We start from the raw sequence: 56,916 nt of genomic DNA, 5'->3' as shown, positions 1-56,916 counted from the left end.
AGCAAGGGTTTACCCGTATCTATTCGGCGGCTTCGCTCCCTGCTGTCATTGACTGTGCTGTCCAACTCGTTTAGATTGCCTGGATCGAAGCGACTGACCGGATGAGATCGAGCGCTTCCCAGCGGCGAAAGCCGTACCCGCGCAAGGCGAGTCGAAAGTGGTGTCCGGATCTGCTGTACAGAAAGGCGCCCCAGTGGCGCCTTTTTTATTGTCGGCTTATCTTTTGGTGGCCACCGGGTGACCCAGATACACCTTTCCACACAGCAAGACAAAGCCTATGGAACCAAGGAAGACTGGCGCCCGTTCGGTCTGGTGGTAGGCACTCTCCACGATCAGATTCAGGTCCTGGGACCGCCTCCGCTCGCCCAAGGCTCGACGGACCTCAAAGAAGACATGATATGGACCTTTGGGGTCTTGGACGGTCATCGAGTACGCCCAGTTACGCCGTGACGATGTTTGCCAGACTTTTGCCTTCGGATGATTTAGCCCAAGAATCACGCTGGGAAGCTTCCGAGACAGACGATAGCGCACCGGGCAAAAGACACGTGGCCGGTGCGTGTTGCCGTCGAAGATGGGTTGTTTGAAGTCGGGCGCCGCATCCAGGCACCTTTTCGTGAAGCAATGATTCGAAAAGGTGACGCGCATGCGAAGCGTCTTCTTGGCGAGGCCGCTTTCAACTTCCAAATTGAACGGCTCCAGGTGTGCAAAATCGATGATCTCGCCCTCGACCGCTGCAGGCGGGAAGTAAGGTCGTGCCACGAGCTGGTCCTTGCAGTCGCCCCTTGAACGAGGCACAAAGCGGCGATTCTCGGACAAGCGCTACCGTATCGCTTGCCATGCGGAACGCTTCTTGCAACTTTCGAACTTCCCCGAAAAAGCAGGAGGCACCCATGCCAGCGCAACGCCGAATCCTGGTGGTCGCAACCAACGTCGACCAGTACCAAAAAGTGGGCTTTCGTACCGGCCTGTGGCTCAGCGAACTGACGCACTTCTGGGATGTGGCCGAGGAAGCCGGCCATACGCTGCAGCTGGCGTCGCCGTCGGGCGGCAAGATCCCGATCGATCCCGAGAGCCTGATGCTGTCGGAACTTGCACGAAGTGCCGGCATGCGCAGCAGTGTTTTCAAACGCTATGAGGACCGGATCTTCATGGACCTGCTGAACGACACGGCCAACGTGGCGGCGGTCGATCCGGGCGAGTTCGATGCCATCTACCTGACCGGCGGGCATGGGGTGATGTTCGACTTCCCGGGCTGCGAGCCGCTGGCGCGGCTGATCGCGGCGATGTACGAGCAGGGCCGCGTGGTGGCGGCGGTGTGCCACGGGCCGGCCGGCCTGCTGGACGTCAGGCTCGGCAATGGCGAGCTGCTTGTGCAGGGCAAGCGCGTGACCGGCTTCTCGTGGAACGAGGAGATCATGGCCAAGCGCGACTTCGCCGTGCCGTTCGGGCTCGAGCAGGAGCTGGGCAAGCGCGGCGCGCAATACAGCAAGGCGATGCTGCCGTTTGCGCCCTATGTGGTCGAGGACGGGCGCCTGATTACCGGACAGAACCCCGGCAGTGCGTATGGCGTCGCCAAGGCCGTGCTGCGCACGTTGCGGTTGTCGGAGCCGGCGGCCGAGCCGGCCTGACGTGCCGGCCTGAGCGTGCCGGCCCGAACGTGCCGGCTTGAATTGCCGAGTGACTGCCCGGGCGGCGGCCCGAACGGTCAGCCGCCCTCCCCCATCGCAGGCAACACCCGGCCCGGATTCATCAGGTTCTTCGGATCCAGCGCCCGCTTGACCTGCCACATCAGCTCGAGCTCGACCTGCGACTTGTAGCGCCGCAGATCGTCGCGCTTGACGGCGCCGATGCCGTGTTCGGCCGAAATCGAGCCGCCTTCGCCGTGGGCGAGGCCATCGACCAGATCGGATACCGGCTTGTACCACTGCGCGAGGAAGCCCTTGGCATCGGCGTCCTTCGGCCGCAGCGGATTGAAGTGGACGTTGCCGTCGCCCATATGGCCGTAGATCACCATGCGGGCATCGGGCACCAGCTCCAGCACGCGGCGCGAGGCCTCGTCGACGAAGCCCGCGATGCGCGACAGCGGCACCGACACATCGCACTTGATGCTGCCGCCGGTACGTGTCTGCGCATCGGAGATTTCCTCCCGGATGCGCCAGAAGGTCTGCGCGTCGGCGACGCTGGCGGCGATCGCGGCGTCGTGCACCAGTTGCTGTTCGTAGCCGCTTTCAAGGATTTCGAGCAGCGTCGCTTCGAGGCTGGCGGGATCCGCGCCGGAACTGAGCTCGATCAGCACCATCCAGTCGTGCCGCTGCGCCAGCGGCGAAGCGACGTTGCCCAGATAGTCGAGCACCAGGTCGAGCGCCGGGCCCGAGATCAGCTCGAACGCCGTGACGGCGCCGCCCGACAGCCGCTTGGCTTCGCCCAGCAGGCGCACGGCCGCGTCCGGCGACGCCACCGCGACGAAGGCTACCGCGCTCGCGCGCGGTTGCGGCATCAGCTTGAGCACCGCGGCGGTGATGATGCCCAGCGTTCCTTCGGCGCCGATGAACAGGTGCTTCAGGTCGTAGCCGGTGTTGTCCTTGCGCAGGCCGCGCAGCGACGAGTAGATGCGCCCGTCGGGCAGCACCGCCTCGATGCCGAGCACCAGGTCCCGCATATTGCCGTAGCGCAGCACCGCGGTGCCGCCGGCATTGGTCGACAGATTGCCCCCGATCTGGCACGAGCCTTCGGAGCCGATGCGCAGCGGAAACAGGCGTCCGGCTTCTTCCGCCGCGGCGCGTGCGGCGGCCAGCGTCACGCCGGCCTGCACGGTCAGCGTGTCGTTGATCGTGTCGATCGCCAGCACCTGGTTCATGCGGCTCAGGTTCAGCACCACGGCATCGCCGCGCGTGTCCGGCACCGCACCGCCCATCAGCGAGGTATTGCCGCCCTGCGGCACCACGGGCACGTCGTGCGAATGGCACCACGCCATCACCGCGGCGACCTGCTCGGTGCTCGACGGCAGCACCACCACGCTGGCCTTGCCGCGGCTGATGCGCCGGTAGTCGGTGACATAGCGCTCGGTATCGGCATCGGCAACGAGGCAGGCGTTGTCGCCGACGATGGCTTGCAAGGCGCGCAGCGTGGCGTCGCGGGTGGAACTATCCAGGGACATGGTGCGGAGAAACCGGAAAAAGCGTTCAGTAGGCAGCGGAGGACTGTTGTGCGGGGACGGCGCCGTTCTCGCGGAAAGACGCGGCCAGCTGGCGCGCGGCCTTGGCGAACAGCAGCACGTCGACGCCGGTGGCGACGAAGGTGCAGCCCAGCTCCAGATAGCGCCGCGCCAGTCCGGCATCGGACGTCAGCGTGCCGGCCGCCTTGCCGCTGGCGACGATCGTGCGCATCGCGTTCTCGATCGCGGCCTGCACCTCCGGGTGGCCGGGATTGCCGCGATGTCCCATCGACGCCGCCAGATCTGCCGGTCCGATAAAGACGCCGTCGATGCCGTCGACCGCGCAGATCTCCTGCAGATTCGCCAGCGCGGTCACGGTCTCTGCCTGCACCAGCAGGCACACCTCGTCGTCGGCGACATCGAGATAGTCGGTCCGGCCGCTCCAGCGCGAGGCGCGCGCCACGGCGCTGCCGACCCCGCGGATGCCTTGCGGCGGATAGCGCGTGGCGCTGACCAGCATGCGCGCCTGCTCGGCGGTATCGACCATCGGCACCAACAGCGTGGTCGCGCCGATATCGAGCAGCTGCTTGATCAGCGGGACGTCGCCCGCCACCGCGCGCACCACCGGCGCGCTCCGATAGGCGGAGACCGCCTGCAGCTGGGCCAGGATGCTGCGCACATCGTTGGGGGCGTGCTCGCCGTCGATCAGCAGCCAGTCGAAGCCGGCCGTGGCCGCGACCTCGGCCAGATACGGCTCGGCCATCGACAGCCACAGGCCGATTTGCGGCCGGCGGGCGGCCAATGCGGTCTTGAAGGGATTGGATGCGGGCATGACGGATCCTGTCAGAGCGATGCGGGTTCGATGGACCTGGGGACTGGCCTGGTGCGGCATGGTACTGTCTTGCAGGGCTGGGCTCAGTCCAGCTGGCCCTGGCACAAATACTTCAAATGCAGGTAATCGTCCAGTCCGTGGCGCGAGCCCTCGCGGCCATAGCCGGATTCCTTGACGCCGCCAAACGGCGCCGCCTCGGCCGCGATGGCGCCTTCGTTGATGCCGACGATGCCGGTCTCCAGCGCCTGCGCGACGCGCCAGATGCGGCGCACATCGTTCGAATAGAAGTAGGCCGCGAGGCCGAACGGCGTGTCGTTGGCGTGGCCGATCACCTCGTTCTCGCTGGCGAAACGGAAGATCGGCGCGACCGGACCAAAGGTCTCCTCGCAAGACAATGCCATTTGCGGCGTGGCGCCGGTCAGCACGGTGGGCGCGTAGTAATGCGGACCGTCCTCGGTACGCACGCGCTTGCCGCCCGTGACGACGCGCGCGCCCTTTGCCACCGCATCTTCGACGTGTCGGGCGATCTTGTCGACCGCGCGCGCATTGATCATCGGGCCGATCTGCGAGCCCGCCTCGCTGGCCGGCCCGACCTTCAGCGCTCCGACGCGCCGCGTCAGCCGCTCGACGAAATCGTCGTGAACGGCCTCGTGCACGTAGATGCGATTGGGACAGACGCACGTCTGGCCGCCATTGCGGAACTTCGAAGCCATCAGCCCTTCGACCGCGGCATCGAGGTCGGCGTCCTCGAACACGAGGAACGGCGCGTTGCCGCCGAGCTCCAGCGACAGCTTCTTCAGCGTCGCGGCGGACTCGCGCGCCAGGTGTTTGCCGACCGGCGTCGAGCCGGTGAAGGTGATCTTGCGCACGCGGCTGTCGGCGAGCCAGACGTCGACCACCTCGGGCGTGCGTTCCCGCGATGCGGTGACGATGTTCAGCACGCCCGGCGGCACGCCGGCGAGCTCGGCCAGGTAGACCAGCGCCAGCGCGGTCAGCGGCGTGTCCTCGGCCGGCTTGGCGACCACGGTGCAGCCTGCCGCCAATGCCGGCGCGATCTTGCGCGCGATCATCGCCAGCGGGAAGTTCCACGGCGTGATCGCCGCGACCACGCCGACCGGTTCCTTCAGCACCAGCAGCTTGCGGCCCGGCACGGCCTCGGCCACGATGTCGCCGCAGATCCGGACCGCCTCGGCCGCGAACCATTCGACATACGAGGCGCCGTACTGTACCTCGCCGCGGCTCTCGTGCATCGGCTTGCCCTGCTCCGCCGAGATGATGCGGGCCAGGTCTTCCTGGTGCTCGAGGATCAGCGCGTGCCAGCGCTGCAGCAGCTGCGCGCGTTCCTTCGCCGGGCGGCGGCTCCAGTCCGCGAAGGCCTGGTGCGCGGCATCGGCGGCGCGGCGCGCATCGTCGGCCCCGCTGTCCGCGACCTGCGTCAACGTCGCTCCGTTCGCGGGATTGGTGACATCGAGGCGGCCGCCGGCCGCCGCTGACTGCCAGTGGGCGCCGATCAGGTTCTGGCCGCGCAGCAGCGCGGCATGGGAAAGCTGCAGGGACATGATGCGATGGTGGTCCTGGAAAGGATGCGGCGGGTCAGCTGACGATGCCCATATGCCAAGGCACGAACTCGTTGTCGCCGAGGCCGAGCAGCTCGCTGCGGGTCTTCTCGCCGGAGGCGACGCGCAGGATATGTTCGAAGATGCGCTGCCCCATTTCGGCGACGGTCAGTTCGCCGTCGACGATGACGCCGCAGTTGATATCCATGTCGTCGGCGAGGCGCCGGTACATCGGCGTATTGGACGCCAGCTTGATCGTCGGCGCGGGCTTGGAGCCGAACATCGAGCCGCGGCCGGTGGTGAAGCAGATCAGGTTGGCGCCGCTGGCGATCTGGCCGGTCACCGCGACCGGGTCATAGCCGGGCGAATCCATGAAGACGAAGCCGGCCTTGTCGATCGGCTCGGCATACTGGTACACGGCCTGCAGCGGCGTGGTGCCGCCCTTCATTGCCGAGCCGAGCGATTTCTCGAAGATATTGGCAAGGCCGCCCTGCTGGTTGCCGTGGCCGACCACGCCGTTGAACTGCGCGTTGTGGCCGGCGGTATAGCGCTCCCACCAGGCCAGCCGGTCGAGCAGCTTCTGGCCGACCTCGGGCGTGACCGCGCGTCGCGTCAGCATGTATTCGACGCCGTGGATCTCGGGCGTTTCAGACAGGATCGCGGTGCCGCCGTGGCGTACCAGGATATCCATCGCGGCGCCCAATGCGGGATTGGCGGTGATGCCGGAGAACCCGTCCGAGCCGCCGCATTCGAGGCCGATCTTCAGATGACTGGCGGGAACCCGCTGACGTCTCGCGGCATTTGCGGCCGGCAGCATCGATTCGATCGCCCGGATGCCGGCGGCGATGGTCTCGCGCGTGCCGCCGGTGTCCTGCATCACCATCGTATGCAGATGGTTGCCGGGCTCCAGCTGCTGCGACTCGACCAGCGACGCGACCTGATTGCGTTCGCAGCCGAGGCCCACGATCAGCACGCCGGCCAGATTCGGATGGCGCGCATAGCCGGCCAGCGTGCGGCGCAGCAGATCGAAATGCTCGCTCGGCGACGACATGCCGCAACCGGTGCCATGAGCGAACGCCACCACGCCATCGACGTTCGGATAGGCCGCCAGCCGCTCCCGCGTGAAATGGTCGGCGATATGCCGGATCACCGTGGCCGAACAATTGACCGACGACAGGATGCCGATGAAGTTGCGCGTGCCAACGCGGCCGTCCGCGCGCACGAAGCCCTGGAAGGCCGCGCGTTCGGCCTCGGGCACATAGTCGATCGGCCGCACATCGCTGCAGAAGGCGGGATCGCGATAGAAGTCGACCAGCTTCAGGTTGTGCGAATGCACGTGCTCCCCCGGCGCGATATCGCGATCGGCCACGCCGATCACGGTGTCGTACTTGCGCACCGGCTCGCCCTTCGTGATCGCGCACGCGGCGATCTTGTGGCCGGCCGGCACCTGGGCCCGCGCCCGCACGCCAAGCTCGGGCAGCGGCTGTCCCAGCGCCAGGTCCTGGCGGGCGATCAGCACGTTGTCGTTGGCGTGCAGGCGGATGACGGCATTGACGTTCACGTCGAACAATTCCTGTGGTTGGCGAGGGCGATGGCGGTCTGCACTGGGAATCTGCGCTGCAGATCAGCTCTGCTGCAGCATTTCCTTCAGCTTCAGGCGCTGGATCAGCTGGGTTTCCTGCTCGTAGACCGCCGCCACGTACTTCTTGTAGTCGGGCCCGTCCAGATACATGACGGGCGCGTCGATGCGCGCGGCGACCTGTCTGAATTCCTTGCTGGCCACCGCGGCCCGGAAGGCGTCGCGCAGCTGCTTCTCGATCGCCGGGTCCAGCCCCTTCGGTGCGCCGATGCCGTTGGGCGCTTCCACCACGACGTCGTAGCCGAGCTCGCGCAGCGTCGGCGTGTCCTTGAAGCGCGGCGTCCGCTGCTCGCCCCAGGTCGCCAGCAGGCGCAGCTTGCCGGATTCGACATGCGGCGCCCACGAGCTGGAATCGGCCAGCAGGTCGACCTGACCGCCGAGCACGTCCTGCAGCGCCGCCGAGCCGCCCTTGTAGGCGATCGCGTTGAAGCGCACGCCGGCGGCCAGCGCGAACTGCTCCATGCCGACATGGGTTGCACCGCCGATGCCGGCGTGGGCATAGGTCAGCTTGCCCGGATTGGCCTTGGCCGCGGCGACGACATCCTGCAGCGTCTTGTAGGACGAGCCGGCCGGTACCGCGATGCCGAAGGTCTGGCCCGAGGTACGTGCCAGATAGGTCAGCTCCGTGCGCGGGTCGATCTCCAGCATGCCGAGCTGCGAGAAGCGCGTGACCGAGATCGGGATCTGGCCGATCGTGTAGCCATCGGGCTTGGCCCGCGCCAGTGCGCGGGTGCCGATCATGCCCGAGGCGCCGGCGCGGTTTTCGACCACGATCGACTGCTTCAGGATGCCGGAGGCGACCTGGCACAGCGCACGCATCGACTGGTCGGCGGTGCCGCCGACCGGCCACGGGCAGATGAAGGTGATCGGGCGATCGGGATAGGTTGCGGCGCTGGCGCTCCGGGCCAGCAGCATGCCGGCGGTACCGGTGGCCGCCGCAGCGGCGGCCGTGGCAACACCGGCGCTGGCGCCGAGGATCAGGCGGCGGCGCGCGGGATTGGTGGGGGAACCGTGGTTCATTGTCGTCCTCGCACTGTGTTATCGGTGGTGGCCGGCGTGCATCGAGGCAACGCCATGGGCGGCATTGTGTCCGGTCATGACATAACGATCCAATCCAATATCGTCATTGCTTGATAACCTTCCCGTTAAGTAGGCCGCGAGGTAGACTGCGCGCCATGCCCCATATCGACCGCGCGCTGCGCTCCAATATCAAGCTACGCCATCTGCAGTTGCTGGTGGCGCTCGACGAGTTCCGCCATCTCGGCAAGACCGCCGAATTCCTGTCGATCAGCCAACCCGCGGTGTCCAAGACGCTGACCGAGGTCGAGAAGATGCTCGGCCTGGTACTGTTCTCCCGCTCGACCCGCGGCACCGAACCGACCGCGGCCGGCGAAGCGCTGATCCGCTTCTCGCGCCGCGTGCTGGCGCAATACGATCGCACGCGCGAGGAGATCGAGGCTGTCGACACGGGCGCGGCCGGCCGCGTGCGCGTCGGCGCAATGGGCGCCGCGCTGCCGGTGCTGCTGGCACGCGCCACCGCCCGGCTGAAGGCGCGCTCCGCGCAGGCCACCGTGCTGATCGAGGAAGGCGATCTGACGCACCTGCTGCCGAAGCTGCGCCTTTCCGAGCTCGACCTGATCGTGGGCCGTCTCGAGCCGGGCTATGCGGCGCCTGACCTTGCGACCGAGGCGCTATACAACGAACCAATGGTGGCCGTGGTCCGGCCTGGACATCCCCTCGCCGGCAATCCCAGGGCCGGCTGGGCGGACCTGGCGAAGCTGCCGTGCGTGATGCCGCCACCGTGGGCCTCGCTGCGCGTCAAGCTGGAGCAGGCGTTCCTCGCGCAGGGCCTGGAGCCGCCATCGGACCGGATCGAGACCTCATCCTATCTCGCGGTCTCGACCTTCGTTACGCAGCGCGACGCGGTCGGCTTCCTGGCACGCTCGGTGGCAAGGCAATTCGCCAGCGAAGGCAGGCTCGACATCGTGAAGATCGCCGTGCCGATCGAATTGCCGCCGGTCGGCATCATCACGCTGCGGGCATCGGGCGAGGCCGGTCTGGGCGCGAGCGCGGCGCATTTGGTCGATTGCCTCCGGTTGGCGGCAGCGGAGATGGAAACGGTCGGGAAGCCGGCACGGCGGACCGCAAAGACCAGAAAAACCAGAACGCGGGCGCCCTGAGTGGTGCGTTCATTGCCACGCCGCGCTATCCGGATCCCAGCGCCCGGGAGAGCGGATCTTGGGACGATGCGATCCTTCATAGCATCGCCTTGATGTAGGGCCCCATACGCTCGGCCACCCGATTCAGAGCCGCATATTTCATCAGCTCGCCGGCCGTGGTCTTCCGTTGCTCCAACGCATTGCGTAGCGCTTCGATGGCAACATCTTCACCGACTTGGCGCCGATGCTTGAAGCAGTCGGCAATCGTCTTGGCGACTCCGTATATCGGCACGGCCACGCCCTCTATCCGGACATGTTCGACCCCTGCGGTCAGAACCTCTCCGGTCGCTCGAACGAGCTCGAGTTTGATGCCCTCGCTCTTCGGCGCCCTGGCCTTGTGAGGGATGGTCATCCAAACGGCGTGGGGCAGCTGGGTAGTCAGCCCGTGGTAACGGAGGGCGCTGACAAGGCTGATCACGCCGTTCGGCACCAAACGGGCGGCTTCCGCCAGATTGTGAGCGGCACTCTCCCCCACATACCGTGCGTCCTGGTAAAGGCCGCGACCCAGACGGACGAGCTCGCCAGAGTCGGTCAGGCGCTTCAGGTATACGAGCGGGATGCCCGCGGCCTTGAAGTCACGCGCCCGCGCGATGCCGCGATCTCGGGCAACGCACAGCGCGCGTTCGCGATGGGTCAGATGGCGAGTTGCCATGTTGTTATCAAATGTCGGCAAAAATGGCATAAATGCCGACATATGGTAACGGCTTTGCGGTGGTAGTGACATGGTTTTCCTTCGAGTGACAGCGTTGGGCCGGGACAGGCCTCACGTCAGTGGACAACGAAGGTTTCTGTGTATCGCGAGTCACCGCAAAGAGTCAGGTCAGCGGGGAGCGCAGTAGCGAATTGCGAAAGACCACGGTGGATACCGATAGGGGTAGAAGTACGCCCCGTCATCAAGGCTTCCAGGACCGAGCGGCGCCGACGACGCGCTCCGCTGACGATAGAAAAGGCTGACTATCGGCTCCCGCCGAGGATCACTTGCCCTTGGCAAGCGCCTCGATGGCGCGGGCCGCGGCCAGATGCTGGGGCACCGACAGCCCCTGCGCCGCGTTGGCCGGCGAGATCTGCGCGCCTTGCGCGCTGCCACGCGCGGTGAAGTCAGCGCCGGGCGCATAGACGTTGCGCGCGATCGCGCCGACCTCGGCTTCGGACAGATCGGCGGCCACCAGCAACTGCGCGGCGACGGCCACGGTTGCCACGCCGTCGGTCTGGTTTGCATAGGTGCCGGCGGGCACCGTATATCGCAAATAACCACGGCCGGAATCGGCCAGCGCGGCGGCGGCCTTCTCGCCGAGCGGAAGCAGGCGCAGCGGAATCGCGGCCAGCGCGTCACGAATGCTTTCCGATGGCACGCCGATGATCTGGATCACGGCGTCGACCTCGCCCTGCCGCAGCGCCACCAGCGAGGCGTTGATGCCCAGCTCGTGTCCCGCAAAATCCGCCGGCTTCAGGCCGTGCGCGGCCAGGACTCGCAGGGCCGTGCGCTGCGACGCGCCGCCCTTCTCGCCAATGGCGACACGCTTGCCGCGCAGGTCCGCCACCGTCTTGACGGCCGCATCGGCGCGAACGAGAACATGGACGGCCTCCGGATACAGGCTGCCGATCGCGCGCAGCGACGTGAACGGTCCATCGGCGGCGAAGTCGCCGTCGCCGCGGTAGGCGTCGAGCGCCGCGTCGGCCTGTGCCAACGCCAGCGAGGCCTTGCCCTGGCGCAGCATGCGCAGGTTCTCGTCGCCGCCCTTCGTGACCAGCGGCACTACCCTGGCGCCGGGATTGGCCGCCAGCGCCTGGGCAAAACGCAGGTACTGCCCGCCCTCCGCGCCCGCCGCCAGCGGATAGCCCTGGTTGGCGCGGGCAAGCCGCGCGCGGATGCTGGCATGCGCAGCGGCAAGTTCCTGCGCGATCATCGCGTGCTGTTCGGGCGAGGACTCGGCCGGCACGGATTCGACGATGCGGCGGACCGCTTCGAGCATCGCCGCCGCGCCCTGCGGGGCGCTGCCCGCATACGCGGGCGCCGTGACGGGGCGATAGCCGCCCGACACCACCGGCATCCATCGGCCACCCTCTTCGCGGTACACCGCGGCGCCGTGCGCACGAATGATGTCGCCCGCCTTGTTGCCGCCCAGCGCGATGCCCTGCACGCCCTTCGGCGCCGCACCGAGCGCCGAGATCAGGCCGGCCACGCCGGGCGCATCCCATGCACCGAAGTCGAAGTCGCGCGTCAGCTTCAGCTCCGCGTCGAAGTAGACGACGCGCCGGGCTTCGCCGGGCGGTCCGCGCCGATCGGTTTGCGAGCCTTGCCGCCGCAGTTCCGCCAGCTCGACCGTTCCCGGGGGCAGCGCCTGCGCCAGCCGCGCGGCGACGTCCTTGCGCAGCGCGCCGGCGTCCGGGCCGCGTTCGCATCCCGCCAGCAGCGACGCGACGATCAGGACAAACAGCGCGGACAACAGGCGGCGCACGATCAGCCTCCCATCAGCGGCATCGCCAGCATCAGCGTCAGCACGAAGGCATTCATGATGTCGACGAAGAAGGCGCCGGCCAGCGGCGCCACCACGAAACTCTTCGGTGCCGGCCCATGTTTCGCGGTGATGGCCTGCATATTGGCCATCGCGGTAGCGGTCGAGCCCATATTGAAGCCGATGAAGGCGGCCGACAGCACCGCGGCCTCGTAGTCGCGCCCCATGAAGCGGAAGCAGACCAGCACGACGTAGAGGACGATGAACACCACCTGCATCGCGATGATCGCGATGAAGGGCCCCGCCGACAGCGCGACGTCGACCAGGTCGAGCGCCATCATCGTCATCACCAGGAACAGCGACAGGCTGACATTGGAGATCAGCTCCGCCGGCCGGTCGTCGAAGCGGACGCCGGCCAGCGGCAACAGGTTCCGGATCGCAATGCCGGTCAGCATGCACCACAGGAAGCCGGGGATCGTGATGGCCTGGCCCGAGAACAACGAGGCAAGCCAGCGTCCGACCACTACCGCCACCAGGATGCCGCCCAGCGCGCCGACCGCGGCCACCGTCGTGATCGGAAACCCGTGGGCTTCGGCCTCGACGCTCGCCTCGTCCTCGCCCTGCGAACGCAGCCGATATCGCGAGATCAGGTACTGCGCGACCGGCCCCGCGATGATGCCGCCGACGATCAGGCCGATCGTCGCCACCGTCATCGACAGCTCCATCACCGACTGCAGGTTGTTGATCTCGGCGAAGCGTTCGGCATAGGCCGCGCCGGTGCCGTGTCCGCCGACCAGCGTGATCGAACCGCCGACGAGCCCGAAGATCGGATGCAGGTCCATGGCCTTGGCCATGCCGACGCCGACGATGTTCTGTACGGCGATATAGGGAAACAGCACGATCAGGAAGATGACCAGCGCCTTGCCGCCCTGCTTGAGCGCGCGCAGGTCTGCGCCCATGCCGACGCCGGCGAAGAACATCAGCAGCAGCACGGGCTTGATGGCGGCGTCGATGACGACGCGAAACTCGAACAGCGCGGCCGCGATCGCCGCGGCGGCGGCAAACAGGACACCGCCGGTAATCGGATCGGGAATGTTGTAGCGCGACAGAAAGCCGACGCGGCGATTGATCAGCGTACCGAGCAGCAGGACCAGCACGGCGACCAGCACCGAGGCGACCGGATCGAGGCGAATCTGCATCGGATTCCCATCCTTGCCCGCCGGTACCGGCGGAAAAGTGACGCGTATGGATCTATGCCAGCATAGACGCGACAAATGCGAACCGCAATGCGCAAAAAAAATGCCGGACGCGATCGAGCGCGTCCGGCATTCGTGCAAGCGCGACGGAAGGCTACGCCGCCGACTGCGTCAGCTCGGGCGTGCCCGGCGCCGCCGGCGCCATCGCTTCGCCTGCCATCGCCTTGCGCAGCTGATCCTTGTCCAGCTCGCCTTCCCAGCGCGCGACGACGATCGCGGCGGTCGCGTTGCCGACCAGATTGGTCAGCGCGCGGCATTCCGACATGAAGCGGTCGACGCCAAGGATCAGCGCCATGCCCGCGACAGGCACCGACGGCACCACGGCCAAGGTGGCAGCCAGCGTGATGAAGCCCGCGCCGGTCACGCCGGCCGCGCCCTTGGAGCTGAGCATCGCGACCAGCAGCAGCAGGATCTGATCGCCGAACGACAGGTGGATGTCGCAGGCCTGCGCGATGAACAGCGCGGCCATCGTCATGTAGATATTGGTGCCGTCCAGGTTGAACGAATAGCCGGTCGGCACGACCAGGCCGACCACCGACTTGGCGCAGCCAGCCCGCTCCATCTTCTGCATCAGCGTCGGCAGCGCGGCTTCCGACGAGCTGGTGCCCAGCACCAGCAGCAGTTCCTCGCGGATATAGCGGATCAGCTTGACGATCGAGAAGCCGTTGTAGCGCGCCACCAGGCCCAGCACGATCAGCACGAACAGCAGCGACGTCAGATAGAAGGTGCCGACCAGCATCGCCAGGTTGGCCACCGACTTGATGCCGTACTTGCCGATGGTGAACGACATCGCGCCGAACGCGCCGATCGGCGCGACCTTCATCAGGATCGACACCAGGCGGAACACCGGCAACGTGACCGCCTGCAGGAAATCGACCACCGGCTTGCCACGCTCGCCGACCAGCGCCAGCGAGATGCCGAACAGCACCGCGACGAACAGCACCTGCAGGATGTCGCCATTGACCATCGGGCTGAGCACCGTGGTCGGGATGATGTTCATCAGGAAGCCGGTGATCGTCGAATCGTGCGCCTTGGCGACATAGCCGGACACCGCGTTCGAATCGAGCGACGCCGGGTCGATGTGCAGGCCGTGGCCGGGCTGGACCACGTTGCCGACGATCATGCCGACGGCCAGTGCCAGCGTCGAGAACGTCAGGAAGTAGATCATCGCCTTGCCGGCGACGCGGCCGACCTTCTTCAGGTCCGACATGCCGGCGATGCCGGTGACCACGGTCAGGAAGATCACCGGCGCGATGATCATCTTGACCAGCTTGATGAAGCCGTCGCCCAGCGGCTTCATGCTCGAGCCGAGATCGGGCCAGTAGTGGCCCAGCGCGATGCCGGCGACGATGGCGACCAGCACCTGCACGTACAGATGGCGATAGAACGGACGAGGCTGCGCGGCCGTGGCCGCGGCGGTGTGGGTGTCGATCATGCGGGTGTCCCCTGCCAATGGGCTGCCGGGCGCCATGCAGGGGCACGCGGCGGCGAGTTTCTTGAAATATCCTGGCCGAGCGGATGCGGCGCCGGACCAGCCGCTATCGCAATGCGTGTGCCAGCCAAATGTCTTTCACAACTCTTTGATTTTTAATGAAAAAATCCTGAAGCGCCGAGCAGCTCGCTGGCGTTTGAGTGGAAATCCACATAGAATTCGGTCCGGTTGTATGGAAATCCACACAACTTTTGCCGCACACGCGACCCTGCAGGCCTCGGCTCTGCAGGCTCGACCGATCCGCTACCCCGCGCCCACTCCACCGCTCACGATGGCCGAACCGCCCGCCTCCACCCTGCCGGCCGACCCAACGCCCGCGCGCCGGTCCTTCTCGCCGCGCGCCGCTGTCGGGGTGGCCCTGGCGGTGCTGCTGATGCTGGCGCTGACCGTCGCGGTGCTGCGGTGGGTCGAGCGCGCGGCGCATCGCGAGGCCACCGCCGCGGTCACCCAGCGTGCGCTGACGGCCGCGCAGTTCAACGTTGCCACGCTGCGGCGGGATCTCGAGAAACATCGCGCGCTGCCGTTCGTGCTGGCGCAGGACCCGGACCTGAAGACGGCGCTGGCGACGGCCGACCCGCAGCGCCTTGCCGCGCTCAACGGCAAGCTCGAGGCACTGGCGGCCGGCACCGGCGCCTCGGTGATCTACGCGGTGGACCGCCGCGGCCTGACGGTCGCCTCGAGCAATTGGCGCGGCCCCGACAGCTTCGTCGGCGAGAACTACGCCTTCCGGCCCTACTACCAGGGCGCGATGGCCGGCGGCGCCGCCGAGCACTTCGCCCTCGGCACGATCAGCCGCCGCCCCGGCCTGTACCTGTCGCACCGGATCGAGGAAGCTAGCGGACAGCCGCTGGGTGTGGTGGTCGTCAAGGTCGAGTTCCCCGGCCTGGAGGAAGACTGGGCGCATCTGGCCGAGCCGGTCTTCGTCACCAACAGCGACGGCGTGGTGCTGCTGACCAGCGAGCCCGGATGGCGCTTTGGCTCGCTGGTGCCTCTGGGCGAGGCGGCGGCCGAGCAGTTGCGGCGCAGCCTGCAGTTTGGCGATGGGACCTTCGCCCCGCTGCCGGTCCGGCCGTTTTCGGCCGCGGCCGGTGGCGCACCGGCGCGCAAGCCGCCTGCCAGCGGCGAGGAGGTGCGTGCGGACGTGCCCGGTCATCCGGCCGGCGACAGCTATATCCACGTTGCCCTGCCCGTGCCCTCCACGCATTGGACCTTTCACCTGCTGGCGCCCAGCCGCGACGAGCGGACCGGCACCGCGGCGCGGATGCAGGCGCAGGCGCTGGTGCTGCTGCTGCTCGCCTGTATCGCCGTCGCCACCGCGATCTACGCACGGCGCCGGCTGCGGCGGCACAACGCTCAGCAGGCCGCGATCCGCGCCGAATTGACGGCGCGCGTGCAGGCGCGCACCGCCGAACTGCAGGCCGCCAACGACCAGCTGCGCGCGGAAATGGAAGAGCGCCGGCAGGCCGAGCTGCGTCTCCATGCCGCGCAGGAAGAACTGGTGCAGGCCAACAAGCTGACCTTCCTCGGCCAGATCGCCGCCGGCGTCGCGCACGAGATCAACCAGCCGGTGGCCGCGATCCGCAGCTATGCGGACAACGCCGGCAGCTATCTGGAGCGCGGCGAGGCCGAGGGGGCCCGCTCGAGCCTCGCGCGCATCGGCGCATTGACCGAGCGCATCGGCGCCATTACGGGCCAGCTGCGCGCGTTTGCCCGCAAGGGTTCGGGCGCACGAGAGCCGACGCCGGTGGACGACGCGATCGACGGCGCGCTGCTGTTGCTCGGGCCGCGCCTGCGCACGCAGCCCGTCGCGCTGGTGCGTTCCGGCGACAAGGGTCTGCGCGTGCAGGCCGAACGCCTGCGGCTCGAACAGGTGCTGGTCAATCTGCTGCAGAACGCGCTGGACGCCGTGGCCGGCCGCGACGATGCGCGGATCGACATCGCGACGCATGCCGACGAAGCGCGTGTTCGCATCGAGATCGCCGACAACGGTCCCGGCATCGCGCCCGACATCGCCGAGCGGCTGTTCACCCCCTTCTCCACCTCGAAGCGCGAAGGCATGGGGCTGGGGCTGGTGATCAGCCGCGACATCGTCGCCGACTTCGGCGGCACGCTCGATACGCGCTCCGGCAGCACGGAAAGCGGCGGGCCCGGCGGCGCCATCTTCACCATCACATTGAATTCATCCCCATGATGCAAACCACCGAAGGCCAGGCCAGCCATGGCCCGGTGCGCCGGGTCGCCCTGGTCGACGACGACCACGATGTCCGCGCAGCCGCGGCCGAGAGCCTGACGCTGGCCGGCTATCGGGTCGACGCGCACGCCAGCGCGCAATCCTTTCTCGACAGCCTGCGCGACGGCTATCCGGAGGTACTGGTCACCGATATGCGGATGCCGGGGCTCGACGGCCTGCAACTGTTCGAACGCGTGCTCGAACGCGACGCCAGCCTGCCGGTGATCTTCATCACCGGCCATGGCGATATCGCGCAAGCGGTCGAGGCGATGCGCCGTGGCGCCTACGATTTTCTCGAGAAGCCCTACGCCACCCACCGCTTGCTGACCGCTGTCGGCCATGCCTGGGAGCAGCGCCGGCTGGTGCTGGAAAACCGCCGGCTGCAGGACGCCGCGACGCAAGCGGAGAGCGCCTGGCCGCTGATCGGCGTGACGCCGGCGATGGAGCGGCTGCGCCAGACCATCCGCCATATCGCCGACGCGGACGTGGATGTGCTGGTGGTCGGCGAGACCGGCAGCGGCAAGGAAATGGCCGCGACCGCGCTGCATCGGTGGAGCCGTCGCAGCGCCGGCGAACTGGTCGCGCTCAATTGCGCGGCGCTGCCCGAGAGCGTGATCGAGAGCGAGCTGTTCGGCCACGAACCCGGTGCCTTCACCGGCGCGCAACGCAAGCGGATCGGCCGCATCGAACATGCCAATGGCGGCACGCTGTTCCTGGACGAGATCGAAGGCATGCCGCCGTCGGTGCAGCTCAAGCTGCTGCGCGTGCTGGAGACGCGCAGCGTCGCGCCGCTGGGCACCAACGAAATGCGGCCGGTCGATCTGCGCGTCATCGCGGCCAGCAAGGTCGATCTGGGCGACCCCGCACAGCGCGGCGATTTCCGCGAGGACCTGTATTACCGCCTCAACGTCGTCACGCTGTATATGCCGCCGCTGCGCGAGCGGCGCGAAGACATTCCGCTGCTGTTCGAGGTCTTCACCGGCCAGGCCGCGCGCCGCTTCCAGCGTGAGGCGCCGCCGCTCAACGATGCGGTACGGCGCTACCTGAACACGCACGCCTGGCCGGGCAACGTACGCGAACTGCTGCATTTCGCCGAACGCTTCGTGTTGGGGGTGCATACGCTGCCGGCCGCGCCTGCCGCGCAGAGCGCGACGTCAGACGGTACGAGCGGCGAAGGCACGCTGGCCGAACGGATGGACCGCTACGAAGCGCAGCTGATCCGCGACACGCTCGCCGCCAACGGCGGCAATGTACGGGCGACACTGGAATCGCTGGGCATCGCGCGCAAGACGTTCTACGACAAGCTGCATCGGCATGGGATCGAACGGCGGCTCTATGTCAGCGACAGAACCGAATAGTCGGATGGCAGAACCGCCCACTTTCGAACTGCGCTAGAATCCGACCACTGCCCTAACCTGTCCTCTCCCGGATGCACATGCCGGTGATGACTCTAGGTCGATACATGGCTCGCCTCGCGCGGGCCATGTCTGTTTTCGGGCCATGTTCCATGCGCGCTCGGCCTCGCGCACCGGCGACCGATGCGTGTCAGCTGGCTTTGCCGCCAGATGCAGCAAGGCGCTTCGCGAGGTCTGGCAGCACTTCGCTACCCTGCAGTGCCGCGGCTGCCAGCCGACGCACATGATCCCGCAGATCGCGCGGCCATGATTCGGTCAGCATCACGAAGCGCTCGCCGTCACCGGCGTACAGCGCGCGGGACGCGTCCTCGTAGCCTGGCTGGTTGCCGAGCATCGCAAGCATGAAGCGGTCGGCGGCCTGCTGCGCTTCGCGAATCGCCTGCCGTCCTCCGTCCTGGGCACGCGCCTGCTCGACCAGTTTGCGCAACGTCACCGAAGCGCCGCCCGGCTGGGCGGCGAGCCATTCCCAGTGGCGCGGCAGCAGGGTTACCTCGCGCGCCACCACGCCGAGCCTGGGACGGCCTGGCGTCCGGGGTTCGCCCCTGCTCGCTTCCCCTTCGCGTTCCGTCTGCTCCGCGGCCGGCTGTCGCCCCTCCGGCTGCAGCCTCGCGACAATCTCCTGATCCGTGCCGCGCAGGTCGAAATCGATCTGGCGGCCGCTGCGATCATCGAAGGCCAGTACCGCTGGCGCCGACGCGTCGTCCCCCCGTTGCGCGAGGGCGCGTTTGACGGCAAGGGCGACGGCGCCGGGCGCGCCGGAAGCCAGCAGGCGTTCGCCGATGAACGCGGTGCAGGTGGCGGGTTTCGACATGTTGGATCTCCGTGAACTGGCGCTATTTTATCCGGGTAAAACAAGATGTCAATATTACCCGGGCTAAATTGCCCAACACGGTCACCGCCCCTGCTGCCCGCTCACTCCACCGAAATTCCCCGTTGCTTGATCACCGCCGCCCAACGCGCCGTCTCTTTCTGGATCGTCTCGGCCAGCTCCCGCGGCGTGCCGCCGCCGACGTCCATGCCGAGCGTTGCCAGCTTGCTCTTCAGGCCGGGATCGGCCAGCACTTCGCCGGTCTGGCGGCTCAATTGTTCGATCACCTCGCGCGGCGTGCCGGCCGGGGCCATCAGCGCATACCAGGACACCGCCTCGAACTGCGGAAAGCCCTGTTCGGCGATGGTCGGCACATCGGGCAGCACCGCCGAGCGCTTGCCGCTGGCCACGCCCAGTGCGCGCAGGCGGCCGGCCTGGATATACGGCAGCGCCGCCGACATCTGCGCGAACATCATCGTGACCTGGCCGCCGACGAGGTCCGTCATCGCCGGGCTGACGCCCTTGTAGGGCACGTGGATCAGCTTGACGTTGGCGTCGAGCTGCAGCAGTTCACCGGCCAGATGCGCCTGGCTGCCCGCGCCCGGCGAGGCAAAGGTCAGCTTGCCGGGCTGCTGGCGTGCGAGCTTCAGCAGGTCGGCAAGCGACTTCGCCGGGACGCCGGGGTGAACCACCAGCACGTTTTCGGCCGTGGCCAGCATCGCGACCGGCACCAAGTCGGCCGCCTTGTACGGCAGGTTCGGCATCAGCGACGGATTGACGGCGATATTGCCGACCGGCACCACGGCCAGCGTATAGCCATCGGGCGCGGCCTTGGCGACCTGATCGACGCCGATCGTGCCGGCCGCGCCGGCCTTGTTCTCGACGACGACCGGTTGGCTCCAGCGTTTGGACAGCCCCTCGCCTACCGTACGTCCGAGCACGTCGGCCGGACCGCCGGCGGCAAACGGCACGACCAGCCGTATTGGCTTGGCGGGATAGGCTTGCCCGCCCCCCTGCGCCGACGCGCCAAGCGGCACGCTCGCCGCGAGCAGCGCACCGAGTATCGTGGAAAGCAAACGCATCATCGTGATTCTCCGAGAGTGGATCAGGCCAATGGATCGGATGGGTGCCGCAAGGACTCCAGCGAAGGCTCCGACAATGACGCCGGCACGGACTCCGGCAAAAACGGCAAGACACCCTGCACAACCGGTGTCGCCGCGGTCAGCGCCACCCCCGCGCGATCCGCCTCGTGCGCCCAGCGGACCAGACGCCGATAGTCGTCCGGCACCATTTCCGCAAAGCGCGACAGCCGCAGCACGGCAAGCGCCTCGCCGCATTCCGGGTCGCGATGCGCGTGCAGCAATGCCTCGCGCAGCCGCGCCGCGATGTCTTCGCCGATGCCGGGAGAAGCGACCAGCGGCGGAATCGGCGAGGACTGCGTCACCGCCAGCGTGCGCACGGCGGCGATCCGTTCTGGCGCATGCATCCGCAGCAAGTCGAGCACATAGCTGTCGACCACGCCGACCTCGGCGCGCCCCGCGATCACCGCGTCGATCACGTCCTGCGGTGTCGGCGTGGCGTCGTCGGTCGGCAGATACAACGCGCCCTCGACCAGCCCGAACTCCATCAGATAGCGGCGCGGCGCGTTGTAGCCCGAATTCGACTCCGGCAGCATGCACGCAAGGCGCGTGCCGAAGGTCTGCGCCAGCGAGGTGCGGGGCGCATCGGCGCGCACGATGAATTCGCTGAAATAGCGCGGCAGGCCGCCATAGCGCGGCAGATCGGGCACCGGCGCAGCAAGCAGCCGGTAGCGCACCGGCGCGGTCGCAAACGGATAGCCGCACATCAGCACGCAGGCGCAATCGTCGCGGTCCCACAATGCACGGATCGGTGCCGGCGCATCATGCTCGACGTAGTCCAGCGCCACGCCGGCGCGTTGCGCCACGCGCATCAGCAGCGCCCGCCAGGCCTTGGCGGCCTGCGGCGACACCGAGTACATCCTTGCATTGGCGATCATGCGTAGACCAGCCTTTGCCCGATGCCCATGCGCTGGGCCTTCTCCATGATTGCGTGGCCGAGCGCGATATCGCTGAGCGACAGGCCGCGATGCCAGAACAGATTGGTCTCCTCGTCGCTCTGCCGCCCCGGTTTGCGTCCGGCGACGATCTCGCCGAGCTCGGCATGCAGCGTCTGCTCCGACAGCTTGCCGGCCTCGACATGCGCGCGCAGCGAGCCGAACATGCCTCCCTTGCACTGGCTCCAGTCGTCGACCACCAGCTTGTCCATGATGTCGGTCAGCGACAGCTCGACCGCGCTCATCGTGCCGTAGGGCACGACGAACGCGCCGCGCGAGATCCATTCGGTCTTCAACAGCGGCGTCGGCCGCTCCAGCCGCGAGGCTTCGACGACGATATCGGCGCCGCGCACGCACGACTCCCAGTCCTCGGTCACGACGATCGGCTTGCCGAGATCGCGCTCGAGCCTCGCCGCAAATGCATTGCGGCTTTCGGGGCGGCGCGAATGCACGCGGATCTCGTCGAAATCGAACAGGCTGTCGAGCAGCCTGATATTCCAGTACGAGGTACCGCGCGCACCGATATGGCCGAGCACCTTGCTGTTGCGCCGCGCCAGATGGCGCGCGCCGAGCGCGGTCAGCGCCCCGGTGCGAGCGTCCGTAATGAAGGTCGCGTCGATCACGGCGACCGGCATGCCGGTGCGCGGGTCGAACAGATTCAGCAGCGCCATTTCCGATGGCAGGCCCTGCTTGTAGTTGTCGACGAAGTCGCCGACGATCTTGACCCCCGCCAGCCCGAGCGGCGCGACATAACCGCGCAGCACATTGAAGTGCCCATTGAAGGCGGGGTCCGGAATCAGATGCATGCGCGGCTCGATCACGGTCTGCCCATTGCCCTGCGCCACCAGCCCCTGCTCGACCGCGGCAAGGATCTCCGCGTCGGTCATCTCCAGCCGGGCGATGTCCTTGCCGTTGAGGTAGGTCAGATGGATGTCGCTCATACCGTCTCCTGATGTCGTGGAATCGTGGAATCGTCGAATCGTCGAAATCAGTGTAGGGAGCGCGGCCATGACTGTCATATGCTTATATATCGGTGACGCTTAACATCTTGTTATGCCATGAAAATCAATCTGCGCCAGATCGAAGTGTTCCGCGCGGTGATGCTGACGGGCTCGATCAGCGCCGCCGCCAAGCTGCTGTATGTTTCGCAGCCGGCGATCAGCCGCCTGCTGTCGCATACCGAGCAGCGCCTGGGCTTCGCGCTGTTTCGGCGCACCAAGGGGCGGCTGTATCCAACGCCGGAAGCGCGCCGCATGCTGGCCGAGGTCAACGCGGTCTATGACGGCATCGAGCGCGTCAACGAGATCGCCGAGGATCTGGCGGCAAACCGCACCGGCAGCCTGCGCGTGTCGTGCAGCCCCAATCTGGGGCAGACGGTGCTGCCCCGTGCGATTGCGCGCTTCCGTCTGGCGCATCCCGAAGTCCGCATCGTGGTGCGCACGCAGATTCCCACCAACATGCTGCGCACGCTGCTGTCGGGGCAGGCCGAGCTCGGCGTATCGACGATGCCGCTGACGCATCCGAACCTGGAAGCGCGCGTGCTGGCGCGCAATCCGATCGTCGCGCTGGTGCCCGAGGGCCATCGTCTCGCCGGGCGCAGCGCGGTACGGCCTGCCGACCTGGCCGGCGAGCCGCTGATCGGCTACGGCGACGATGTGCCGTTCGGGCTGCTGATCCGCGAGATGTTCGGCGGCGAGGCTGACCAACCGGACTTCAGCGTGCAGGTGGAACAGGCGCACGTCGCGCGTGCCCTGGCGCAGGCGGGGGCGGGCATCGCGCTGGTCGACGCGATGACCGTGTTCGGCCAGAGCTGGCCCGATATCGTCGCGGTGCCGGTCAGGACGCGCGTCACCGCGTCGGCGCAGATCTTCCATGTCGAGACCGAACCGCTGTCGCGGCTGGCGCTCGACTTCGTCGATACGCTGGTGGCGATGATGAAGCGGTAAACGCGCGGCGGGGCGGGGGCGGGGGCGCTGCGCTGCCATGCCTTCCGCTAATGCACGATGCCGCCCTTGACGAAGCGCACTGGCTCCGCATCCATCCGCAACAGCAGCGCGGTCAGCGCATCGGGCGCCGGCTTTTCGGCTGTCGCGCTGGCCGCCGGCCTGGACGCCTGGCCCGACTCGCACAGCAGATCGGCATCGGACCAGCCCTTCTGCTGCGGCGTGCCGCGTGCACGCAGCCAGCCACCGCGATCGGCCAGCAGCTCGGTCCCGCCGAGGCGCTCCGGCGCGACACCGGCGAGCCGCGCGACGGTATCCCAGGCCTGCGGCGACACCGCCGCGCAATCGCTGCGGAACTGCGGCACCGAAGCGGGCGGCCTGCCGTCGGGCGTCACCAGCAGCGTCAGGAAGCGCGGATCCTCGAGCGGAATGCGATCGGGCGAACCGTCGAAGGCCACCAGCCGCAGCCGCTGGCCGTCGCGCCACTGCGCCAATCGGCGCGGCGTGTCGGCGCCGCAGCGTATCGCCATATCCGGAACCGGCAAGGCCATCGGCCAGCTGCCTGCCGACTTGGCGCCCTCGCCCGCGGCCAGCGCCTTGGCGTAGTCGAGCACGGCCCAGATCTCCTCGCCGGCCAATACGCCGGCGAATGCGGGCATCGCCAGGCCGCCATTGCCATCGCGCATGCCATCGGCGATATGCCAGAACAGCTCGCCATCGGCACGGCGCGCGAGCAAGGGACTGACCAGCGTCGGCGGCCAGCGCGGCAACGTTGCCGCCAGCGGACCTTCGCCGCGGCCGTCGTCGCCGTGGCAGGCCGCGCAATGCTGGCCATAGATGCGGGCGCCGAGGGAGATCGCCTCCACCGAAAATCCTGTAGGACTGGCATGAAAGCTGGTCGGCGCCGCCGGCACGAACAGCAGCGCCGGCGCTGGCCAGGGCGCGAGCAGCAGGCCGGCGGCCGCCATCGGCAGCAGTATCGCACGGCGGCGCCGCCATGCCAGCGCCAGCAGCATCGCCACCAACGACAGCGCGACGGCGATGCCGGTCCACGCGAGCTGCCTCGCCACGCCGAGATCGATCAGCAAGGTTTCGCCGGCAATCCGATGGCTCCAGGGCCAGGCCGGCTGCCCGTGCACGTCGCCAGTCAGGCCCAGCCAGTGCCATAGCCGCAGCATGCCGAGCTGCGCGTGCTCGACGATGGCCAACAGCGTATCGAGCCAGGCCGGCAACACCACGCCATTCATCGCACCGCTCGCGCCATGGCTTGTCGGAACACGGGCCCCAGCACGCCGGCGATCACCAGCTGGCGTCCAGGCCCAGATGCCGCAGCGCCTCGTGCCGCATCTCGGTCAGCCTGGGATCGCCGCGATGGCGCGGGTACGGCAGATCGACATCGATCTCCGCGCGGATGCGCGCCGGCCGATCGCTGAAGACGATCACGCGCTGGGCCAGGAACAGCGCCTCCTCGACATCGTGCGTGACCAGCAGGGCCGAGAAGCCGGCACGCTGCCACAGCGCGACCAGCTCGCTCTGCATCGCCAGCCGCGTCAGCGAATCGAGCTTGCCGAGCGGCTCGTCCAGGACCAGCAGGCGCGGATCGTTGACCAGCGCGCGCGCCAGCGCCACGCGCTGCGCCATGCCGCCGGACAGCTGATGCGGAAACGCGCGCGCGAAGTCCTTCAGGCCGACCCGTTCGAGCGCGGCGTCGACCCGTTGATGCTCGCGGCCCAGCAGGCCGCGTGCCTGCAGGCCCAGCGCCACGTTGTCCCAGACGCGCCGCCACGGAAACAGCGTCGGGTCCTGGAATACGACGATGCGCGACGGATCCGGCTCGGCGATCGTCGCGCCGTCCTGCAGGATCCGCCCTTCCACCGGCGCGTCGAGGCCGGCGACCAGCCGCAGCAAGGTCGACTTGCCGCAGCCGCTGGGCCCCAGCAGCGCGACGAATTCTCCCGGCTCGACGTTCAGGTTCACGCGGTCCAGCACCTGCAGCCGCGTCTCGCCTTCCCCGAACCAATGGCTGACCTGCCGTACCTCGATGCGAGCCCCGGCGCCCTCCCCGTCGATGACCTCACCCGTCCCGTCGTTTCCTTGATGGTGCGGGCGTGCCAATCCGCGCGCCACCGTCGCCTGCGCCTCGTCCGCCATCGCCGCGCTCACCATTTGACGGTCCCCTTCTGCCACGACAGCGCGCGGTCGCGCAGCGCGAACAACAATGTGATGACCCCGGAGAACAACAGCGCCATCACGATCAGCGCCGCGTACATGTTCACGTACGAGGCCCAGCCCTGCGCCCAGGTCAGGTACCAACCCAGTCCCGACTTGACGCCCATCATCTCCGCGGTGACCAGCACCGAGAACGACGCGCCCAGCCCCATGAACAGGCCGACGAACACCTGCGGCAAGGCTGCCGGAATCGCGACGCGCAACACCAGGAACCAGCCCGACGCGCCCATCGTCCGCGCCACGTCGTAATAGCGCTTGTCGACGCTGGCCACACCCGACCACGTCAGCACCGCGACCGGGAAGGCCGTCGCCAGCGCGATCAGGAATATCGCGGCCGAATAGCTCGACGGGAAGAAGTAGAAGGTCAGCGGCAGCAACGCGGTCGACGGCAAGGGGCCGAGCACGCGCAGCAGCGGATGCACCCAATAGCCGATCCGCCGCGACCACCCGATCGATACGCCGATCAGGAAGCCGACCACCGCGCCGTGCGCGACGCCGAAGCCCAGCAGCTTCAGCGTGTTCAGCGCGCTGTCGCCGAGCCGGCGCCAGTCGTCTAGATAGACCTCGATCAGCGCCTGTGGCGGCGCGAAGAACGGCGTCGGCAGTGTGGCGGTCTTGGCGGTCAGGTATTCCCATGCGCCCAGCACCAACGGCACGGCCACCAGCCATGGCCCGGCAGCGCGAAGTGCCGACCACCCGCGGCGGCCCGCCCCTACGCGTGGACCGATGACCGCCAACAGCGCGAGCGCGGCCGCCACGGCGAGCGCCGCGATGCCCAGTTCGGCGGTATAGGCCCAGTCGCTGAATCCAGCGACCCGGTTGGGCCAGCGCCAGGTCAACAGGCCGAAGCCGGCCCATGCCAGCACGGCAATGTAGCCGACGGGCCATTGTGTCGGCGCGGCCGCGGTGGCCGCCGTCGCGGAAGGCCCCGAAGGCGAGGCGGAGGCGGAAGCGCGTGCGGCCCGGCGCGTCGTCGGCCCGCCACCGCGCGCCGCCTCGAACGCAGCTTGATGCGTACTCATGATTTATCCCAGGACATTGGCGTAGACGTGCTGCGCCAGGCGTTGCGGATCGGTGGTCTTCTTGATCACGCCGATCTTGCGGAAATCGTCGGCATAGAAGGCGATTTCATCGCGCAGGTCGACGCCGGTCGGATGATGGGTATAGGTCAGCGTCGCATAGAGCTTGCGCAGGTCGTCCAGCGAGATCTTCGGCGAGTATTTGGCGAACACCTTGGCGGCCTCGTTCGGGTTCTCGTGCACGAAGTCGGTCGCCTGCACGATCGCGCGCGCCAGCGCGGACGCCGTGGGCCGATCGTTGCGGACCAGTTCGCCGCGCGCGCCAACCACGCAGCAGACCTTGCGCGCATACTCGCCGGTCAGATTGGTCGCCAGTTCGACATAGGCGCCATTAGTGCGCTTCTCCAGCAGATAGAGATTCGGGTCGCCGTCGGCGATCGCCTGGATCTCGCCCTTGTCGACCGCGACGCCGAGCAGGTCGGCCGGATACTGGCGCCAGGTCACGTCCTTGTCCGGATCGATGCCGTTCTTGGCCAGCAGGATCGTGAAGAAGTGCTTGCCCGGCGCGGCGAGATCGCTGACGCCGACCGTCTTGCCCTTCAGCGCCTGCAGGCTGGTGACGCCCGCCGCCTTCGCGCCTACCAGCCGCACGCAGCCGCCGTGCGAGCTGCCGATGATCTTGACGTCGAAGCCGGCCTCCAGCGGCTTGAGCCAGCGATGGATCATGCCGACCGCGGCATCGGCCTTGCCGGTGGCGATCGACTCGAGCAGCTGGTCGGTGGAGCCGCTGTAGTTGATCAGATCGACCTGCAGGCCGTTCTTCTCGAAGAAGCCCTTCTCCTGCGCGACCACGATCGGCGTCAGGCAGAACGAATTCTGGTTCCACGCAAAGGTCAGCTTGCGCGGCGCGCACCAGGCGCGCCTGCCCAGCATCAGCGCCGGTGCGGCGATCGCCGCGGCACCGGCCAGGCGCAGCACGTCGCGCCGCCGGGCAGTGGGCGTTGCATCGGAGGGGGATTGGCGTTGGCTCATGGTGATGCGGCTCCCGTGGTTCTACGTGTTGTTGGTTCGAGTCTCGGCATGCGGTTGTCGGTCAGGCCGGGCAGCAAGGCTCATGCCGCCTGCCGTTGCCCTTGTTGCTGCTCGCGCTCCCGCCGCGCATCGCGTTCGGCCACCAGCGCGCGCAGACGAGGGATCAGCTCGCGGCCGTAGTCGATCGCATCGTCGAGCGGATCGAAGCCGCGGATCAGGAAGGTGGTCACGCCAAGGTCGTAGTAATCGAGCAGCGCGTGCGCGACCTGTTCGGGCGTACCGACCAGGCCGGTCGAATTGGACCGGCCGCCGGTCTCGCGCGCGATCGCGGTCCACAGCCGGGTATCGACGCGATCGCCCTGCTCGGCGGCGGCCAGCAGGCGGCGTGCGCCCTCGCTCTGCTGCGGCCCGCCGCGGCTGTAGCCCTGTTGCACGCGCAGCGCGCGGGTGCGTTCGAGAATGCGGTCGGCACGCGCCCAGGCCTTCTGCTCGGTGTCGGCCAGCACCGGCCGGAACGACACCGAGAAGCGGATCTGGCGGCCATGCTTCGCCGCCTCCGCCCGTACCCGCGCGGTCAGCTCGCGGACCTGGTCCAGCGATTCGCCCCACAGCGCATAGACGTCGGCGTGCTTGCCGGCCACCGCGATCGCCGGCGCCGACGCGCCACCGAAGTAGATCGGGACATGCGGCTGCTGCGCCGGCTTGACCTCGGAAAAGCCGCGCTGGAAGCGGTAGTGGCGGCCCTCGTGATCGAAGGGCTCCGGTGCGGTCCAGATGCGGCGCAGGATGCCGAGGTATTCGTCGGTGCGCGCATAGCGTTCGTCGTGATCGAGAAAATCGCCATCGCGCTTCTGCTCGTCGTCCGAGCCGCCGGAGATGAAATGCACGCCGAGCCGGCCGCCGCTGAACTGGTCCAGCGTCGCGATCTGCCGCGCGGCCAGCGTCGGCGCGGTAAAGCCGGGCCGATGCGCCAGCATGAAGTGGATTCGTTCGGTCACCGCGGCCGCATACGCGATCGTCAGCGTGGCGGACGGCCCGGTGGAATGGTGCGGCACCAGGATGCGGTCGAAGCCGGCCTGCTCGTGCGCCTGCGCGAAGGCCCGCACATAGTCGCGATCCACCACGGGCCCGCTGGGCGGATGGATCTCGGATTGCTTCTGGCTCTGGATCATGCCGATGATGTCGACGCTCATGGGTTCTCCTGTGTCGCCCGCTGCGGTCACGGCGGCGGAATCTGGCGACAAACGTAAGGCAAACCCGCGCGTGGCCGAACGAATAAAAACGAAACTCCATATTCGATTTGCATCGTTCATCGAAGCGGCATCGCGGCGTTACGCTAGGCGCCGATCCGAATCCGCACAGGGAACGACCGTCATGCCTTCCTCCACCTTGCTTCGATTGCCCGCCAGCGAGCCGCATCTGGACCGTATGCTGGACCGCACGCGCAACGACACGCTCGACATCACGCTCGACGCCTTGCGCACGGCATTCGCGGCGACCGCCGCGCGGCACGATGCCGACGGCAGCTTTGCGCACGAGAACTTCGCGCTGCTGCATCGCCATGGCCTGATCGCGCAGGTCGTGCCGCAAGCCCATGGCGGAGCCGGCGCGAACCTCGCGCGGGCGCGCCGCATCGTCGCGGCTGTCGCAGCCGGCGATGCCGCCACCGCGCTGGTGCTGACGATGACCTATCTGCAGCACCGCGCAATCGCCCGCGACGACAGGCATTGGCCGCCGCCGGCCGCGCAGCAGGTGTTCGGCAGCGCGGTGTCCGAGGGCGCGCTGATCAACGCCTTGCGCGTCGAGCCGGAACTGGGCTCGCCTTCGCGCGGCGGACTGCCGGGCACCGTGGCAACGCGCACGGCGGACGGCTGGCGCCTGCAGGGGCGCAAGCTCTATTGCACCGGCATCCCGGCGCTGCGCTGGCTCGCGGTATGGGCGCGCACCGACGAGCCACAGCCGCGCGTCGGTGTGTTTCTGGTGCCGGGCCCCGTCGATCCGGCACGCGGCATTCGCGTGATCGAGAACTGGAATCACCTGGGGCTGCGCGCTTCGGGCAGCCACGAGACGGTGCTGGACGATGTATGGATTCCGCCGGAATACGCGGTCGATCTCCGCCTGCCCGAACAATGGACGCCGGCGGGGGCCAGTCAGGCCGATAACGACGCCAATGCCGATCAGCAGGCCTGGATGGTGGTGCTGCTCGGCAGCCTCTACGATGCGGTGGCGCGCGCGGGCTTCGACTGGGTCCGCGATTTCGTGCGCACGCGTGCGCCGGCTAGCCTCGGCGCGCCGCTGGCGACGCTGCCGCGCGTGCAGCAGACCATCGGCGAAATCGCCGCGCTGCTGCAGACGAACCAGGCGTTGCTCGACGACGCGACCTCGCGCATCGATGCCGGCCACCCGCCGGCACTCGCCGGCAGCGGGCTATTGAAATTCACCGTGACGGGCAACGCGATCCGCGCGGTCGAACTCGCGCTGCAACTGGCCGGCAATCATGGACTGAGCCGCAACAACCCGCTGGAGCGCCACTACCGCGACGTACTCTGCAGCCGCGTCCATACGCCGCAGGACGATGCGATCCTGATCGCGGCGGGCAGGCATGTGCTGGCGTGATGGCTCATGATGCCGCGCGCCCGGCGATGTACTCGCTGGCGCCGCGCCCTAGCAGTTGCAGGGCCTGCGCCGCCGGCACCGGCGGACCGAACAGATAGCCCTGCCCCTCGTCATAGCCCTCCTCGCGCACCGCGGCGAGCTGGCTCTCGGTCTCGATGCCCTCGGCCGTGGTCACGAGCTGGAACGCCGCGCCGAGGCTGGCCACCGCGTGCAGGATCGCGCGCGCTTCGTGGCCGCCATGCAGGTCGGTGACGAAGGAGCGGTCGAGCTTGATCTTGTCGAAGGCAAAACTGCGCAGATAGCCCAGCGACGAGTAGCCGGTGCCGAAGTCGTCCATCGCGATGCGCACACCGACCTCGCGCAACGCCTGCAGCGTCGACAGATTGGTCTGGCTCTCCTGCAGCAGCACCGATTCGGTGATCTCCAGCTGCAGCCGCGCGGGCGGAAGTCCCGCCTCGTCCAGCGCTTGCCGCACCGTATCGACCAGCGCCGGATCGCGGAACTGCAGCGGCGACAGGTTGACGGCCACCGACACCGCCGCCGGCCACGCCGCGGCCTGCCGGCTCGCCGCGCGCAACACCCAGGCGCCGATCGGCACGATCAGGCCCGTCTCCTCGGCCATCGGCACGAACTCGGCCGGCGAAATCATGCCGCGCTCGGGATGCTGCCAGCGCAGCAGCGCTTCGAAGCAGCCGATCTGTCCCGAGCGCAGGTCGTAGACCGGCTGGTAATGCAGCAGGAGCTGTCCGTCGGCCAGCGCCTGGTGCAGGTCGCGCTTGATCGCGACGCGGGCGCGCAGCTGCGCGTCCATGTCGGCGTGGAAGGCGAGCACGCTGGAGGGGCCCTCGCGCTTGGCGTGGTCCAGCGCGATATCGGCGGCGCGCAGCAGATCGTCGGGCTGCTCCCCGTGCTCGGGCGCGACGGCGATGCCGACGCTCGCCCCCAACGTCAACGTATGCCCATCGATGGTGAACGGCTCGGACAGGCACGACTGGATGCGGCGCGCCAGCGCGGCCGCCTCCCCGCCATCGGCGACCAGCGTCTGCACCACGACGAACTCGTCGCTGCCCAGCCGCGCGACGGTATCGGCCTCGGTCAGGCAGCCGCGCAAGCGGTCCGCGACCTGGCGCAGCACGGCGTCGCCGACCGCATGGCCGAAGGTATCGTTGACGCCCTTGAAGCCGGTCAGGTCGAGGCAATGCAATGCCGCACGGCTGCGCTCGCGCAGGACCAGTTCCAGATGCTCGCGCAGGGCGACCCGGTTCGGCGTACCGGTCAGCGCGTCGTGCCGGCTCAGGTAGGCCAGGTGCTGTTGCGCGGCCAGGCGTTCCTGTTCGGCGCGGCGGCGTTCGGTGATGTTGCGGAAGAAGATCGACAGGCCGTCGGCCGTCGGATAGGCGTGCACCTCGAGCCAGATCGCCAGTGGCGGCAGGTATTCCTCGAAGGCGACCGGCACCTGTTCGTCCAGTGCGCGCCGGTAGTGCCGCGCGAACACGCCGTCTGCCTCCTCTGGAAACATGTCCCACAGGCTGCGGCCGATCGCGGGGGTGCGTTCCTGCAACGCCCGGGCGGCATTGCCGTTGAAGTAGGTCAGGCGCCAGGCGCGGTCGATCACGATCACGCTGTCCATGGTGCTCTCCAGCACCGCGGACAGCCGTTGCGCCAGCTGCTGCGCCTCGCGCTGCGCGCGGTCGGCCGCGTCGCGCGCCTCGCGCGCCTCGGTCGCGTCCAGCGAGATCGCCAACAGCCGTGCCGGGCGGCCCTGCTCGCCCGGGATCGAGGCCGTCACGGTATCGAGCCATTGCACGGCGCCACTGCGCAGATGGCGGCGGATCGTGAAGCGCCCGATGCCGCCCGTGCGGGCCGCGTCCAGGGCCGCGCTGGCGTCTGCGCGGCAGCTCTCGGGAACCAGGTCGACCCATCGTTCGCCCAGCACCGGCTCGTTCTCGTCAAGCTCGAGCACGCGATACGCGGTCGCATTGGCGTACAGCACGCGTCCGTCCAGATCGAGCACGCGAATGCAGTTGGGACTGTTCTCGAGGATGCTGCGGCTGAATCGCTCGCTCTCGCGCAGCGCCGCTTCGGCACGCTTGTGGTCGTCGATGTCTTCCAGCGTGCCGTACCAGCGCACCACCTTGCCGTCGCGGTCGCGCCGCGCGGCGGCGCGCGAGCGGAACCAGCGGTATTGGCCGTCCTGCATCCGCAGCCGGAACTCGTGGTCGAACGGCTGCCCCGTATCGACGCTGTCCCGCCAGCGCCGCAAGGTGTCGGGCAGATCGTCCGGATGGACCTGCTCGGCCCAGCCGGTGCCCTTGCCCTGCTCGACCGATCTGCCGGTCAACTCCTCCCAGCGCGGCCCGGCTTCGGACACCAGCCCTTGCGCATCGGCGGTCCACGGCACCTGCGGGTTCAATTCGACCGAATGGCGGTAGTGCGCCTCGCTCTCGCGCAGCGCGCCCTCGGCCCGGCGGATATCGGTGATATCGATGATCGAGGCGATCACCACCGGCATCGGCGCGCCGTCAGGTCCGGCCAGCATCACGCGGCGCTTGCGCGTGGCCAGCACGCGCGTGCTGCCGTCGGCAGCGGTCAGCGTCTCCTCGACCTCGCGCTCCTCGCCGGTGTCGAACACCTCGTCGTCGACCGCCCAATAGCCGTCGGCCTGTTCCCTGGGCAGGAAATCGTGATCGGTGCGGCCAAGCAGCGCCGCGCGGCTGTGGCCCATCAGTTCGCACATCTGGTCGTTCAGCAGCAGCCAGCGATGGGCGCGGTCCTTGACCAGCACGGGATGCGGCAGCGCGTTGAGCAGCGCCTCGAGCGCGGCCGCGCCGCGGTCGCCATGAAACAGCGCGAGCGCTGATGGGCCATCCTCCGATGGCGCTTGTTGTCGGCCGGGCGCGTCGCGAGGAGTCATGAACGGGGCGATGGTTGCATGGCAGACAGCGGCGCGGTGCGGAGATGACCGCGTCCGTACCGTGTCCATTGGGCGGCACTGTAGCGCACATGTCAGCCGCATTGCTGTCCACCGCTGTCCGACACTCGGTGAGCGGCGATACGCGATCGTGGCGTTGGGCGATGGCTTCGCATGGGCTGGCGACCGAGCCGCGCTTCTAATGCAACTGGTTGCATACGTTGAGGCGCACTGCTATTCTCAATGCAACCAGTTGCATAACCAAGCGTGCCGCGGCATCGGTCGATCACCTCGGCACGCTTTGCGCCGTCCCTGCCCTTGACCCGAAGAGGAGAGCCCGATGGAAATCGACGACCAGCCGTTGCCCTTGCCCGATGCCGCCCGCCGCACGCTGGCGGCCTGGCATCGGCTGCTGGAGCGCAATGCGATGGAGGAACTGGACCCGCTGCTGTCGGACGGCATCGTGTTCCGCTCGCCGGTCGCGCATACGCCCTACCCCGGCCGCGACGCGATCAAGCTGGTGCTGAAGACCGTCAATACGGTATTCCAGAACTTCCGCTATCACCGCACCTTCGCCAGCAGCGACGGCAGCAGCGTCGTGCTGGAATTCAGCGCCGAGGTCGACGGCAAGGCGCTCAAGGGCATCGACATGCTGCGCTTCGACGAGGAAGGCCGGATCGTCGAGTTCGAAGTGATGGTGCGCCCGATGAGCGGGCTGCAGGCCCTGGGCGCGGCGATGGGGGAGCGGCTCGGCGCCGCCCGGGAAACGCTGACGGGCAAGGCGCCGCGGCACTGAGCGCGCGGCGCCCTGGGGATGGCCCGGCGATGGGTCGAGGGGCGACGAGGGAGCGGCGATGGGTCGTGCTTGCCGCTCAGTCGGCGAAGGCGCCTGCCTTGCGCAACATCGGCTGCCACTTGTCGCTTTCGGCCTTGAGCCAGGTCTTCAGGCCTTCGGGCGTCTGCTTGGCCGGCGGCACGATCTCGGCGCCCAGTTCGTCCAGCCGCTTGACCACCGCCGGGTCCTTCAGCGCGGCCTGCAGCGCGGCGGTCAGGCGCGCGACCACCGGCGCCGGCGTGCCCTTGGGCGCGTACACGCCGTGCCACACCTTCATCTCGAAGCCCTTGAGGCCGCCTTCCTGCAAGGTCGGCGCATTGGGCAACGCGCGGATCCGCTGCGGCGTGGTGACGCCGTACAGCTTGACCTTGTTGGCGGCGATCTGCGGCAGCGTGGCGGTGGTCTGGTCGCACAGCACATCGACCTGGCCGCCCAGCAGCGCCGTCATGGCGGGCGCCGTGCCCTGGAACGGGATCACGTTCAGCTTGACGTTGGTGGCCTGCTCGAACAGCAGCCCGCACAGCTGCGAGACCGCGCCCAGCCCCGCGTTGGCAAGATTGATCTTCGACTCGTTCTGCTGCACGTAGCGCACCAGTTCGGCGGTGCTGTTGGGCGGCAGGTCCTTCTTGCCCAGCAGCGTCATCGGCACGTCGGCGACCTGGCCGATGTATTCGAAGTCCTTCAGCGGGTCATACGACAGCTTGCGGTACAGCGCCGGCGCGGTGGCCATGCCGTTGTGGTGGATCAACAGCGTATAGCCGTCGGCCTCGGCGCGGGCCACATAGGCCGGCGCGATGGTGCCGCCCGCGCCGGTACGGTTCTCGACCACCACGCTCTGGCCGAGGTGCTTCGACATGGCCTGGCCGAGGCTGCGCGCGACCACGTCGGTGGGACCGCCGGCGGAGAACGGCACCACCAGCGCGATGGGCTTGTGCGGGAAGGCATCGGCCGCCTGCACGGCGGCCGCGGCGAGCAGGCCGAGCGCCGCGACGGTCAGGCGCAGCGAAGCGAGCGGTCGAAGGGAACGGGTGGACGCAATACGAACAGCCATGGCGATGTCTCCGGATGTAATGCCCTGCGTACCCAGGGCTCGAAATCGCCGTAGTGTCGGCCAACCGGCCGCTTCGGCGCCATCTGCCATTGCTTAAGCCATCGTACGGGTCAGCGGAAGCCGGGTTTATGCGGATCGTTGTTGCGACCCGCCGGTGGACGCTGACAAGGACGGTTCAGCCGCCGGCGCGCCTCACTCCCCGGCCGCCATCCGCTCGAGATGCGCCACCAGCATGCGCGCGGCCGGCGACAGGCTCTGCTCGTCGCGGAAACAGATGGCGAAGCGCCGATGCGCCCAGCCATCGGTCAGCGGCACGACCCGCACGTCAAGGCTCGCGGCGACCGGTTCGACCACCTCGCGCGGCATGATCGCCAGGCCCAGGCCGGCGCGCACGCAGCGCAGCGACGCGTCGAAGGTCGACACCACCGCGAGATAGGTCACGGGCCGGCCGACGATGGCCGCATGGCGCGCCAGCATGGTGTGTACCGCGGTCTGCGCCGGCAGGCCGATATGGTCGAAGTCCAGCGTATCGGAGAACGCGCACGCGTTTGCCTCGGCGAGCGGATGCGAGGCAGGCACCACCGCGGCCAGATGGTCGGCGCGATAGGGGCGCGTGGCGAGCCCTTCCAGATCGGCGGCGTCCCAGCAGATGCCGAGCGGCGCGGAGCCCTCGCGCACCGCGCGCACCACCTCTCGGCTCACTTCCTCCTCGACCGACACGCGGATATCGCGATGCTCGGGCTGCTGCAGGAAGCCGGCAATGTCGTCGGGCAGCGATTCCGCCATCGACGACACCGTGGCGAGCAGCCTGACCTGCCCCTTGATGCCCGAGCCATAGTCAGCCATGTCGCGTGCGACCCGGTCGGCCGCGGCCAGCATCGCCCGCGCATGCTCGAGCAGAATCTCGCCGGCCGGGGTCGGAATCACGCCGCGCCGGCGCCGTTCCAGCAACTGCGCGCCGACCGTATCCTCCAGCTGCGCCAGCCGCTTGCTGATCGCCGACGCGACGATATGCTGCTGCTCCCCGGCCCGCGCCATGTTGCGCGTCTCGCAGACCGCGACAAACAGGCGCAGGCTGGTCAAATCCAGGTCCCGCATCGTGGGCTTGCTCCTTGGCACCGCGAAAGGCTCGTCAGGGGGCAAATCATAGCGCGGCGTTTCTCGGCCGGAGGCATCTCCGCCTTCGGCAGACGAGAAGGCAAGCGTGAGCGGGACAGGGAGATTGGCCGCGCTGCGAGAACCGCCTCAATCGAGGCTCAGCTTCGCCTGCGCCGCGACCTTCTTCCACTTGGCGATTTCGGCGCGACGGAAGGCATCGAGCTCGGCCGGCGTCGAGCCGACCGTCTCGGCGCCGAAGCCGGCAAGCTGCTCGGCCACGGCGGGGTCCTTCAGCACCTGCGCCAGCGCGCGCGAGACCTGCTCGACGATTGCCGGCGGCGTGCCGGCCGGCGCGAACACGGCGTTCCACTCGTAGCTTTCGTAGCCCGGCACGCCCGACTCCGCGATGGTCGGCAGTTCGGGCGCGGCCTTCGAGCGCTTGGCGCCGCCGACTGCGACCGCGCGCAGCTTGCCGCTCTTGATGTGCTGCCACGCCGAACCCATGCTGGCGAACATGACCGGCACCTGGCCGGCCATCACGTCGACCATCGCCGGACCGCCGCCCTTGTAGGCGACATGTTCGAGCCGCGTGTTCGCCATCAGGTTGAACAGCTCGCCGGCCAGATGCTGCGCCGAGCCATTGCCCGCCGAGGCGAAGTGGATCGGCTTGCCCGCATTGGGCTGGCCGAGCTTGATCAGGTCGGCCACCGACTTGACGGGATACGAGGGCGTGACCACCAGCGCATTGGGCACGCGCAGCAGCAGCGACACCGGCGCGAAGTCCTTCAGCGTGTCGAACTGCATGCGGCTGTGCAGCGCCGGGTTCTGCGCGTGATTCGATGCATCGAGCATCAGCGTGTAGCCGTCAGGCTTGGCGCGCGCGACATAGGCGCCGCCGATCATGCCGCCCGCGCCACCGCGGTTGTCGATCACGACCGGCTGGCCGAGCAGGTTCGACAGCTTCGGCGCCAGCAGGCGCGCGACCACGTCGACTGTGCCGCCCGGCGGATAGGTGACGACCAGCGTCACGGGCCGTTCGGGATAGGCCGCGGCGGCGGGCGCGGCCACGCCGGCCAGCAGTACCGCCGAGGCGGCGAACAGACAGGCGCCGGCGCGGCGCGACAGCGTGCGGAACAGGGCAGGCAGCATCATGCGAAGTCTCCTTGGAATTGGAATAGGTTCAGCGCGGTATCGCCGAGCAATTGCCGGCGCTGCGCGGCATCGTCGATCCAGTCGTCGAGCCATTGCCGGGTCGCCCCGTAGGCCACGTGACGATGTTGGGTATGGGGCCAGTCGCTGCCCCACAGCAGGCGTTCGGCGGTGAAGGCCTCGAGCAGCCGCCGCGCGGCCACCCGTCCGGCTTGCGCGCATTGCGCATCGGCCCAGTTGCGATAGGCGCCGGACAGCTTGACCCAGACCCGGCCGCTGTCGGCGTGGCGCAGCAGATCGTCGAAGCCGGGATCGGCCACGCCGAGCGCTGGGTCGGGCCGGCCGAAGTGATCGACGACGATGCGGCAGCCGGCCGCCAGCAGCGCCGGCATGACTTCCTGAAGCCGGGCCGCGGGCAGATGCAGCTCGACGTGCCAGCCGCGTGCATCGATGCGCTCGAGCAGGTCGCGCCACGGCGCGGCGCCGAGGTCCGGCGCCGGCAGGCCGATCAGGTTCAGGCGGATGCCGACCACGCCGGCGGCAGCCATCGCTTGCAGGTCGGCGTCGCCGATGGCCGGTTCCACCACCGCCACGCCGCGCAGCCTGGCCGTCTGCGCACGCAGCGCCGCCAGCAGATAGCGGTTGTCGGTGCCGAGAAAGCTCGGCTGGACCAGCACGCCGTGGGTCAGGCCATGCGCGTCGAGCTGCGCCAGGTAATCGCCCAGCAGCGCGTCGTGGTCCGGCCGATAGCGCCGCTTCGCCGCCAGCGCCAGGCCGTGCTCGAACACATGCGCATGCGAGTCGACGGCCGGGGTCGGCGAGGCTGGCGAGGACTGGGACACGGTGCGACTCCGAACGGAAAACAAATGAATCGAGATACGAGGTTCGACGGATTCTAGGGAGCGCGGGTATAGTTTTCCATTATCCAGAATCTGTTTTTTCATATCGTTTCAATATGGAAACCCGCCATCTGCGCTACTTCCTCGCCGTGATCGACCATGGCAGCGTCAGCCGCGCCGCCGACTGGCTCGGCATCGCACAGCCGGCGCTGAGCACCGCGCTGGCACGCATGGAGACGGATCTGGGCGTGCGCCTGTTCGAGCGCTCGCGCCGCGGTGCGCAGCCGACCCCGGCGGCGCTGGCGATCCTCGACGATGTGCGCACCAGCGTCGAACGCATCGACGCGGCGGCAAGGCGCGCGCAGGAGATCGGCCGTGGCAGCGCGGGGCAATTGACGATCGGGCTGGTCTCGTCGGCGCTGTTCGATACGCTGCCGCGCGCGCTGCGCGAGCTGCGCCGGCGCGCGCCGGGCGTGCGCGTGATCCTCCGGGAGATGAGCAATGCCGAGCAGGCCGAGGCGCTGCGCACCGGCGCGATCGACATCGGCCTGATGCATACGCCGGTGGCGGTCGGCGGCCGCATGCGCGAGCGTCCGCTGCTGCGCGACCGGCTCGTCGCGGCGATCCCGGACGAGCTGGAGCCCGGGCCGGACGGCAAGGTTTCGCTCGCGCAGATCGCCGACGCCGGCCTGGTGATGTATCCGCAGTCGCAGCTGCCGGCCTTCCATGCCGGCATCCTCGACGCGATGCGCAAGGCCGGCCACGAGGCCTACGTCGCGCAGGAGGCCAACCGGACGCTGACGGTGCTGGCCTGCGTCGCCGGCGGCTGCGGCGTGGCGCTGCTGCCCAGCTGGATCCGTTCGCTGAACTTCCGCGGCGTGCGCTTCTGCGAGGTGCGCGACGGCGCCGCGCTGCCGACCTTCGACCTGTCGGCAATCTGGCCGGCGCGCTCGGTACCCACGCTGGCCGATCTGTTCGCCGGTCTGGAGATGGGCCCGGCGTAGCGGCACGGCGGTAGACGGGCTCGGCGCGGCGCACGACGCCGTGGCATGGCGTTTGCATCGTCACCCCGCACGATTGCCGATCCGCGAAGGAGTGACCATGCGCCCGTCCCGTCCCGTCACCATCGTCATCACCGGCGCGTCCAGCGGCATCGGACGGGCCACCGCCGAGGCCTTCGCCCGCCGCGGCGTGCGCCTGGTGCTCGCGGCGCGCGGCGAAGCGGCGCTGCGCGAGGCCGCCCATGTCTGCGCTGCGCATGGCGCCGACACGCTGATCGTGCCGACCGACGTCGGCGATGCGGAAGCGGTTGCGGCGCTGGCCCGGCTCGCGGCCGACACCGGCGACGGCCGCATCGACGTCTGGGTCAACAACGCCGGCGTCGGCGCGGTCGGCCTGCTGGAGCAGACGCCGGTCCATGCACACGAGCGCGTGCTGCGGACCAACCTGATCGCCTACCTGTACGGCGCGCACGCGGTGCTGCCCTACTTCAAGCGCGAGGGGCACGGCACGCTGATCAATGTGCTGTCGATGAACGCCTGGTCGCCATCGGCCTATGGCGTGTCCTACACCGCCAGCAAATATGGCCTGCGCGGTTTCAGCGAGGCGCTGCGCGCCGAACTGCTGCCCTTCCCCGGCATCCACGTCTGCGACATCTTCCCCGCGGTGGCCGATACGCCGGCCTTTCGGCATTGCGCCAACTACACCGGCAAGGCGATCCGCCCCCCGCGGCCGCTGGTCGATCCCCGCACGATCGCCCGTGACATCGTGCGGGCGGCGGCACAGCCGCGCCGCCAGGCGACCACCATCGGCAGCGTGACGTGGCTGTCCCGCCTCGGCAATCTGGTCGCGCCAGGCCTGACGCGCCGCTTTTCCCAGCAGCTGGCCCAGCGCTATCTGGACCGCGCCGACCGCGCGCCGCGCACCGACGGCAATCTGTTCGATCCGACCGAGGGCTATCTGGCCGTGGACGGCGGCTGGCGCGATCGCACGGAGGCGTCGCGCGCGGCACAGGCCGGCGTGATCGGCGCCGGCCTGCTGGCGCTTGGGATCTGGGCACTGTGGCGGCGACAGGCCGGCTAGGGACCGCCAAGGTCGACCCGCGTGCCGGCAGCGTCATGCTGCGCTGCCGCACGATCGCGCGTTTTGCTTCACAATAACGCCGAAGCCGGCCGCCCGTAACTCGACGAGCGTGTCAGCGGGCCGCAGAGCCCGCGCTCCGGCCAATCACAAGATCCAAACAACACGCGTCCGCGCGATCTCTTGCAGTCATCTCCTCATGTCCGCCCCTGACGGTAGCCCATACGATCCGATCGACTCCTTTTCACACGACGCCCCCGCCTCTTCCGCAGCCTCCGCAGCCTCGACCGACGCCGCCGGCAAGGCCGCGCGCCGCGCCGCGCGGCTCGCGCTGCTGGCGCTGGGGGTCGGCGGCTTCGCCATCGGCACCGGCGAATTCGTCATCATGGGCCTGTTGCCCGACGCCGCCAGCGACCTCGGCATCACGATCCCGGCCGCCGGCCATCTGATCAGCGCCTATGCACTGGGCGTGGTGATCGGCGCCCCGCTGCTGGCGGTGCTCGGCGCCCGGCTGCCGCGCCGCACGCTGCTGCTGGCGCTGATGGCGGTTTTCGCCGTCGGCAACTTCGCCAGCGCGCTGGCGCCCGGCTACGGCCCGATGATCGTCGCCCGGCTGCTGACCGGCTTTCCGCATGGCACCTACTTCGGCGTGGCGGCGCTGGTCGCCGCCAGCCTGGTTGGGCGCGAGCGGCGCGCGCAGGCGGTCGGCATGGTAATGCTGGGGCTGACCGTCGCCACGCTGGTCGGGGTGCCGATCGCCGCGGCGATCGGCCAGTGGTTGGGGTGGCGCTCGGCGTTCGCGCTGGTCGGCCTGATCGGCGCGCTGACGGTGTTGCTGGTCTGGCGCTGGGTGCCCTTCGTGCCGGCCGACCGGCACGCCAGCCCGCTGCGCGAACTGTCGGCGCTGGGGCGCAAGCAGGTCTGGCTGACCCTCGGTATCGGCGCGATCGGCTTCGGCGGCATGTTTGCGGTGTTCAGCTATATCAAGCCGACGATGATCGAACTGGCGCATATGCCCGCCAGCGGCATCCCCTTCGTGCTCGCGCTGTTCGGCGTCGGCATGGTGATCGGCAACCTGGCGGGCTCGAAGCTGGCCGACAAGGCGCTGATGCCGACCATCGGCGGCGTGCTGGTCTGGTCGGCGGCCGTGCTCGGCGCCTTCGTGCTGACCGCGCCGCACGCCTGGCTGGCATCGGCCAATGTGCTGCTGATCGGCACCGTGGTTGCGCTCGGACCGGCTCTGCAGATCCGGCTGATGGACGTCGCCGGCGATGCGCAGACGCTGGCCGCGGCGCTCAATCACTCGGCCTTCAACATGGCCAACGCGCTCGGCGCCTGGCTGGGCGGCGTGACGATCGCGGCGGGCCTGGGCTGGCAATCGACCGGCTGGGTCGGCCTGCTGCTGGCGGCGGGCGGCCTGCTGGTCTATTTGCTGTCGCTGTCCGACGCCTCGCGGCGCGGCGCGCCGGCCGCCGCCTGACGATGCGGTAGCCGGCCCTGCCGCGCGGCGTCATCGCGCTGCGCTACCATGGCGCTCCCTGCACTCGAGCCGACGTTCGCACCAGTCAGCGCCATGGAACCAGAACCGATGCCGGCCACCGACGGCCATCCCCTCGCCCCCAACCGCCATCCGGTGTGGGAGGTGTTCGTGGCCTTCCTGCGGCTGGGCCTGACCTCCTTCGGCGGCCCGGTCGCCCACCTGGGCTACTTCCGTCAGGAGTTCGTGGTGCGCCGGCGCTGGTTCGGCGAGCGCGTCTATGCCGATCTGGTCGCGCTGTGCCAGTTCCTGCCGGGACCGGCCAGCAGCCAGGTCGGCATGGCGATCGGGCTGTCGCGCGCGGGCCTTGCCGGCATGTTGGCGGCCTGGGTCGGCTTCACGCTGCCCTCGGCCATCGCGCTGATCCTGTTCGCGCTGACCCTGTCGACGTGGGGCAATGTGCTGCCTGCCGGCATGCTGGCCGGGCTGAAGATCGTCGCGGTCGCGGTGGTGGCGCAGGCGGTCTGGGGCATGGGCCGCTCGCTGTGCCCGGACCGCCCGCGCGCGACGATCGCCGCGGTCGCGGCCTGCGTGGTGGTGCTGGTGCCGGGGGCGCTGGCCCAGGTCATGGTGATGGCGGTGGCCGCATTGCTCGGCCGCGCGATGCTGAAGACCGCGCCGACCGTCGAGCACGACGTGTTGCCGATCGCCATCGGCCGCCGCCTCGGCGCGCTGCTGCTATTGCTGTTCGCCGCATTGCTTGTCCTGCTGCCCCTGGCGGCGCAAGCCTGGGCCGGCCAGGCGCTGGCGCTGATCGATGCGTTCTACCGGGCCGGCTCGCTGGTGTTCGGTGGTGGCCACGTGGTGCTGCCGCTGCTGCAGGCGGCCGTGGTTCCCACCGGCTGGGTCGACAACGACGCCTTCCTGGCCGGCTACGGCGCGGCCCAGGCGGTGCCCGGTCCGCTGTTCACCTTCGCCGCCTTCCTCGGCGCCGCGATGCGGATCGAGCCGAGCGGCTGGGCCGGCGGCGCCCTGTGCCTGGTCGCGATCTTCCTGCCTTCATTCCTGCTGGTCGGCGGCGCGCTGCCGTTCTGGGAACGGCTGCGCCGCAGCCCCCATGCGCAGGGGGCGCTCGCCGGCGTCAATGCCGCGGTGGTCGGCGTGCTGCTGGCGGCCCTGTACGACCCGGTCTGGACCAGCGCGATTCACCGGCCGGCCGACTTCGCGCTGGCGCTCGCGGCGCTGGTGGCGCTGATGTTCTGGAAGCTGCCGCCGTGGCTGGTGGTGCTGGCCTGCGCGTTCGGGGGTTGGGGGTTGTCGCTCTTGCCACTGTGATCCCGCTGTGATCGCGCTGTGATCCCGCTGTGCGCCGATCCCGGCGGATCGAACGCGGCGCCGTTGGCATGCGGCGTGCTTGAACCACGTATGCGGTTGCGCAGCACCGCCAGCCACGCGCCATGTCCTCGCCATCCCACCCCACCCCACCCGACGCCGCGCCCGGCCACGCGCCGGAACCGTCCGACCAGCGGCCCGCCACGCTCGATGCCTGCCGCCGCTGCGACCTGTGGCGCAATGCCACCCACGGCGTGCCCGGCGACGGCCCGACGCCGGCGCCGGTGATGGTGGTCGGCGAACAGCCGGGCAATCAGGAGGACCTCGCCGGCAAGGCCTTCGTCGGCCCCGCGGGCCGGCTGCTCGACGAAGCGTTCGAGAAGGCCGGCTTGTCGCGCGAGTCGGTATTCCTGACCAACGCGGTCAAACATTTCAAATGGGAACTGCGCGGCAAGCGGCGCTTGCACAAGACGCCGGCACAACGCGAGATCGAGGCGTGCGGCTACTGGCTCGAGGACGAACTGGATCGGGTTGCCCCGCGCGTGGTGGTGGCACTCGGTGCGACGGCGCTGAAGGCCGTGCTGGGCGTCAAGGCGACGTCGCTGCGCAAGGTGCTGCGCCAGCCGATCGAGCATGAGGGCCGCACCGTGATACCGACCTACCACCCGTCCTATGCGTTGCGCGTGCCCGATCCCGCGGCGCGCGAAGCGGCCTTCGATGAAATCGTCGCGGCCTTGAAGCTGGCCGCGAAGTTCAGCGGCAAGCGCGCGCGCAAGAGCGCCAGCGGGACGGTGACCAAGCGGACTGCGGCGCCCGCATCCAACGCTGCTCGCAGGCCGCGCGCGCAGCCGGCGCTCAAGCCTCGGCCAGCGGCAAAATCCTAGCGCCCGCCGGCGCCGTCCTCTCCGCCATCGTCGTCCGGCTCGGACTCGGCGCCGCGATCGGTCAGCCAGGGCCGGCCGCGCGTGGGCGGATGGACCGGTACGCGCTGCTGCATCGCCGCCTTGGCCAGCATATGCGCGCTGATCGGCGCGGTCAGGAACAGGAAGGCGGTCAGCAGGATCTCGTGCAGGCTCCAGCCCTCTCCCACGCTGCTGAAGTAGACCACCGAGGCAATTACCACGCCGCCGACGCCGAGCGTGGTCGATTTGGTCGGCCCGTGCAGCCGCATGAAGAAGTCCGGCAGGCGCAGCAGGCCGATCGCGCCGACCAGCGTAAACAGGCTGCCGATCAGCAGCAGCGCGCAGACGATGGCTTCGAGGTAGAACGGCATCGCGGCTCCCTACTTCAGCTCGATGATGTCGCCGCGCTGCAGGTACTTGGTCAGCGCGACGGTACCGATGAACCCCATCACCGCCAGCAGCAGCGCCACCTCGAAGAACTGCGCCGAGCCGAGCCAGATGCCGAACACGACGATCAGCGCGATCGCATTGATGTTCAACGTGTCGAGCGCGACGATGCGGTCCGGCAAGGTGGGGCCGATCAGCAGCCGCAGCAGCGTCAGCAGGAAGGCGATGCCGAGCATCGCCAGCGAAACCGGAATCACGACGGCAAGCATAGGAAGATCTCCCTCAACGGCGCCTCGTAGCGCGACTTGATGCGCGCGATCATCGCGTCCGCATCATCCAGATCCAGCACGTGGATCAGCAGACAGCGGCGGTCGTCGCTCAGTTCGGCGCACACGGTGCCGGGGCTCAGGGACACGATGCTGATCAGCGCGGTCAGCGCGATCTCGTGCTCGGATTCGAGCGGAAGCTCGATGAACGCCGGCTGCAGGCGCGCGCCGCGCACCAGCACCAGCCACGCGACATGCACGTTGGCGACGACGATGTCGACGGCGACGTGCCAGATCAAACGCAGCGCGAGGCCCGGCCGCGCCAGCCGCAGCGGCCGCAGCCACAGCCGCCGCTCCACGCGCAGGCCGATGGCCCAGGCCAGCAGCGCGCCCACCAGCCAGTCGCCCGGCGCGGCGGCATTGCCCAGCAGCAGCCACACCGCGAGCAGCATCGCGCTGAGCCAGGGATGGGGCAACAGGCGCCGCATCATCGTGCCGGCTCCGTCGGCGCGGCCAGCACCGCGCGCGTATAGGCGGCGCGGTCGAGCAGTTGCAGCGCGGTCGCATCCAGATAGCCGGACAAGGGCCGCGCGAACACGACCAGCGCCACGCTGCAGGCCAGCAGCAACGCACAGCAGGCCAGCTTGGCCGCGTCCGGCCGGCGCACCGGCGGCGTACTGGCCTCGGGGCGCGTCACCATGCCGTGCTCATGGGCGGCAGCGGCCGCCGGCCCCTGCCACAGCAGCCGGCTGCCGGTACGGCTGATCGCGACGATCAGCGCCAGGCTCGATACCAGCACCGCCGGCCACAGCACCGCCGCGCCATTCCACTCGCCATGGAGCGGCACCGCCTGCATCAGCATCACCTTGCCGATGAAGCCGGACAGCGGCGGCAGCCCGACCACGGCAATCGCCGCGGCCAGGTACAGCGTGCCGGCCAGCCGCGAAATGCCGCCGCCGACCGGCATCCTGCCCGACCGCATTTCGAGCGAATCGGCCAGCAGGAACAGCGCCGCGGTGCCGACCGTGGTGCTGGCCAGGTAGTACAGCGTCGCGCTCCAGGCCTGCGGCGTCTGGATCGATACGCCGGCGCACAGCAGTCCGACCGACACCAGCACCAGATAGCCGGTCAGCCGTTTCATCGAACGCGCCGCCAGCGCGCCGCATGCTGCCAGCATCATCGTGACGATCGCCAGCCACCACAGCCAGTGGTGCATGAAGGCGCCGAACCAGCTCCGTCCGCCGTCGAACAGCAGGGCGTGGCAGCGCAGGATCGCGTAGACGCCGACCTTGGTCATGATCGCGAACAGCGCGGCCACCGGACCGGCCGCGGCGGCATAGGCGCGCGGCAACCAGAACGACAGCGGAAAGATCGCGGCCTTCAGGCCGAACACCAGCATCAGCATCGCGCCGGCCGCCAGCGCCAGCGGCACCTCGGACGGCGCCAGCCGCGCCAGCCGCTCGCCCAGGTCCGCCATGTTCAGCGTGCCGGTGATGCCGTACAGCACGCCGATCGCCAGCAGGAAGAACGACGAGCCGACCAGATTGAGCACGACGTAATGCAGCCCGGCGCCGATCCGCTCGCTGCCGCCGCCGTGGACCAGCAGCGCGTACGAGGCGATCAGCAGAATCTCGAAGAACACGAACAGGTTGAACAGATCGCCGGCGAGGAAGGCGCCGTTCAGGCCCATCAGCTGGAACTGGAACAAGGCGTCGAAATGCCAGCCGGCGCGGGTATCGCGCTCGCCGGCGCTCAGCACTGACGCCGCGCCGAGCAGCGCCGTCAGCAGCAGCATCAGCGCCGCGAGCCGGTCCAGCTGCAGCACGATGCCGAACGGCGCGGCCCAGTTGCCCAGCGCGTAGACCGCGATGTGGCCGCTGTCCGCCTGAGCCACCAGGTCCGCCGCAATCGGCAGCAGCGCCAGCGTGGCCAGCACGCCGAGCCAGCGCGAACGTGTGCGCCAGCGCGCCGGCATCACCACCAGCAGGCCGGCGCTGAACAGCGGCACCAGGATGGGCAGCAGCATCGCGTGATTCATCGCGCCTCCTCGCTGGCCGGCGATGGCACGGACGGCGCGGCGGTCGGCGCGGCCGCCGGTGCGGCGGCGGGCGCGGACGAGCGCGCGCGCTCGGCATCCTCGGGACGTTCGGGCTCGCGCGGCTGCCCCGGCGCCGACGCCGGATCGGGCGGCTCGTCGCCGTCGACATGATCGCTGCCACGCAAGGCGCGCGAACGCAGCGCCAGCACCATGACGAACGCGGTCATCGCAAAGCCGATCACGATCGCCGTCAGCACAAGCGCCTGTGGCAATGGGTCCGCATACTGCGCGCCGGGCGCGATGATCGGCGGCTTGCCGGTCGTCAGCCGGCCCATGCCGAGCAGGAACAGCGTGACCGCATAGGTCATCAGCGTCAGGCCAAGCACCACGGAAAAGGTGCGCGCACGCAGTACCAGATAGATCCCGCAGGCGGCAAGCACGCCGATGGCGGCAGCAAATACCGCTTCCATCAGGCGGTCTCCGCGATCTCGCGCGCGGCGGCCACCCGCTTGTCGCGCACGCCGAGGTGGGACACGATCAGCAGCACGGTGCCGACCACGGTCAGATAGACGCCGAGGTCGAACAGCAAGGCGGTCGCCAGTTCGATGTCGCCGATCCAGGGCAGATCGAAGTGGCCGAACGTGGTGGTCAGGTACGGATAGCCGAACGCCCAGCTGCCCAGGCCCACCAGCCCGGCGACCAGGATGCCGGCGCCGGCGATCGCGCGATGATGCAGCGTGATGCGCGACTCGGTCCACAGCACGCCGCTGGCGATGTATTGCAGCAGCAGCGCCACCGCGGTGATCAGCGCGGCGACGAAGCCGCCGCCGGGCAGCTGATGCCCGCGCAGCAGCATGAAGACCGCCACCAGCATCGTCAGCGGCAGCATCAGCCGCGCCAGGATCGCGAGCAGCAGCGGATGGCTCTGGCGCGACCACGGCATGTCGTTGGGGCCGGCGGTCGGCGCCGGCAGGCGCAGGCCCTTGAGCAGCGCATGGACGCCAAGGCCGGCAATCAGCAGCACGCAGATCTCGCCCAGCGTATCGAAACCGCGGAAGTCGACCAGGATCACGTTGACCACGTTATGTCCGCCGCCGCCCGGCACGCTGTGCGCGATGAAGAAGTCGGCAATGGTCTGGTGCGGGCGCGTCATCACCGCGAACGCGGCCACGCCGACGGTGCCGCCGCCCGCCAGCGCCAGCGCGGCATCGCGCAGGTGCCGCGCGGTGCCGGCCCGCTCGGGCAGATCGGCCGGCAGGAAGTACAGCGCGAGCACCAGCAGGATGATGGTCACCACTTCGACCGAGATCTGCGTCAGCGCCAGGTCGGGCGCCGAAAAGCGCGTGAAGGCGAGCGCCACCATCAGCCCGCACAGGCTCGCCATCAGCAGCGCCACCACGCGCTGCCGGCGCGCCGCCACCACGGCAATGGCGCCGATTGCCAGCAAGGCCAGGCCGGCCGCCGTGACCGGATCGACGTCCGACAGCGGGGCCGGTCCCTGGGCCCGCTCCAGGTCGAACAGGTAGCGCGCCGGCAGCAGCACCATGGCCGCGATCGCGAAGGCCAGATAGCGCTGCAGCGAACCGTTCTCGAACAGCAGCGCGATGCGTCCGGCGGCGCGCTCGATCCGTTCGATCGCATCCTCGAAGCGGTCGCGCGCGTTCAGCTGCGGCAGCTTCGCGTGATAGTGGCGGAACGAATCGCGGCGCAGGAAGAACAGCGCGCCGCCGGCGGCCATCGACAAGGCGCTCATCGCCAGCGGCAGATTGAAGCCATGCCACGGGCTCAGGCTGTAGATCGGCAGCGGCGCGCCCATGGTGCCGCGCGCGGCCGCATCGAGCAGGCCGCCGATGGTGTGGTTGGGGAACAGCCCCACCACCAGGCACGTGACCACCAGGATCTCGACCGGAATCTTCATCCAGCGCGGCGGCTCGTGCGGCGGGTGGTGCGGCAGGTCGTCGGGCTCGCCGTCGAAGAACACGCCGTGAATGAAGCGCAGCGAGTACGCCACCGTCAGCGCGCCGGCCGCGGTCGCCAGCGCAGGAATGGTCCAGTTGAACGGACCGAGCAGACCCTGCGCCAGCGTCTCGCCGAAGAACATCTCCTTGCTGAGGAAGCCGTTCAGCAGCGGCACGCCCGCCATCGCCAGCGACGCGACGATCGCCAGCAGCGCGGTGTGCGGCATGTAGCGGCGCAGCCCGCGCAGGCGGCCCAGATCGCGCGTGCCGGTTTCGTGGTCGATGATGCCGGCGGCCATGAACAGCGAGGCCTTGAACACCGCGTGGTTCATGATGTGGAACAGCGCCGCCACGGTGCTCAGGCCGGTATCGAGCCCGAACAGCAGCGTGATCAGGCCCAGGTGGCTGATCGTGGAATAGGCCAGCAGCCCCTTCAGATCCCGCTGCAGCAGCGCCATGCCGGCACCGACCACCAGCGTGGCGAGTCCGGTCAGGCTCAGCATGTAGAACCACCAGTCGGTGCCCTCGAGCACCGGATACAGCCTGGCCAGCAGGAACACGCCGGCCTTGACCATCGTCGCCGAGTGCAGATACGCCGAGACCGGGGTCGGTGCCGCCATCGCATGCGGCAGCCAGAAGTGGAACGGAAACTGCGCCGACTTGGTGAAGACCGCGAGCAGCACCAGCACGATCATCGGCGGATACAGCGGGTGTTTCTGCGCGGTGCCGGCGCTGGCGATCACGTCCGACAGCTCCATGCTGCCGCAGATATGGCCGAGCAGCAGCACCCCGGCCAGCAGCGCGAGACCGCCGCCGCCTGTGATCGTCAGCGCCATGCGCGCGCCCTTGCGCGCATCGGAGCGATACGACCAGAAGCCGATCAGCAGGAACGAGACGATGCTGGTCAGTTCCCAGAACACGACCAGCAGCAGCAGATTGCTCGACAGCACCACGCCGAGCATCGCGGCCATGAACAGCAGCAGCAGCGCGAAGAAGCGCGCGGTCGATTGGCTGCGCGACAGGTAGTAGCGCGCGTACAGCAGCACCAGCAGGCCGATGCCCAGCACCAGCAGCGAGAAGGCGAAGGACAGGCCGTCCAGGCGCAGGCTCAGCGCAAGGCCCAGGCCGTCGAGCCATGGCATGCGCCAGGCCAGCACCTCGCCGCTGAAGATCTCGTGCCGTACGCTGGCCAGCAGGGCCAGTCCGATCATCGGCGTGCCGAGCACCAGCGGCGCGGTCAGCGGGCGCAGATGGCGGCCGACCAGCGGCGTCAGCATCGCCGCGCCGAGCGGCAGCGCAATCAGCCACAGCATCACCATCGGTCGTCTCCGGCAGAAGATGCGGGAAGGCGAAGGGAAGGCGGCGGGCCCAGCCGCGCCGAGCATCGTGTGCGCAACATGAGCCTATTGTGCCCCATGACATCGCCATCGCGGGGATTGTTATGTCTGCTCTAAAAATAATTCACATCGAATTGGGACCATTGCACGCGAACCTGCATGCCGCTCCGGTTGTATCACCGCATTCCAAAGAGCGCGGCCATTCGGGATAGCACGAGGTTGGATCGCCCCCCGGCGCCTACATATACTGGCATGCGGCCTGCATCGACGGCCGCACGACGCATCGTCCACGAGCATGCACACGCACCGCGCGGCTACCCCTGCCGCGCGGGACGACCGCACAACACCGAACGGGAGCGGAGAATGGGGATGCTGACTGAAGAACAATACCAAGCCACGCAGGAATCGCGCCGCGCAGGATTGCGCGCACTGCGCGCCGCGCTGCTGAAATCCCACAAGGAGATCATCCAGCACGACCGTAACGAATATGAACGCCTCTATGGCCCGATCCCCGCGGGCCAGTTCGTGCAGATCGTCACCGAGGACAACTATTTCCGCTGGCTCGACCCGCTGTCGCGCCTGATCGTCGAGATCGACGAGGAGCTCGATGGGCCCAAGCACCACGACGGCACCTGCCGCGCGGTGGCCGAGGCCGCGGCGCGGCTGTTCAGCACGCAGGGCGACCCCGCGTTTCGGGAGCGCTACCATGAAGCGCTGCAGGACGAGCCTGCGGTCACCGTGGCGCACGGGCAACTGATGTCGGTAATCGCACAACTGCGCAAGCTGCCGTAACGCGCGCGCAAGACAAGACGCGGGAGCCGTGCGGCTCCCGCGTTCATTTGCACGGACCTGCGATCAGCCGGTGCGTGCGCCCTTGCCGCCCTCCTTGCCAGGCCGGCCTGCGCTGTCGTCCTTGTCGGGTTCGACCGCGATCGGATCGCTGGCCGGGAACGTTTCCTCGAGCGCCTCGTCGAGATTGCGCTCGGTTTGATCCTCGGCCGCCCCACCCTTGCCTGGCTGGCCGGAGCGGGGGCCCGCCGTATCGGGCTTCCCGGATTTGTCAGGCGTGTCCGGCTTGTCGGGCTGGCTCATCGTCTGTCTCCTTCTCGTGGCAATGGCCGGGGCCGGTCAGGTCGCGCGATAGCGGTTGCGCAGGTCGCGCACCAGGTCATGGTTGCGCAGCACGCCGTGATACTGGCGTTCGATCAGCGCGCGCACTTCGAAGCTCAGATCGTCGTGCTGCAGGGCGTCCGCGTATTTCTTCTTGGCCACGTCCTCGCCGCGCTCGCACTCTTCCAGGATCGACAGATCGGTGCGGTTGGCGACCGCGCTGCGCAGGCTGACCCAGCCGCGGTGCAACGCGCCGGCCACGCTGCCGCCCTCTTCCGGCCGGCCGCCCAGCGCGATCACCTGCGACTGCAGCTCGCGGATGGCGGCGCCGATCTCGGTCGCGCGGCTGGTGAACAGTTCCTTCAGCTCAGGATTGGTGGCATCCTCGGCGGCCTTCAGAAAGCCTTGCTCGCCGTCGCGCGACACCTCGATCAGATCGTTGAGCACATCGACGTTCTTGTCTGCCATGGCGACTCCTCGTTATCGTGATGCCGCCGCATGCCGCGGCGGCGGTTGCAGGACGTATGCAGCGAGGCTGCAATACGGCGCGCACCGCAAGCGGTGCGTCCATGCCTTCACGATAAGAGAAGCGGCGGGCGGGGACTGTAAGCAGGCAACCCGAGAAGCTGTCGGCCGATGCCTACAGGGTTGGCGCAGCGTTGCTGCAGCGGTCTCGCGGGGCCTGTCGACCGGATCGACGGCGTGCCGTCAGTCGAGCAGATGCCCGAGCCGGACGCGCTTGGTCGCCAGGTATTTTTCGTTCTCGGCGTTGGCCGGCACGCTGTGGCGTACCTGTTCGAGCACCGTGATGCCGGCCTCTTCGAGCTGCTGCCGCTTGCGCGGATTGTTGCTCATCAGCCGGATCGATTTGACGCCCCATTGGCGCAGCAGATCGGCGGCGAAAGCATAGGTGCGCGAGTCGACCGCCTGTCCCAGCGCCAGATTGGCGTCGACGGTGTCCAGCCCGCCATCCTGCAGGCTGTACGCGCGAATCTTGTGGCCCAGGCCGATGCCGCGGCCTTCGTGGCCGCGCAGATACAGCAGGATGCCGCGGCCCTCGGCGGCGATGCGCTCCATCGCCAGGGCCAGCTGCTCGCCGCAATCGCAGCGGCACGAACCGAATACGTCGCCGGTCAGGCATTCCGAATGCAGCCGCGTCAACACGCCCTCGCCGGCGATGTCGCCGACGCTGAGCGCCAGGTGTTCCGTCCCGCTGGTCGCGCCCTTGAAGGCGTGAGCGGTGAACTCGCCGAAGCGGGTCGGCAGCCGTGCCGAACCGATCAGCGTGATTTCCGTGTCGTTCATATCATCTTGCCAATGCGTGTGCGCCGGATGCCGTGGCGGCGGGCGGGAGTCCCGGGAGTCCGCTGCCGGCCTGGTGATGCCTGCCGATGGCCCCTTCCGGGGCGGCGCCTGACGGCAAGGATACCGCGAATCGGAAACGGGCCGCCGAAGGCCCCATGCCGGGGCCCTTCCCCGTGCGCGCTCTCCGGCGCGCTACAGGATCGGCGCGAACAGCTTGGCCACATGCATCGCCACGCGGCGCGGCGCCGGCGCGCCCAGGTACTCGTCGCGGCCGATCTCGCGTGCCTGGGCAAAATCGGCCAGCAGCATTCCCTCCACCTGGCCCGCGAAGGCGCGATCGGCCGTCATCACGGTCAGCTCGAAATTGAGCCGGAACGAGCGATTGTCGAGGTTGGCCGTGCCGACCGCGGCCAGCTCGTCGTCGATCAGCATCACCTTCTGATGCAGGAAGCCCGGGAGATAGCGGTAGATGCGGATGCCCGCGCAGATCGCCTGGTAGGCGTACAGCGTCGAGGCGGCGAACACCACCTTGTGGTCCGCGCGTCCCGGCATCAGGATGCGCACGTCGACACCGCGCAGCACCGCGAGCCGCAGCACCGCGAACACCGCCTCGTCCGGCACGAAGTACGGCGTCGTGATCCACAGCCGCCTGCGCGCGGCCTGGATCGCCTCGACGAAGAACAGCGAGCAGGTCTCCTGCGAATCGGCCGGACCGCTCGGCACCACCTGGCACACCATCGCGCCGGCCGGCTCGGGCGGCGGCAGCAGCAGCGTCGGCACCTCGCGCGAGGCCCAGTACCAGTCCTCCGCGAAGGTCATCTGCAGGTCCAGCACCGCGGGGCCGCGCACTTCGATATGGGTATCGCGCCAGGGCGCCAGCGGCGGCGTCCGCCCCATGTATTCGTTGCCGACATTGTGGCCGCCGAGGAAAGCGCGCTCGCCATCGACGACCACCAGCTTGCGGTGATTGCGAAAGTTCAGCTGAAAACGATTGACGAAGCCGCGGTGCGGCGCGAACGCGCTGACCTTGACCCCGCACTCGGCCATGCGGCGAACGTAGTGGCCGGGCAAGGCGTGGCAGCCGATGCTGTCGTACAGAAAATAGACCTCGACGCCAGCGGCTGCGCGTTCGCACAGCAGCGCCTGCAGCTCGCGCCCCAGCTCGTCGTCATGGACGATGAAGAACTGCACCAGCGCGACGCGGCGCGCGGACTTCAACGCGGCGAAGATCGCCGCAAAGGTGGCCTGTCCATCGACCAGCAGTTGCACATGATTGCCGGACAGGCAATGCAGTCCGGTCAGCCTTGGCAGCGCGCGCAGGCCCGGATGGTCGGGTTGCCGAACAATGCAGGCCTCGCGCTCTTGCGGCTCCATGCCGTGGCGCAGCTCGCGCATCTGCTGGCGGTAGAAGCGGCGCGCATTGACATAGCCGACGAAATTGCTGCTGCCGAATACCAGGTACGGCACCAGCGCCAGATACGGTATCAACAGCAGCGAGCCGGCCCAGGCAATCGCGCCGGGCGCAGTCCGGACCGTCATCACGGCATGCATCGCGGCGAACACGCCGACTATGTGGAAACACAGGACAATCGTCGCGACAACGCTGGTGCTCGGTAACATCGGCTGCCATCCGCTGCGGAATCCGGTTGAACGATGAACAGTGAACGCTGAACTGCCGCGCATTGTGGCATAGGCCATCCACATCGCGGCCGTCCATGTATGCGACATGGCCGCGCCGAGGGGCCGGCGCGGCCTTTGCAATTTTGCGTTTGCATTTTTTTTAGGCAGTCCGATGGCGCGACGCGCCGGCGCGCGCCTGGCGCCCTGCCCGGTCGGGTTATCCACACAATCTGTGGATAACCCGAACACCCGTTCGCGAGCCGGCTTGCATGACGGCGCCGCACCGGACGGTCAATGTGAACGCCCTTCGGGCGGCTCCTCCGATGGAGCGGAAGCGGCCAGCGTCGCCGCCAGATCGACGACCGCGAAACCGGTCGGATCCTTCTTGGCGTCGCGCTTGGCGGCGGCCGCGGCGGCCGCGATATGGCTGCTGCCCAGGCGCCAGCCGTCGGTCTCGGCGCGTGCGGCACCGTGCGCCACGCGGACCGCGCCGATGGCCATGCTGACCATCGGAAAGAACGCGGTGCGGCCATGGCGGTCCTCGCCATGGATGCCCCCTGCCGCGCGGTCGTCCGCGTCGTACAACTCGCGCGCGGCGCGGTTGAAGCGCGCGATCGCGCCGCGCGCGCGCTGGCTCCAGTCCGCGCTCTGGTACAGCACCAGGAAGTCGTCGCCGCCGACATGGCCGAGGAAGTCGCGCACTGGATCGCAGGCATCGGCCAGGATCGCGGCCGCGCCCTTGATCATCTCGTCGCCCTTCCAGTAGCCGTACTGATCGTTGAAGGGCTTGAAATGGTTCAGGTCGACATAACAGGCGCAGAACGCCGCGCCCGCATCGAGCAGCCGGTCGACATGCTGGTTCAGCGGGATGTTGCCCGGCAGGAAGGTCAGCGGATTGGCATAGCGCGCCGCCTCCATGCGGATCTCGGTGACGGCGCGGATCAGGTCCGCGCCGGTGCCCAGCCCGGCATAGCGACCGCCGTCGGTAATGATGAAGCCGTCGGCCAGATAGCGCTGGTTGCCGCTGGCCAGGCTCTTGGCCATGGTCTCGATGGTGGCGCCGCGATCGAAGCAGACCGGCTCGCGATGCGCCATCAGGATGCAGGGCTTCTTGCCGTACAGCTCGCGATGAAACGGCGCGGCATAGCGGTCGATGAAGCTCTGCCGGTTGATGATGCCGATCGGCTTGCCGTCAGCGTCGAGTACCGCCAGCGCATGCAACCCCGGGTGAGCGTGGAACAGCGCCAGCACCTCGTTGTTGGTCTGCTCCGGTCGCACCGTCGGCGCGCGCCGCAACAGCTTGCCCGCATTCGGGCCGCTCCAGCCCGAACGCACCACCTGCGGAAACACCGCGATCTGGCGCGACTCCAGCGCCTGCACGACGTCCTGCGGCGGCGCCTGCGACGGCTCCGGCGATGGCCGGCCGAGCAGATAGCCCTGGCCGAACGGCACGCCAAGATCGCGCAGCACCGCGAGCTCCTCGTTGTCCTCGATGCCTTCGGCGATCACGCTGGTGCCCAGCGCATCGGCCAGGCTCAACACCGTGCGCATCAGTTCCAGCCGCCGCGAGCAAGAGGCCACGCCGTGCACCAGCGACTTGTCCAGCTTGATGAATTGCGGCGTCAGCTGGACCAGCAGATCCAGATTGGCATGACCGGTACCGAAGTCGTCCAGCGCATAGCGCAGCCCGAGATCGCGCAACACCGCCATCGCATCGGCGAACGCCGCCATGTCGCCGATGCGGGTCTGCTCGGTCAGTTCGATCACCACGCGCGCCGGCGTCACGGTGTTCGCCAGCAGCGCCGTCATGCCGCGGCCATGGTCGGCCAGCAGCTGGCGCAGCGTCTGCGGACTGAAATTGACGAACAGCAGCCCGGGCAGCTGCAGCTCGGCGAAGCGCGTGAGCGCGGCGCGGGCCGCCTGCATTTCCAGCGCCATCGTGTCGGCGGGGCTGACGGCCAGCCGGAACAGCGCTTCGGGCGAGGCCAGCGGCGAGCCCTCGGGCCCGCGCAGCAGCGCCTCGTACCCGAGCAGATCGGCCGATTCGAAGCGCACGATCGGCTGGAAGACGGCGCGCAGCGGCGGCAGACGCATCGGCGCGGCCGCTGCGCCGGATTCGATCACGGCAACGGACATGGGGATCTCGACAACGGTGGCAAGGACGCCGGGATGCACGCGGCGGCGGCGTTTGGTGGCTTGGCGCCCGGCAAGGCAGCCTATTTCATGACAGTCATATGACCGCCATATGACAACCCCGCCGCATGGCGGGACGTCACGGCAACGTCACATCCCGTCGCCAGCATGGGGCCCAAAACAATCAAACAACCATTGACGGGCGCCGCGTGCGGCGGGGGAAAACCATGTTTCAAGGGTTCAGAACGGGTTGGCCGCGTTGGCGGTCGAGGTTCGGCCTGCGGTCGACGGCAGGCAACAGCATCGCAGCGGTGATGGACCCCGCTGCCATGGCAGGGGCAGCGGAAAGGACGGCGGTCGCCGACGCATCGTTGCCGGACCCTGCGCCGGCGTCTTCCACCGGCCGACGGCTGCGGCGCCTGCCGCTGGCCGCGCGGCTCGGCACCGCGTTCGTGCTGGTCTACCTGTTCGGCGCGGCGGCCGCGGTCAGCGGCATCGTCAATCTGGTCGCGCTGAAGGACAAGACCGACACGCTGTACCAGCGCGACATGCGCGGCGCGGTGGCGGCCGAGCGCGCGCAATCGGCGCTCGCCGGGCTCGGACATGCACAGCTGGCGCTGACGATGGCCACCAGCACGGCCGAGCGCGATACCGCGGCCCAGCAGATCGCGCAGGCGCTGCAGACACTGGACACCACGCTGGCCGGCGTGGCCCACGCCGCGCCGGATCAGGCCGAGGCACTGTCGCGCGAGCGGGCCAGTGCCGCTCAGTTGATGCAGGGCTATGTCGAACTGCTGCGCAAGCAGCCGCTCGACGCGCTGCAGTTCGACAGCGCGGTCTCCGTCGAGGGCCACTTCGTCGCCGAACAACTGGCCAGGCTGGGCACGCAGATCGAGCAGGCGCGCGCCCGCCTCGAGAAGCAGGCTGCCGATACGGTGGCCTCGGTCTCGTCGAGCCAGGCCCGCGCGCAATGGATCACGATGGCGATGCTGGCGGCGAGCCTGGCCGCCGCCGCGGTGCTGGCCTGGCTGGCCGCCCGCGCGCTGCTGGCCGAGCTCGGCGGCGAACCGCGCGAAGCGGCCGACGCGGCGCGGCGCATCGCCGCCGGGGACCTGACCG

At 68.7% G+C, this 56,916-nt stretch carries 47 protein-coding genes and 2 pseudogenes; 14 read left to right on the top strand and 35 right to left on the bottom strand.

The window, feature by feature from the left end; all coding sequences use genetic code 11:
- Nucleotides 1–216: 216 nt before the first annotated feature.
- On the bottom strand, nucleotides 217–759 hold the full coding sequence (locus F7Q96_RS08850; protein WP_082371864.1) for a hypothetical protein: 543 nt from the start codon (nucleotides 757–759) through the stop codon (nucleotides 217–219).
- 131 nt (nucleotides 760–890) lie between these two features.
- Between F7Q96_RS08850 and F7Q96_RS08845 the strand changes: the two genes are divergently transcribed.
- The gene (locus F7Q96_RS08845; RefSeq protein ID WP_053823758.1) at nucleotides 891–1,628 is read left to right on the top strand and encodes a type 1 glutamine amidotransferase domain-containing protein; all 738 of its coding nucleotides are present in this window, start codon (nucleotides 891–893) and stop codon (nucleotides 1,626–1,628) included.
- A 77-nt stretch (nucleotides 1,629–1,705) separates the two neighbouring features.
- Here the strand turns inward: F7Q96_RS08845 and F7Q96_RS08840 are convergent, their stop codons facing one another.
- The 5 genes from F7Q96_RS08840 to F7Q96_RS08820 form a co-directional block, all read right to left on the bottom strand.
- Nucleotides 1,706–3,157, bottom strand: a complete 1,452-nt coding sequence (locus tag F7Q96_RS08840; RefSeq protein ID WP_053823757.1) for an FAD-binding oxidoreductase — start codon at nucleotides 3,155–3,157, stop codon at nucleotides 1,706–1,708.
- A 25-nt stretch (nucleotides 3,158–3,182) separates the two neighbouring features.
- On the bottom strand, nucleotides 3,183–3,986 hold the full coding sequence (hpaI, locus tag F7Q96_RS08835) for a 4-hydroxy-2-oxoheptanedioate aldolase (RefSeq protein WP_053823756.1): 804 nt from the start codon (nucleotides 3,984–3,986) through the stop codon (nucleotides 3,183–3,185).
- A gap of 83 nt (nucleotides 3,987–4,069) precedes the next feature.
- On the bottom strand, nucleotides 4,070–5,545 hold the full coding sequence (locus F7Q96_RS08830; protein WP_053823755.1) for an NAD-dependent succinate-semialdehyde dehydrogenase: 1,476 nt from the start codon (nucleotides 5,543–5,545) through the stop codon (nucleotides 4,070–4,072).
- Nucleotides 5,546–5,579: 34 nt separating this feature from the next.
- Nucleotides 5,580–7,103: a UxaA family hydrolase gene (locus F7Q96_RS08825; RefSeq protein ID WP_053824592.1), complete on the bottom strand. Its 1,524-nt coding sequence runs from the start codon at nucleotides 7,101–7,103 to the stop codon at nucleotides 5,580–5,582.
- A gap of 63 nt (nucleotides 7,104–7,166) precedes the next feature.
- On the bottom strand, nucleotides 7,167–8,201 hold the full coding sequence (locus F7Q96_RS08820; protein WP_053823754.1) for a tripartite tricarboxylate transporter substrate binding protein: 1,035 nt from the start codon (nucleotides 8,199–8,201) through the stop codon (nucleotides 7,167–7,169).
- Between the two features lie 155 nt (nucleotides 8,202–8,356).
- Between F7Q96_RS08820 and F7Q96_RS08815 the strand changes: the two genes are divergently transcribed.
- Complete coding sequence (locus tag F7Q96_RS08815; protein ID WP_053823753.1) at nucleotides 8,357–9,361, top strand: LysR substrate-binding domain-containing protein; 1,005 nt, start codon at nucleotides 8,357–8,359, stop codon at nucleotides 9,359–9,361.
- 76 nt (nucleotides 9,362–9,437) lie between these two features.
- Here the strand turns inward: F7Q96_RS08815 and F7Q96_RS08810 are convergent, their stop codons facing one another.
- From F7Q96_RS08810 to F7Q96_RS08795, 4 genes are all read right to left on the bottom strand, one after another.
- Nucleotides 9,438–10,124, bottom strand: coding sequence for a type IV toxin-antitoxin system AbiEi family antitoxin domain-containing protein (locus F7Q96_RS08810; RefSeq protein WP_211923504.1), 687 nt, complete (start codon nucleotides 10,122–10,124; stop codon nucleotides 9,438–9,440).
- A gap of 250 nt (nucleotides 10,125–10,374) precedes the next feature.
- Nucleotides 10,375–11,859 (bottom strand): TAXI family TRAP transporter solute-binding subunit, encoded by a 1,485-nt coding sequence (locus F7Q96_RS08805; RefSeq protein ID WP_053823751.1) that lies wholly within the window; start codon nucleotides 11,857–11,859, stop codon nucleotides 10,375–10,377.
- A 2-nt stretch (nucleotides 11,860–11,861) separates the two neighbouring features.
- The gene (gltS, locus tag F7Q96_RS08800; RefSeq protein ID WP_144425939.1) at nucleotides 11,862–13,055 is read right to left on the bottom strand and encodes a sodium/glutamate symporter; all 1,194 of its coding nucleotides are present in this window, start codon (nucleotides 13,053–13,055) and stop codon (nucleotides 11,862–11,864) included.
- Nucleotides 13,056–13,206: 151 nt separating this feature from the next.
- On the bottom strand, nucleotides 13,207–14,547 hold the full coding sequence (locus F7Q96_RS08795; RefSeq protein WP_053823750.1) for a dicarboxylate/amino acid:cation symporter: 1,341 nt from the start codon (nucleotides 14,545–14,547) through the stop codon (nucleotides 13,207–13,209).
- Between the two features lie 328 nt (nucleotides 14,548–14,875).
- Between F7Q96_RS08795 and F7Q96_RS08790 the strand changes: the two genes are divergently transcribed.
- Together F7Q96_RS08790 and F7Q96_RS08785 are read left to right on the top strand one after the other, a co-directional pair.
- Nucleotides 14,876–16,795: a sensor histidine kinase gene (locus F7Q96_RS08790; protein ID WP_151022498.1), complete on the top strand. Its 1,920-nt coding sequence runs from the start codon at nucleotides 14,876–14,878 to the stop codon at nucleotides 16,793–16,795.
- Nucleotides 16,792–18,192, top strand: a complete 1,401-nt coding sequence (locus tag F7Q96_RS08785) for a sigma-54-dependent transcriptional regulator (RefSeq protein ID WP_053823747.1) — start codon at nucleotides 16,792–16,794, stop codon at nucleotides 18,190–18,192. The genes F7Q96_RS08790 and F7Q96_RS08785 overlap by 4 nt, the downstream gene beginning before the upstream one ends.
- A gap of 187 nt (nucleotides 18,193–18,379) precedes the next feature.
- Here F7Q96_RS08785 and F7Q96_RS08780 read toward each other — a convergent pair whose 3' ends face one another.
- The 4 genes from F7Q96_RS08780 to F7Q96_RS08765 all read right to left on the bottom strand — a co-directional run bounded on the left by F7Q96_RS08780 (nucleotide 18,380) and on the right by F7Q96_RS08765 (nucleotide 22,072).
- Nucleotides 18,380–19,060 (bottom strand): DUF2239 family protein, encoded by a 681-nt coding sequence (locus tag F7Q96_RS08780; RefSeq protein WP_151022496.1) that lies wholly within the window; start codon nucleotides 19,058–19,060, stop codon nucleotides 18,380–18,382.
- Between the two features lie 101 nt (nucleotides 19,061–19,161).
- Nucleotides 19,162–20,139, bottom strand: coding sequence for a Bug family tripartite tricarboxylate transporter substrate binding protein (locus F7Q96_RS08775; RefSeq protein WP_144426014.1), 978 nt, complete (start codon nucleotides 20,137–20,139; stop codon nucleotides 19,162–19,164).
- Nucleotides 20,140–20,162: 23 nt separating this feature from the next.
- On the bottom strand, nucleotides 20,163–21,074 hold the full coding sequence (locus F7Q96_RS08770; RefSeq protein ID WP_053823745.1) for a phosphate/phosphite/phosphonate ABC transporter substrate-binding protein: 912 nt from the start codon (nucleotides 21,072–21,074) through the stop codon (nucleotides 20,163–20,165).
- Entirely contained in the window at nucleotides 21,071–22,072 is a 1,002-nt protein-coding gene (locus F7Q96_RS08765) for an ornithine cyclodeaminase family protein (RefSeq protein WP_053823744.1), read from the bottom strand. Before F7Q96_RS08765 ends, F7Q96_RS08770 begins: the two co-directional genes overlap by 4 nt.
- A 117-nt stretch (nucleotides 22,073–22,189) precedes the next feature.
- On the opposite strand from F7Q96_RS08765, the gene F7Q96_RS08760 reads away from it, so the two are divergent.
- The gene (locus F7Q96_RS08760; protein WP_053823743.1) at nucleotides 22,190–23,077 is read left to right on the top strand and encodes a LysR family transcriptional regulator; all 888 of its coding nucleotides are present in this window, start codon (nucleotides 22,190–22,192) and stop codon (nucleotides 23,075–23,077) included.
- A gap of 47 nt (nucleotides 23,078–23,124) precedes the next feature.
- On the opposite strand, the gene F7Q96_RS08755 is transcribed toward F7Q96_RS08760, so the two are convergent.
- The 5 genes from F7Q96_RS08755 to F7Q96_RS08735 all read right to left on the bottom strand — a co-directional run bounded on the left by F7Q96_RS08755 (nucleotide 23,125) and on the right by F7Q96_RS08735 (nucleotide 28,547).
- A complete protein-coding gene (locus F7Q96_RS08755) occupies nucleotides 23,125–24,321 on the bottom strand; it encodes a c-type cytochrome (RefSeq protein ID WP_053823742.1) in 1,197 nt (398 codons plus the stop codon).
- Between the two features lie 52 nt (nucleotides 24,322–24,373).
- Complete coding sequence (locus tag F7Q96_RS08750; protein ID WP_212762791.1) at nucleotides 24,374–25,240, bottom strand: ABC transporter ATP-binding protein; 867 nt, start codon at nucleotides 25,238–25,240, stop codon at nucleotides 24,374–24,376.
- Entirely contained in the window at nucleotides 25,234–26,325 is a 1,092-nt protein-coding gene (locus F7Q96_RS08745) for an ABC transporter permease (protein WP_053823741.1), read from the bottom strand. The genes F7Q96_RS08750 and F7Q96_RS08745 overlap by 7 nt, the downstream gene beginning before the upstream one ends.
- 3 nt (nucleotides 26,326–26,328) lie before the next feature.
- Nucleotides 26,329–27,354, bottom strand: a complete 1,026-nt coding sequence (locus F7Q96_RS08740; protein WP_053823740.1) for an ABC transporter substrate-binding protein — start codon at nucleotides 27,352–27,354, stop codon at nucleotides 26,329–26,331.
- An 80-nt stretch (nucleotides 27,355–27,434) separates the two neighbouring features.
- Nucleotides 27,435–28,547 (bottom strand): LLM class flavin-dependent oxidoreductase, encoded by a 1,113-nt coding sequence (locus F7Q96_RS08735; protein ID WP_053823739.1) that lies wholly within the window; start codon nucleotides 28,545–28,547, stop codon nucleotides 27,435–27,437.
- Between the two features lie 181 nt (nucleotides 28,548–28,728).
- Here F7Q96_RS08735 and F7Q96_RS08730 point away from each other — a divergent pair, with 181 nt between their 5' ends.
- On the top strand, nucleotides 28,729–29,970 hold the full coding sequence (locus F7Q96_RS08730) for an acyl-CoA dehydrogenase family protein (protein WP_082371721.1): 1,242 nt from the start codon (nucleotides 28,729–28,731) through the stop codon (nucleotides 29,968–29,970).
- A gap of 4 nt (nucleotides 29,971–29,974) precedes the next feature.
- Here F7Q96_RS08730 and F7Q96_RS08725 read toward each other — a convergent pair whose 3' ends face one another.
- The gene (locus F7Q96_RS08725) at nucleotides 29,975–32,884 is read right to left on the bottom strand and encodes an EAL domain-containing protein (RefSeq protein ID WP_053823737.1); all 2,910 of its coding nucleotides are present in this window, start codon (nucleotides 32,882–32,884) and stop codon (nucleotides 29,975–29,977) included.
- Between the two features lie 337 nt (nucleotides 32,885–33,221).
- On the opposite strand from F7Q96_RS08725, the gene F7Q96_RS08720 reads away from it, so the two are divergent.
- A complete protein-coding gene (locus F7Q96_RS08720; protein ID WP_151022494.1) occupies nucleotides 33,222–33,677 on the top strand; it encodes a nuclear transport factor 2 family protein in 456 nt (151 codons plus the stop codon).
- 76 nt (nucleotides 33,678–33,753) lie between these two features.
- On the opposite strand, the gene F7Q96_RS08715 is transcribed toward F7Q96_RS08720, so the two are convergent.
- The 4 genes from F7Q96_RS08715 to F7Q96_RS08700 form a co-directional block, all read right to left on the bottom strand.
- The gene (locus F7Q96_RS08715) at nucleotides 33,754–34,767 is read right to left on the bottom strand and encodes a tripartite tricarboxylate transporter substrate-binding protein (protein WP_053823736.1); all 1,014 of its coding nucleotides are present in this window, start codon (nucleotides 34,765–34,767) and stop codon (nucleotides 33,754–33,756) included.
- A 192-nt stretch (nucleotides 34,768–34,959) separates the two neighbouring features.
- Complete coding sequence (locus F7Q96_RS08710) at nucleotides 34,960–35,865, bottom strand: LysR family transcriptional regulator (RefSeq protein WP_053823735.1); 906 nt, start codon at nucleotides 35,863–35,865, stop codon at nucleotides 34,960–34,962.
- A gap of 147 nt (nucleotides 35,866–36,012) precedes the next feature.
- Nucleotides 36,013–37,017, bottom strand: a complete 1,005-nt coding sequence (locus tag F7Q96_RS08705; RefSeq protein WP_390885724.1) for a tripartite tricarboxylate transporter substrate binding protein — start codon at nucleotides 37,015–37,017, stop codon at nucleotides 36,013–36,015.
- A complete protein-coding gene (locus F7Q96_RS08700; protein WP_053823734.1) occupies nucleotides 37,014–37,856 on the bottom strand; it encodes an amidohydrolase family protein in 843 nt (280 codons plus the stop codon). The genes F7Q96_RS08705 and F7Q96_RS08700 overlap by 4 nt, the downstream gene beginning before the upstream one ends.
- A 113-nt stretch (nucleotides 37,857–37,969) precedes the next feature.
- Here F7Q96_RS08700 and F7Q96_RS08695 point away from each other — a divergent pair, with 113 nt between their 5' ends.
- The 5 genes from F7Q96_RS08695 (at nucleotide 37,970) to F7Q96_RS08675 (ending at nucleotide 43,625) form a co-directional block, all read left to right on the top strand.
- Entirely contained in the window at nucleotides 37,970–38,857 is an 888-nt protein-coding gene (locus F7Q96_RS08695; RefSeq protein WP_053823733.1) for a LysR family transcriptional regulator, read from the top strand.
- 97 nt (nucleotides 38,858–38,954) lie between these two features.
- Nucleotides 38,955–39,935, top strand: coding sequence for an SDR family oxidoreductase (locus F7Q96_RS08690; protein ID WP_151022492.1), 981 nt, complete (start codon nucleotides 38,955–38,957; stop codon nucleotides 39,933–39,935).
- Nucleotides 39,936–40,131: 196 nt separating this feature from the next.
- Nucleotides 40,132–41,412: an MFS transporter gene (locus F7Q96_RS08685; protein ID WP_082371719.1), complete on the top strand. Its 1,281-nt coding sequence runs from the start codon at nucleotides 40,132–40,134 to the stop codon at nucleotides 41,410–41,412.
- Between the two features lie 108 nt (nucleotides 41,413–41,520).
- A complete protein-coding gene (gene chrA, locus F7Q96_RS08680; RefSeq protein WP_151022553.1) occupies nucleotides 41,521–42,744 on the top strand; it encodes a chromate efflux transporter in 1,224 nt (407 codons plus the stop codon).
- Between the two features lie 122 nt (nucleotides 42,745–42,866).
- Nucleotides 42,867–43,625: a UdgX family uracil-DNA binding protein gene (locus F7Q96_RS08675; RefSeq protein WP_151022490.1), complete on the top strand. Its 759-nt coding sequence runs from the start codon at nucleotides 42,867–42,869 to the stop codon at nucleotides 43,623–43,625.
- Here F7Q96_RS08675 and F7Q96_RS08670 read toward each other — a convergent pair.
- From F7Q96_RS08670 to F7Q96_RS08645, 6 genes and pseudogenes are all read right to left on the bottom strand, one after another.
- Entirely contained in the window at nucleotides 43,622–44,014 is a 393-nt protein-coding gene (locus tag F7Q96_RS08670; protein ID WP_053823732.1) for a Na+/H+ antiporter subunit G, read from the bottom strand. The genes F7Q96_RS08675 and F7Q96_RS08670 overlap by 4 nt on opposite strands.
- A gap of 9 nt (nucleotides 44,015–44,023) precedes the next feature.
- Complete coding sequence (locus F7Q96_RS08665) at nucleotides 44,024–44,299, bottom strand: K+/H+ antiporter subunit F (protein ID WP_053823731.1); 276 nt, start codon at nucleotides 44,297–44,299, stop codon at nucleotides 44,024–44,026.
- Nucleotides 44,284–44,787, bottom strand: coding sequence for a Na+/H+ antiporter subunit E (locus F7Q96_RS08660; protein WP_053823730.1), 504 nt, complete (start codon nucleotides 44,785–44,787; stop codon nucleotides 44,284–44,286). Before F7Q96_RS08660 ends, F7Q96_RS08665 begins: the two co-directional genes overlap by 16 nt.
- Nucleotides 44,784–46,334, bottom strand: a complete 1,551-nt coding sequence (locus tag F7Q96_RS08655; RefSeq protein WP_151022488.1) for a monovalent cation/H+ antiporter subunit D — start codon at nucleotides 46,332–46,334, stop codon at nucleotides 44,784–44,786. The genes F7Q96_RS08660 and F7Q96_RS08655 overlap by 4 nt, the downstream gene beginning before the upstream one ends.
- A gap of 149 nt (nucleotides 46,335–46,483) precedes the next feature.
- Nucleotides 46,484–46,804, bottom strand: a pseudogene (locus F7Q96_RS08650) (Na+/H+ antiporter subunit C); the annotation flags it as partial.
- Nucleotides 46,804–49,611, bottom strand: coding sequence for a monovalent cation/H+ antiporter subunit A (locus F7Q96_RS08645; protein WP_053823728.1), 2,808 nt, complete (start codon nucleotides 49,609–49,611; stop codon nucleotides 46,804–46,806). The pseudogene F7Q96_RS08650 and the gene F7Q96_RS08645, both read right to left, overlap by 1 nt.
- A 381-nt stretch (nucleotides 49,612–49,992) precedes the next feature.
- On the opposite strand from F7Q96_RS08645, the gene F7Q96_RS08640 reads away from it, so the two are divergent.
- A complete protein-coding gene (locus F7Q96_RS08640) occupies nucleotides 49,993–50,421 on the top strand; it encodes a hypothetical protein (protein WP_043437284.1) in 429 nt (142 codons plus the stop codon).
- A 63-nt stretch (nucleotides 50,422–50,484) separates the two neighbouring features.
- On the opposite strand, the gene F7Q96_RS08635 is transcribed toward F7Q96_RS08640, so the two are convergent.
- The 5 genes from F7Q96_RS08635 to F7Q96_RS08615 all read right to left on the bottom strand — a co-directional run bounded on the left by F7Q96_RS08635 (nucleotide 50,485) and on the right by F7Q96_RS08615 (nucleotide 55,800).
- Complete coding sequence (locus tag F7Q96_RS08635; protein ID WP_053823727.1) at nucleotides 50,485–50,721, bottom strand: hypothetical protein; 237 nt, start codon at nucleotides 50,719–50,721, stop codon at nucleotides 50,485–50,487.
- Nucleotides 50,722–50,757: 36 nt separating this feature from the next.
- Entirely contained in the window at nucleotides 50,758–51,207 is a 450-nt protein-coding gene (locus tag F7Q96_RS08630; protein WP_053823726.1) for a PA2169 family four-helix-bundle protein, read from the bottom strand.
- Between the two features lie 240 nt (nucleotides 51,208–51,447).
- On the bottom strand, nucleotides 51,448–52,044 hold the full coding sequence (gene ribA, locus F7Q96_RS08625) for a GTP cyclohydrolase II (protein WP_053823725.1): 597 nt from the start codon (nucleotides 52,042–52,044) through the stop codon (nucleotides 51,448–51,450).
- 192 nt (nucleotides 52,045–52,236) lie between these two features.
- Entirely contained in the window at nucleotides 52,237–53,664 is a 1,428-nt protein-coding gene (gene cls / locus F7Q96_RS08620; RefSeq protein WP_053823724.1) for a cardiolipin synthase, read from the bottom strand.
- 291 nt (nucleotides 53,665–53,955) lie between these two features.
- Nucleotides 53,956–55,800 carry an EAL domain-containing protein gene (locus F7Q96_RS08615; RefSeq protein ID WP_053823723.1) on the bottom strand — a complete coding sequence of 615 codons (1,845 nt, stop codon included), beginning with the start codon at nucleotides 55,798–55,800 and terminating at the stop codon, nucleotides 53,956–53,958.
- 326 nt (nucleotides 55,801–56,126) lie between these two features.
- Between F7Q96_RS08615 and F7Q96_RS08610 the strand changes: the two are divergent.
- Nucleotides 56,127–56,916 (top strand): annotated as a pseudogene (locus tag F7Q96_RS08610) (methyl-accepting chemotaxis protein); the annotation flags it as partial.

Source organism: Cupriavidus gilardii (assembly GCF_008801915.1).
GTDB classification, from domain to species: Bacteria; Pseudomonadota; Gammaproteobacteria; order Burkholderiales; family Burkholderiaceae; genus Cupriavidus; species Cupriavidus gilardii.
The sequence above is the reverse complement of the archived record's forward strand: the minus strand, read 5'-3'. Positions and strand labels throughout refer to the sequence as shown.

Coding starts and splice junctions, on each gene's coding strand:
- F7Q96_RS08845 (WP_053823758.1), top strand. CDS start 891: ATGCCAGCGCAACGCCGAATCCTGGTGGTCGCAACCAACGTCGACCAG.
- F7Q96_RS08840 (WP_053823757.1), bottom strand. CDS start 3,157: ATGTCCCTGGATAGTTCCACCCGCGACGCCACGCTGCGCGCCTTGCAA.
- hpaI (WP_053823756.1), bottom strand. CDS start 3,986: ATGCCCGCATCCAATCCCTTCAAGACCGCATTGGCCGCCCGCCGGCCG.
- F7Q96_RS08830 (WP_053823755.1), bottom strand. CDS start 5,545: ATGTCCCTGCAGCTTTCCCATGCCGCGCTGCTGCGCGGCCAGAACCTG.
- F7Q96_RS08820 (WP_053823754.1), bottom strand. CDS start 8,201: ATGAACCACGGTTCCCCCACCAATCCCGCGCGCCGCCGCCTGATCCTC.
- F7Q96_RS08815 (WP_053823753.1), top strand. CDS start 8,357: ATGCCCCATATCGACCGCGCGCTGCGCTCCAATATCAAGCTACGCCAT.
- F7Q96_RS08810 (WP_211923504.1), bottom strand. CDS start 10,124: ATGTCACTACCACCGCAAAGCCGTTACCATATGTCGGCATTTATGCCA.
- gltS (WP_144425939.1), bottom strand. CDS start 13,055: ATGCAGATTCGCCTCGATCCGGTCGCCTCGGTGCTGGTCGCCGTGCTG.
- F7Q96_RS08795 (WP_053823750.1), bottom strand. CDS start 14,547: ATGATCGACACCCACACCGCCGCGGCCACGGCCGCGCAGCCTCGTCCG.
- F7Q96_RS08790 (WP_151022498.1), top strand. CDS start 14,876: ATGGCCGAACCGCCCGCCTCCACCCTGCCGGCCGACCCAACGCCCGCG.
- F7Q96_RS08785 (WP_053823747.1), top strand. CDS start 16,792: ATGATGCAAACCACCGAAGGCCAGGCCAGCCATGGCCCGGTGCGCCGG.
- F7Q96_RS08780 (WP_151022496.1), bottom strand. CDS start 19,060: ATGTCGAAACCCGCCACCTGCACCGCGTTCATCGGCGAACGCCTGCTG.
- F7Q96_RS08775 (WP_144426014.1), bottom strand. CDS start 20,139: ATGCGTTTGCTTTCCACGATACTCGGTGCGCTGCTCGCGGCGAGCGTG.
- F7Q96_RS08770 (WP_053823745.1), bottom strand. CDS start 21,074: ATGATCGCCAATGCAAGGATGTACTCGGTGTCGCCGCAGGCCGCCAAG.
- F7Q96_RS08765 (WP_053823744.1), bottom strand. CDS start 22,072: ATGAGCGACATCCATCTGACCTACCTCAACGGCAAGGACATCGCCCGG.
- F7Q96_RS08760 (WP_053823743.1), top strand. CDS start 22,190: ATGAAAATCAATCTGCGCCAGATCGAAGTGTTCCGCGCGGTGATGCTG.
- F7Q96_RS08755 (WP_053823742.1), bottom strand. CDS start 24,321: ATGAATGGCGTGGTGTTGCCGGCCTGGCTCGATACGCTGTTGGCCATC.
- F7Q96_RS08750 (WP_212762791.1), bottom strand. CDS start 25,240: ATGGTGAGCGCGGCGATGGCGGACGAGGCGCAGGCGACGGTGGCGCGC.
- F7Q96_RS08745 (WP_053823741.1), bottom strand. CDS start 26,325: ATGAGTACGCATCAAGCTGCGTTCGAGGCGGCGCGCGGTGGCGGGCCG.
- F7Q96_RS08740 (WP_053823740.1), bottom strand. CDS start 27,354: ATGAGCCAACGCCAATCCCCCTCCGATGCAACGCCCACTGCCCGGCGG.
- F7Q96_RS08735 (WP_053823739.1), bottom strand. CDS start 28,547: ATGAGCGTCGACATCATCGGCATGATCCAGAGCCAGAAGCAATCCGAG.
- F7Q96_RS08730 (WP_082371721.1), top strand. CDS start 28,729: ATGCCTTCCTCCACCTTGCTTCGATTGCCCGCCAGCGAGCCGCATCTG.
- F7Q96_RS08725 (WP_053823737.1), bottom strand. CDS start 32,884: ATGACTCCTCGCGACGCGCCCGGCCGACAACAAGCGCCATCGGAGGAT.
- F7Q96_RS08720 (WP_151022494.1), top strand. CDS start 33,222: ATGGAAATCGACGACCAGCCGTTGCCCTTGCCCGATGCCGCCCGCCGC.
- F7Q96_RS08715 (WP_053823736.1), bottom strand. CDS start 34,767: ATGGCTGTTCGTATTGCGTCCACCCGTTCCCTTCGACCGCTCGCTTCG.
- F7Q96_RS08710 (WP_053823735.1), bottom strand. CDS start 35,865: ATGCGGGACCTGGATTTGACCAGCCTGCGCCTGTTTGTCGCGGTCTGC.
- F7Q96_RS08705 (WP_390885724.1), bottom strand. CDS start 37,017: ATGATGCTGCCTGCCCTGTTCCGCACGCTGTCGCGCCGCGCCGGCGCC.
- F7Q96_RS08695 (WP_053823733.1), top strand. CDS start 37,970: ATGGAAACCCGCCATCTGCGCTACTTCCTCGCCGTGATCGACCATGGC.
- F7Q96_RS08690 (WP_151022492.1), top strand. CDS start 38,955: ATGCGCCCGTCCCGTCCCGTCACCATCGTCATCACCGGCGCGTCCAGC.
- F7Q96_RS08685 (WP_082371719.1), top strand. CDS start 40,132: ATGTCCGCCCCTGACGGTAGCCCATACGATCCGATCGACTCCTTTTCA.
- chrA (WP_151022553.1), top strand. CDS start 41,521: ATGCCGGCCACCGACGGCCATCCCCTCGCCCCCAACCGCCATCCGGTG.
- F7Q96_RS08675 (WP_151022490.1), top strand. CDS start 42,867: ATGTCCTCGCCATCCCACCCCACCCCACCCGACGCCGCGCCCGGCCAC.
- F7Q96_RS08670 (WP_053823732.1), bottom strand. CDS start 44,014: ATGCCGTTCTACCTCGAAGCCATCGTCTGCGCGCTGCTGCTGATCGGC.
- F7Q96_RS08665 (WP_053823731.1), bottom strand. CDS start 44,299: ATGCTTGCCGTCGTGATTCCGGTTTCGCTGGCGATGCTCGGCATCGCC.
- F7Q96_RS08660 (WP_053823730.1), bottom strand. CDS start 44,787: ATGATGCGGCGCCTGTTGCCCCATCCCTGGCTCAGCGCGATGCTGCTC.
- F7Q96_RS08655 (WP_151022488.1), bottom strand. CDS start 46,334: ATGAATCACGCGATGCTGCTGCCCATCCTGGTGCCGCTGTTCAGCGCC.
- F7Q96_RS08645 (WP_053823728.1), bottom strand. CDS start 49,611: ATGGTGATGCTGTGGCTGATTGCGCTGCCGCTCGGCGCGGCGATGCTG.
- F7Q96_RS08640 (WP_043437284.1), top strand. CDS start 49,993: ATGGGGATGCTGACTGAAGAACAATACCAAGCCACGCAGGAATCGCGC.
- F7Q96_RS08635 (WP_053823727.1), bottom strand. CDS start 50,721: ATGAGCCAGCCCGACAAGCCGGACACGCCTGACAAATCCGGGAAGCCC.
- F7Q96_RS08630 (WP_053823726.1), bottom strand. CDS start 51,207: ATGGCAGACAAGAACGTCGATGTGCTCAACGATCTGATCGAGGTGTCG.
- ribA (WP_053823725.1), bottom strand. CDS start 52,044: ATGAACGACACGGAAATCACGCTGATCGGTTCGGCACGGCTGCCGACC.
- cls (WP_053823724.1), bottom strand. CDS start 53,664: ATGTTACCGAGCACCAGCGTTGTCGCGACGATTGTCCTGTGTTTCCAC.
- F7Q96_RS08615 (WP_053823723.1), bottom strand. CDS start 55,800: ATGTCCGTTGCCGTGATCGAATCCGGCGCAGCGGCCGCGCCGATGCGT.